Annotated in this window: 57 protein-coding genes (1 of these 57 running past the window's edge); 20 read left to right on the top strand and 37 right to left on the bottom strand. The window is 46.7% G+C overall.

What is annotated here, in order from left to right; translation table 11 throughout:
• Nucleotides 1-244: 244 nt before the first annotated feature.
• From CWE08_RS06775 to CWE08_RS06745, 7 genes are all read right to left on the bottom strand, one after another.
• Nucleotides 245-616: a hypothetical protein gene (locus CWE08_RS06775; RefSeq protein ID WP_126766983.1), complete on the bottom strand. Its 372-nt coding sequence runs from the start codon at nt 614-616 to the stop codon at nt 245-247.
• 25 nt (nt 617-641) lie between these two features.
• Nucleotides 642-911 (bottom strand): type II toxin-antitoxin system BrnA family antitoxin, encoded by a 270-nt coding sequence (gene brnA, locus CWE08_RS06770; RefSeq protein ID WP_126766981.1) that lies wholly within the window; start codon nt 909-911, stop codon nt 642-644.
• Nucleotides 901-1,164 carry a BrnT family toxin gene (locus tag CWE08_RS06765; RefSeq protein ID WP_126766979.1) on the bottom strand — a complete coding sequence of 88 codons (264 nt, stop codon included), beginning with the start codon at nt 1,162-1,164 and terminating at the stop codon, nt 901-903. The genes brnA and CWE08_RS06765 overlap by 11 nt, the downstream gene beginning before the upstream one ends.
• A 158-nt stretch (nt 1,165-1,322) precedes the next feature.
• Complete coding sequence (gene nadS, locus CWE08_RS06760) at nt 1,323-1,610, bottom strand: NadS family protein (RefSeq protein ID WP_126766977.1); 288 nt, start codon at nt 1,608-1,610, stop codon at nt 1,323-1,325.
• Nucleotides 1,603-1,944, bottom strand: coding sequence for a type II toxin-antitoxin system RelE/ParE family toxin (locus tag CWE08_RS06755; protein ID WP_126766976.1), 342 nt, complete (start codon nt 1,942-1,944; stop codon nt 1,603-1,605). Before CWE08_RS06755 ends, nadS begins: the two co-directional genes overlap by 8 nt.
• Before the next feature lie 62 nt (nt 1,945-2,006).
• On the bottom strand, nt 2,007-2,348 hold the full coding sequence (locus tag CWE08_RS06750; RefSeq protein WP_126766974.1) for an addiction module antidote protein: 342 nt from the start codon (nt 2,346-2,348) through the stop codon (nt 2,007-2,009).
• A gap of 3 nt (nt 2,349-2,351) precedes the next feature.
• Nucleotides 2,352-2,648, bottom strand: coding sequence for a type II toxin-antitoxin system RelE/ParE family toxin (locus CWE08_RS06745; protein ID WP_126766972.1), 297 nt, complete (start codon nt 2,646-2,648; stop codon nt 2,352-2,354).
• Nucleotides 2,649-3,391: 743 nt separating this feature from the next.
• Between CWE08_RS06745 and CWE08_RS06740 the strand changes: the two genes are divergently transcribed.
• Genes CWE08_RS06740 through CWE08_RS06730 form a run of 3 tightly spaced genes read left to right on the top strand, consistent with a single transcriptional unit; the run spans nt 3,392 to nt 4,992 of the window.
• The gene (locus CWE08_RS06740) at nt 3,392-4,357 is read left to right on the top strand and encodes an integron integrase (protein WP_126766971.1); all 966 of its coding nucleotides are present in this window, start codon (nt 3,392-3,394) and stop codon (nt 4,355-4,357) included.
• A 60-nt stretch (nt 4,358-4,417) separates the two neighbouring features.
• Nucleotides 4,418-4,696 carry a type II toxin-antitoxin system RelE/ParE family toxin gene (locus CWE08_RS06735; RefSeq protein WP_126766969.1) on the top strand — a complete coding sequence of 93 codons (279 nt, stop codon included), beginning with the start codon at nt 4,418-4,420 and terminating at the stop codon, nt 4,694-4,696.
• Between the two features lie 8 nt (nt 4,697-4,704).
• Nucleotides 4,705-4,992 carry a HigA family addiction module antitoxin gene (locus tag CWE08_RS06730; protein ID WP_126766967.1) on the top strand — a complete coding sequence of 96 codons (288 nt, stop codon included), beginning with the start codon at nt 4,705-4,707 and terminating at the stop codon, nt 4,990-4,992.
• Between the two features lie 334 nt (nt 4,993-5,326).
• Here the strand turns inward: CWE08_RS06730 and arfB are convergent, their stop codons facing one another.
• Nucleotides 5,327-5,752 (bottom strand): alternative ribosome rescue aminoacyl-tRNA hydrolase ArfB, encoded by a 426-nt coding sequence (arfB, locus tag CWE08_RS06725; RefSeq protein ID WP_126766966.1) that lies wholly within the window; start codon nt 5,750-5,752, stop codon nt 5,327-5,329.
• 476 nt (nt 5,753-6,228) lie between these two features.
• Nucleotides 6,229-7,410 (bottom strand): thiolase family protein, encoded by a 1,182-nt coding sequence (locus CWE08_RS06720; protein ID WP_126766964.1) that lies wholly within the window; start codon nt 7,408-7,410, stop codon nt 6,229-6,231.
• Nucleotides 7,411-7,535: 125 nt separating this feature from the next.
• Here CWE08_RS06720 and CWE08_RS06715 point away from each other — a divergent pair, with 125 nt between their 5' ends.
• The 10 genes from CWE08_RS06715 to CWE08_RS06670 all read left to right on the top strand — a co-directional run bounded on the left by CWE08_RS06715 (nt 7,536) and on the right by CWE08_RS06670 (nt 21,357).
• On the top strand, nt 7,536-7,967 hold the full coding sequence (locus tag CWE08_RS06715; protein ID WP_126767004.1) for a MerR family transcriptional regulator: 432 nt from the start codon (nt 7,536-7,538) through the stop codon (nt 7,965-7,967).
• Nucleotides 7,964-9,136 carry an isovaleryl-CoA dehydrogenase gene (locus CWE08_RS06710; protein ID WP_126766962.1) on the top strand — a complete coding sequence of 391 codons (1,173 nt, stop codon included), beginning with the start codon at nt 7,964-7,966 and terminating at the stop codon, nt 9,134-9,136. The genes CWE08_RS06715 and CWE08_RS06710 overlap by 4 nt, the downstream gene beginning before the upstream one ends.
• Before the next feature lie 29 nt (nt 9,137-9,165).
• Nucleotides 9,166-10,773, top strand: a complete 1,608-nt coding sequence (locus CWE08_RS06705) for a carboxyl transferase domain-containing protein (RefSeq protein ID WP_126766960.1) — start codon at nt 9,166-9,168, stop codon at nt 10,771-10,773.
• A gap of 9 nt (nt 10,774-10,782) precedes the next feature.
• Nucleotides 10,783-11,610, top strand: a complete 828-nt coding sequence (locus CWE08_RS06700) for an enoyl-CoA hydratase-related protein (protein ID WP_126766958.1) — start codon at nt 10,783-10,785, stop codon at nt 11,608-11,610.
• Nucleotides 11,610-13,580 (top strand): acetyl/propionyl/methylcrotonyl-CoA carboxylase subunit alpha, encoded by a 1,971-nt coding sequence (locus tag CWE08_RS06695; protein ID WP_126766956.1) that lies wholly within the window; start codon nt 11,610-11,612, stop codon nt 13,578-13,580. The genes CWE08_RS06700 and CWE08_RS06695 overlap by 1 nt, the downstream gene beginning before the upstream one ends.
• A gap of 89 nt (nt 13,581-13,669) precedes the next feature.
• On the top strand, nt 13,670-14,596 hold the full coding sequence (locus CWE08_RS06690; protein WP_275540782.1) for a hydroxymethylglutaryl-CoA lyase: 927 nt from the start codon (nt 13,670-13,672) through the stop codon (nt 14,594-14,596).
• A gap of 35 nt (nt 14,597-14,631) precedes the next feature.
• Nucleotides 14,632-16,596, top strand: a complete 1,965-nt coding sequence (locus tag CWE08_RS06685; protein ID WP_126766954.1) for an acetoacetate--CoA ligase — start codon at nt 14,632-14,634, stop codon at nt 16,594-16,596.
• Nucleotides 16,597-16,788: 192 nt separating this feature from the next.
• Nucleotides 16,789-18,984: a putative bifunctional diguanylate cyclase/phosphodiesterase gene (locus tag CWE08_RS06680; RefSeq protein ID WP_126766952.1), complete on the top strand. Its 2,196-nt coding sequence runs from the start codon at nt 16,789-16,791 to the stop codon at nt 18,982-18,984.
• Nucleotides 18,985-19,185: 201 nt separating this feature from the next.
• The gene (locus tag CWE08_RS06675; protein WP_126766950.1) at nt 19,186-20,850 is read left to right on the top strand and encodes an electron transfer flavoprotein-ubiquinone oxidoreductase; all 1,665 of its coding nucleotides are present in this window, start codon (nt 19,186-19,188) and stop codon (nt 20,848-20,850) included.
• A 90-nt stretch (nt 20,851-20,940) separates the two neighbouring features.
• Nucleotides 20,941-21,357 carry an H-NS family histone-like protein gene (locus CWE08_RS06670; RefSeq protein WP_126766948.1) on the top strand — a complete coding sequence of 139 codons (417 nt, stop codon included), beginning with the start codon at nt 20,941-20,943 and terminating at the stop codon, nt 21,355-21,357.
• Nucleotides 21,358-21,447: 90 nt separating this feature from the next.
• Here the strand turns inward: CWE08_RS06670 and CWE08_RS06665 are convergent, their stop codons facing one another.
• Nucleotides 21,448-22,107, bottom strand: a complete 660-nt coding sequence (locus CWE08_RS06665; protein WP_126766946.1) for a hypothetical protein — start codon at nt 22,105-22,107, stop codon at nt 21,448-21,450.
• 303 nt (nt 22,108-22,410) lie between these two features.
• Here CWE08_RS06665 and tsaA point away from each other — a divergent pair, with 303 nt between their 5' ends.
• Nucleotides 22,411-23,139: a tRNA (N6-threonylcarbamoyladenosine(37)-N6)-methyltransferase TrmO gene (gene tsaA, locus CWE08_RS06660; RefSeq protein WP_420837079.1), complete on the top strand. Its 729-nt coding sequence runs from the start codon at nt 22,411-22,413 to the stop codon at nt 23,137-23,139.
• A 76-nt stretch (nt 23,140-23,215) separates the two neighbouring features.
• Nucleotides 23,216-24,955 carry a proline--tRNA ligase gene (locus tag CWE08_RS06655; protein WP_126766999.1) on the top strand — a complete coding sequence of 580 codons (1,740 nt, stop codon included), beginning with the start codon at nt 23,216-23,218 and terminating at the stop codon, nt 24,953-24,955.
• 192 nt (nt 24,956-25,147) lie between these two features.
• On the opposite strand, the gene gpt is transcribed toward CWE08_RS06655, so the two are convergent.
• Entirely contained in the window at nt 25,148-25,633 is a 486-nt protein-coding gene (gpt, locus tag CWE08_RS06650; RefSeq protein WP_126766944.1) for a xanthine phosphoribosyltransferase, read from the bottom strand.
• Between the two features lie 122 nt (nt 25,634-25,755).
• Here gpt and CWE08_RS06645 point away from each other — a divergent pair, with 122 nt between their 5' ends.
• A complete protein-coding gene (locus CWE08_RS06645; protein ID WP_126766943.1) occupies nt 25,756-26,076 on the top strand; it encodes a 2Fe-2S iron-sulfur cluster-binding protein in 321 nt (106 codons plus the stop codon).
• 39 nt (nt 26,077-26,115) lie between these two features.
• On the opposite strand, the gene CWE08_RS06640 is transcribed toward CWE08_RS06645, so the two are convergent.
• The 6 genes from CWE08_RS06640 to prmB all read right to left on the bottom strand — a co-directional run bounded on the left by CWE08_RS06640 (nt 26,116) and on the right by prmB (nt 34,189).
• Nucleotides 26,116-27,312, bottom strand: coding sequence for an ATP-NAD kinase family protein (locus tag CWE08_RS06640; RefSeq protein WP_126766942.1), 1,197 nt, complete (start codon nt 27,310-27,312; stop codon nt 26,116-26,118).
• Nucleotides 27,305-27,964, bottom strand: a complete 660-nt coding sequence (locus tag CWE08_RS06635) for an elongation factor P hydroxylase (protein WP_126766941.1) — start codon at nt 27,962-27,964, stop codon at nt 27,305-27,307. The genes CWE08_RS06640 and CWE08_RS06635 overlap by 8 nt, the downstream gene beginning before the upstream one ends.
• Before the next feature lie 15 nt (nt 27,965-27,979).
• Nucleotides 27,980-30,781, bottom strand: a complete 2,802-nt coding sequence (locus CWE08_RS06630; RefSeq protein WP_126766940.1) for a S9 family peptidase — start codon at nt 30,779-30,781, stop codon at nt 27,980-27,982.
• Between the two features lie 104 nt (nt 30,782-30,885).
• Entirely contained in the window at nt 30,886-32,073 is a 1,188-nt protein-coding gene (locus tag CWE08_RS06625; RefSeq protein ID WP_157981236.1) for an MFS transporter, read from the bottom strand.
• Nucleotides 32,070-33,155 carry a chorismate synthase gene (gene aroC / locus CWE08_RS06620; RefSeq protein WP_126766938.1) on the bottom strand — a complete coding sequence of 362 codons (1,086 nt, stop codon included), beginning with the start codon at nt 33,153-33,155 and terminating at the stop codon, nt 32,070-32,072. The genes CWE08_RS06625 and aroC overlap by 4 nt, the downstream gene beginning before the upstream one ends.
• An 86-nt stretch (nt 33,156-33,241) precedes the next feature.
• On the bottom strand, nt 33,242-34,189 hold the full coding sequence (gene prmB, locus CWE08_RS06615) for a 50S ribosomal protein L3 N(5)-glutamine methyltransferase (RefSeq protein WP_126766998.1): 948 nt from the start codon (nt 34,187-34,189) through the stop codon (nt 33,242-33,244).
• Between the two features lie 75 nt (nt 34,190-34,264).
• Here prmB and smrB point away from each other — a divergent pair, with 75 nt between their 5' ends.
• Nucleotides 34,265-34,834, top strand: a complete 570-nt coding sequence (gene smrB, locus CWE08_RS06610) for an endonuclease SmrB (RefSeq protein ID WP_126766937.1) — start codon at nt 34,265-34,267, stop codon at nt 34,832-34,834.
• Here the strand turns inward: smrB and sixA are convergent.
• From sixA to CWE08_RS06595, 3 genes are read right to left on the bottom strand one after another with little or no spacing between them, the layout of a single operon-like run.
• A complete protein-coding gene (gene sixA / locus CWE08_RS06605; RefSeq protein ID WP_126766935.1) occupies nt 34,784-35,272 on the bottom strand; it encodes a phosphohistidine phosphatase SixA in 489 nt (162 codons plus the stop codon). The two genes, smrB and sixA, sit on opposite strands and share 51 nt — an antisense overlap.
• Nucleotides 35,269-35,643: an RnfH family protein gene (locus CWE08_RS06600; RefSeq protein ID WP_126766933.1), complete on the bottom strand. Its 375-nt coding sequence runs from the start codon at nt 35,641-35,643 to the stop codon at nt 35,269-35,271. Before CWE08_RS06600 ends, sixA begins: the two co-directional genes overlap by 4 nt.
• Nucleotides 35,636-36,073: a type II toxin-antitoxin system RatA family toxin gene (locus CWE08_RS06595; RefSeq protein WP_126766931.1), complete on the bottom strand. Its 438-nt coding sequence runs from the start codon at nt 36,071-36,073 to the stop codon at nt 35,636-35,638. Before CWE08_RS06595 ends, CWE08_RS06600 begins: the two co-directional genes overlap by 8 nt.
• Before the next feature lie 129 nt (nt 36,074-36,202).
• Here CWE08_RS06595 and smpB point away from each other — a divergent pair, with 129 nt between their 5' ends.
• Nucleotides 36,203-36,676: an SsrA-binding protein SmpB gene (gene smpB / locus CWE08_RS06590; protein WP_420837078.1), complete on the top strand. Its 474-nt coding sequence runs from the start codon at nt 36,203-36,205 to the stop codon at nt 36,674-36,676.
• 102 nt (nt 36,677-36,778) lie between these two features.
• Here smpB and CWE08_RS06585 read toward each other — a convergent pair whose 3' ends face one another.
• The 13 genes from CWE08_RS06585 to queE form a co-directional block, all read right to left on the bottom strand.
• Nucleotides 36,779-38,464: a hypothetical protein gene (locus tag CWE08_RS06585; RefSeq protein WP_126766927.1), complete on the bottom strand. Its 1,686-nt coding sequence runs from the start codon at nt 38,462-38,464 to the stop codon at nt 36,779-36,781.
• The gene (locus tag CWE08_RS06580) at nt 38,451-38,897 is read right to left on the bottom strand and encodes a tetratricopeptide repeat protein (RefSeq protein WP_126766925.1); all 447 of its coding nucleotides are present in this window, start codon (nt 38,895-38,897) and stop codon (nt 38,451-38,453) included. Before CWE08_RS06580 ends, CWE08_RS06585 begins: the two co-directional genes overlap by 14 nt.
• Complete coding sequence (locus CWE08_RS06575; RefSeq protein WP_126766923.1) at nt 38,894-39,277, bottom strand: DUF192 domain-containing protein; 384 nt, start codon at nt 39,275-39,277, stop codon at nt 38,894-38,896. The genes CWE08_RS06580 and CWE08_RS06575 overlap by 4 nt, the downstream gene beginning before the upstream one ends.
• An 81-nt stretch (nt 39,278-39,358) precedes the next feature.
• Nucleotides 39,359-40,066 carry a type II secretion system F family protein gene (locus tag CWE08_RS06570; RefSeq protein WP_126766922.1) on the bottom strand — a complete coding sequence of 236 codons (708 nt, stop codon included), beginning with the start codon at nt 40,064-40,066 and terminating at the stop codon, nt 39,359-39,361.
• The gene (locus CWE08_RS06565; protein WP_126766920.1) at nt 40,063-40,917 is read right to left on the bottom strand and encodes a type II secretion system F family protein; all 855 of its coding nucleotides are present in this window, start codon (nt 40,915-40,917) and stop codon (nt 40,063-40,065) included. The genes CWE08_RS06570 and CWE08_RS06565 overlap by 4 nt, the downstream gene beginning before the upstream one ends.
• 28 nt (nt 40,918-40,945) lie before the next feature.
• Complete coding sequence (locus CWE08_RS06560) at nt 40,946-42,223, bottom strand: TadA family conjugal transfer-associated ATPase (RefSeq protein WP_126766918.1); 1,278 nt, start codon at nt 42,221-42,223, stop codon at nt 40,946-40,948.
• Complete coding sequence (locus CWE08_RS06555; RefSeq protein WP_126766916.1) at nt 42,224-43,561, bottom strand: type II and III secretion system protein family protein; 1,338 nt, start codon at nt 43,559-43,561, stop codon at nt 42,224-42,226.
• Nucleotides 43,562-44,386, bottom strand: a complete 825-nt coding sequence (gene cpaB, locus CWE08_RS06550) for a Flp pilus assembly protein CpaB (RefSeq protein WP_157981235.1) — start codon at nt 44,384-44,386, stop codon at nt 43,562-43,564.
• Nucleotides 44,387-44,415: 29 nt separating this feature from the next.
• Nucleotides 44,416-45,195: a hypothetical protein gene (locus CWE08_RS06545; protein WP_126766912.1), complete on the bottom strand. Its 780-nt coding sequence runs from the start codon at nt 45,193-45,195 to the stop codon at nt 44,416-44,418.
• Nucleotides 45,195-45,881, bottom strand: coding sequence for a hypothetical protein (locus tag CWE08_RS06540; RefSeq protein ID WP_126766910.1), 687 nt, complete (start codon nt 45,879-45,881; stop codon nt 45,195-45,197). Before CWE08_RS06540 ends, CWE08_RS06545 begins: the two co-directional genes overlap by 1 nt.
• Nucleotides 45,878-47,119, bottom strand: a complete 1,242-nt coding sequence (locus CWE08_RS06535; protein ID WP_126766908.1) for a hypothetical protein — start codon at nt 47,117-47,119, stop codon at nt 45,878-45,880. The genes CWE08_RS06540 and CWE08_RS06535 overlap by 4 nt, the downstream gene beginning before the upstream one ends.
• The gene (locus CWE08_RS06530; protein WP_241973852.1) at nt 47,094-47,420 is read right to left on the bottom strand and encodes a pilus assembly protein; all 327 of its coding nucleotides are present in this window, start codon (nt 47,418-47,420) and stop codon (nt 47,094-47,096) included. The genes CWE08_RS06535 and CWE08_RS06530 overlap by 26 nt, the downstream gene beginning before the upstream one ends.
• A gap of 106 nt (nt 47,421-47,526) precedes the next feature.
• Nucleotides 47,527-48,198, bottom strand: coding sequence for a 7-carboxy-7-deazaguanine synthase QueE (gene queE, locus CWE08_RS06525; protein ID WP_126766906.1), 672 nt, complete (start codon nt 48,196-48,198; stop codon nt 47,527-47,529).
• Nucleotides 48,199-48,324: 126 nt separating this feature from the next.
• Between queE and queC the strand changes: the two genes are divergently transcribed.
• The gene (gene queC, locus CWE08_RS06520; protein WP_126766904.1) at nt 48,325-49,023 is read left to right on the top strand and encodes a 7-cyano-7-deazaguanine synthase QueC; all 699 of its coding nucleotides are present in this window, start codon (nt 48,325-48,327) and stop codon (nt 49,021-49,023) included.
• A 12-nt stretch (nt 49,024-49,035) separates the two neighbouring features.
• Here queC and nagZ read toward each other — a convergent pair whose 3' ends face one another.
• Nucleotides 49,036-50,040, bottom strand: coding sequence for a beta-N-acetylhexosaminidase (gene nagZ, locus CWE08_RS06515; RefSeq protein ID WP_126766902.1), 1,005 nt, complete (start codon nt 50,038-50,040; stop codon nt 49,036-49,038).
• 322 nt (nt 50,041-50,362) lie between these two features.
• Here nagZ and CWE08_RS06510 point away from each other — a divergent pair, with 322 nt between their 5' ends.
• On the top strand, nt 50,363-51,739 hold the full coding sequence (locus CWE08_RS06510) for a S41 family peptidase (RefSeq protein WP_126766900.1): 1,377 nt from the start codon (nt 50,363-50,365) through the stop codon (nt 51,737-51,739).
• A 72-nt stretch (nt 51,740-51,811) separates the two neighbouring features.
• On the opposite strand, the gene CWE08_RS06505 is transcribed toward CWE08_RS06510, so the two are convergent.
• The 3 genes from CWE08_RS06505 to kdsA form a co-directional block, all read right to left on the bottom strand.
• Complete coding sequence (locus tag CWE08_RS06505) at nt 51,812-54,124, bottom strand: acyl-CoA dehydrogenase (protein ID WP_126766898.1); 2,313 nt, start codon at nt 54,122-54,124, stop codon at nt 51,812-51,814.
• Between the two features lie 52 nt (nt 54,125-54,176).
• Nucleotides 54,177-54,824: a TetR/AcrR family transcriptional regulator gene (locus CWE08_RS06500; RefSeq protein WP_126766896.1), complete on the bottom strand. Its 648-nt coding sequence runs from the start codon at nt 54,822-54,824 to the stop codon at nt 54,177-54,179.
• Nucleotides 54,825-54,926: 102 nt separating this feature from the next.
• Nucleotides 54,927-55,599: the 3' portion of a 3-deoxy-8-phosphooctulonate synthase gene (gene kdsA, locus CWE08_RS06495; protein WP_126766894.1), read on the bottom strand. It continues 194 nt past the right edge of the window; the window shows 673 of its 867 coding nt (coding positions 195-867); its start codon lies beyond the right edge, outside the window; it ends in the stop codon at nt 54,927-54,929.

Below are 55,599 nucleotides of genomic sequence, written 5' to 3'. Positions count from 1 at the left end.
TCATGGATTTGCTTCACAAACTTTGCAACTCCGGCCCGAAATTCAGATAGAGGTCGAATATCTTCGTCTACATGTACTCTTGTCATTGGCATCACCTATGTACAACTTAATGTACTTATAAATGTACCTTACAGTCTAGGATTTCGCAAGAAAAGGATTGCCGAAACATAACGCCCGCATTTGCGGCTGGTTTGGAGCGTAGCGGAAAACCAGTCCGACAACATGCGCTTGTTAGGCGCGACGCTCACTCTGAAATTACCCATTGCTTCGCAAACCGAGATTTTGCCACTTGATGTATACCTTGCCATTCTTTGCAATCCTCATGGCAGTGAACTGCAATAGTTATTTGGCCCACTTCAGAAGCACCTAATAAAATAAGTTGCAGGCCATCTACCCTTTCAGCTACTGCGATGGTTGTAGCAGTGCCACTTGGGAATTTGTGTGAACCGTCCTCGAACATCAAATTATTATCGATAGCTATCTCGTGCAGCACTTTACGTGCCTCAATAGAATTCTCTTTTGATGCAGGTATAGAGAATGTTGCTTGAGGAGTGTGTGTCTTAGCGGAGCAACCGACTATGATTGCTAGAGACAATATTGTGATTAAGTTTCGCATACTCTATTTGCCGCCTAACGCTCCGCTAATGTGCGCCGCTTGCGGTGTCACTTTTGAGCGGCTTGTTAGCAGCTTCAGCTCGCAAACGCTCCACCAGCCAAACTTTAATGATTGATTGTCGAGTAACACCTATTCGAGCAGCTTCGCGATCAAGTGACTCAACTACCCAAGCAGGAAAGTCTACATTAATACGTTTCGCTTCCTGGTTTACCCGCCGTACGCTCTTGACATCCAGATCATCAATGATGTCATCTGCACCTTCATCAAACTTCGTGTCAAAATCTTTAGCTTTCATACAACTCTACCTCTCTCTTACGCGAACGTCGTACCGAAATAAGACGAATCTTCTCACCTCGATAAGTGATGACAGCAGACCAGTGCTTCATCCCTATAAGACCAATAACCAAGTAACGAGGTTCATCGGATGGTTTCGCCCGAACTTCCAATAGGTCTTGGTCTTCCCATAAAGCTTGGGCGTCATGGAAGTCGATTCCATGCTTATGGCGATTCGCCTGACTTTTCGCGTCATCAAACTCGAAAATATCCATGAGTATAAATTATCCCTTTTTTACTCATTTAGCAAGGTAGGTGTAGTGAACTGCTAACGCCTAGCTTACCGGATTGGTGAAGATAGCGCTTTTTATGCGTCTTTTTGCATAAAAGGTGACAGCTTTAACAAGTCCGGTAGAGCTACTGGTTAGCATTTTTATGAGGCCAAGGCTCTGAGTACGGTTTCAGGCTCTTTAGAAACTACATTTAGAAGAACTAACGCTGGTCCCTGAGGTTTACGATCCCCTCTTTCCCAGTGACGAAGAGTACTGACACTAATACCGAAAGCTGAAGCAAACTCGCTTTGCGACATACCTACTTGAGCTCGGACTTGCTTTACATCTAGTGGACTGAACTCATGTACAATCGCATTTTTCACTTTGCCACCAGAATAATCAATGGCCTCTTTGAGGCCCTGCTTAATACTTGAGAATGCGCTAGCCATTTGAATCACCATAATTTTGCAGAAGTAAACTTGTGAATTTGGCGAGGTCATTGCGTTCGGCTTTACTGAGGTTCGCCTTTTCACCTTTACCAAAAACGGTAAGAAGAAAAAGAGGTACGGCACCACTGTGATAATAATAAATCACCCGAACACCACCACTTTTACCTCTTCCTTGTGCAGACCACCGTAATTTCCTAATACCACCAGTGCCTTGCATAATATCGCCTGATTGCGGGTGCGCAGCCAAGTAATTTATGATACTTGCAATTTCATCTTCATTGAGCAAGCTCGAAGCTCGTTTTTGAAATTCTGGTAGTTCTACAATAGTTTGCATAACGCAAACTATAATCCAATGGATTATATGAGGTCAACTGTTTTTTGGTGCTAACGCCCAATTCATGCGCCGGTTGTACCGGTCGCATGCAATTGATTGTTAGAAGGTGAATTCGCAGATGCTTGAATGGTTAACTGCAAACCAAGCGCTTTAGCAACTTTAGCTACGGTAGCAAAGGTAGGGTTACCTTCTGGTGATAATGCTTTGTACAGTCCTTCTCGCGTCAGTCCTGCATCCCTCGCAAGTTGACTCATGTTTTGAGCGCGAGCGACAACACTTAAAGCATGAACAATAAATGCCGGATCGTCACCGGCCTCTTCAATGCATGCCTCAAGATAAAGTTGGACATCTTCTTGGGTTTTAAGATGTTCTGCTGAGTCCCAACGCTTAGTTTTAACGTTCATAGCCTATACCTCTAATTGCTTCGCAATTTCTTTGGCTTTAGCGATATCTGCTTGTTGAGAGCTTTTATCACCACCTGAAAGTAAAATCACAACAACAGGCCCCTTCTGAACAAAGTAGACTCGGTATCCTGGCCCGTAGAAGATACGGAGCTCGCTTATACCATCCCCTACTGGTGCTACGTCCCCAAAGTGCCCCATCTCAACGCGATCGATACGCGCCTGAATCCTCGCTTTCGCTCTGCGATCCTTGAGAGACTTAAACCATCTCGAGAACGCTGTTGTTGTTCGGATTTCAATCATGGGTAAACTATAGTTAACGAATATAGACCTGTCAACTACGGTTAACAGGCGCGTAATGTATAACTAAGCCTTCTAACGCCGTGAACACGCGCTTGTCGCGTGCTTCACCTGGTTAAGCAAGCGACGCTCATAGCCAGCTACTGGCACGTTGCGAGCGAACGCGAGCCTAACCCTAAATATGGCACCCGATAGAACGATACGGCTGGATGCCCCCAATAACCTGATTCTGGCAAGCCACGCAGAATGCGCAAGACCTGCTGAACCACAACCTTCATTAAAGGCACAAGGAACGAAGCTGCCGAGATAGGAACGGCACGATCCCTGATGCCGGACTGCCAGCAAATGGCAGCTACTTCTGAAGTGGCTCCGCCCTCTCAGAATAGAAAGGGCCGAGCGACTTAACATTTGTATAGCAGGAAGGAGCGGTGTATCGGGCTCAATCCCGCGGTATAATTTGAACGAACGCCCCACTTCACAACGCTTTACTCTTTGAATACAACTTAATTACCAAACAAGCAAATCGAGCGTTCACGTATATTTTAGATAGCGAGAATGCGCAAAAACTCCTTTGCGATTCCGTATATCTGGGTACCGAATTTTCCTATGTCTTTACCATAACTCGCTTTTTCTAAATCAGCAATTCGATAGTATGCGCAAAAGCTTACTAAATCGTGAATGGCTAAATTCACCTGATAACAGATAATTGTTTTAATTAAACTAGAAATAGCTCAAGGAACGATGCTATGGGTAAAAGCCCTTTTATGGAAATGCTCCGTGCCGAAATTCGATTGCGCGGTTATGCGCCGCGAACTGAAAAAACTTACCTTTACTGGATTAAACAATACATTCGATTTCATGATTTGAAGCACCCCGAGCAAATGGGTGGTGAAGAAGTTAAATCATTTCTCACTTGGCTTGCTTCAGTAAAGCATGTCGCGCCAAACACTCAGAAAGTGGCGTTAAACGCTTTGGTGTTTATGTATCAGAAAGTACTTGGCAAAGAACTAGGTGATTTAGGGTTCACTCTAGCAACGTATCAACGCAAGCTACCAGTAGTACTCACAGCTCAAGAGGTTCTGAGTATTATTAATAATATGAACGGGATCTATGGCCTTATTATCGAACTGCTTTATGGCTCGGGGTTGCGAGTTAACGAATGCCTACGCTTGAGAGTTCAAGATATTTGCCTGAAAACATCGGCGCTTACTGTTCGCGATGGAAAAGGCAACAAAGATCGACAAACGCTGTTAAGCCAGAGCCTACACAAGCGTTTATCAAATGCTATCGAGACCTCACTTCAAATTCAGATCAATGACAATAAAAATGGGCTCGGACCATCGCTTCCACCTGCATTAAGTAAAAAATATCCAAATGCGTTTCGGCGTCCGGGTTGGATGTATGTATTCCCGTCAAGCATTCTATCAGCCCACCCAATAACGGGAGAGCTATGTCGGCATCATATGCACGATAGTTCGGTAAGAAAAGCTCTACAACCCGCAGTAAATAAGGCGAACATTCGGAAAAAAGTAAACTGCCACACATTCCGACACTCATTCGCAACTCACTTACTACAAAACGGGTGCGATATTCGTACCGTTCAAGAATTGCTCGGCCACAATGATTTAGCCACAACTCAAATTTACACTCATGTTGTTGGACAACACTACGCTGGAACCGCAAGCCCGCTAGATCTGCTTAGATCCGATTAATTGGTGTTAGTAGCCCTGAAAACCCGATTGATACCTGAGGCGTTATAGGTTACATTAACTATGATTCAAAGTTTTAAACATAAAGGTCTACAAAGGTTCTTTCACACCGGTTGTACTAATGGAATTCAAGCTACACATACGAAGCGTTTGCGGTTAATTCTTGGGCAATTGAATGTGGCAACTGAACCAAGAGACATGAATTTACCGGGGCTACGTTTGCATAAACTGACTGGAAACCGTTCCGGTACGTGGTCCGTTAATGTAAGTGGCAACTGGCGAGTAACTTTTGTTTTTCTCGGTAACGATGTCGGCACTGTCAATTATGAAGATTATCATTGAGGTATATTATGCTTATGCACAACCCACCCCATCCTGGTGAAATAATTAAAGAACTATGTCTTGAACCTCTAGGTATCTCCGTTACCGAAGCAGCGGACGCGCTAGGCGTTAGCAGAAAGACTCTTAGTTCAATTCTTAATGGACGGGCGGGTATCAGCCCAGAAATGGCGGTTCGTCTGTCCATCGCTTTCGATACTTCAGCAGAAAGCTGGCTTGAACAACAATCTCAATATCAGCTTTGGCATGCTGAGCAACATCGAAATGAATTAAAAGTAAGGCGGTTGATTGTCGCTTAGCGCTACCAATAATATGGAAAGGTAAAATCTTTAAATCGCTGCTTCCACTAGCGAGCACTTCTTTCGAGTTTAAAAAATGCCCCATCCCACGGAAGGTACACCAAATCTTCCGTCCCTTTTTTAAGGTCATTCCGGGAAACGATGATAATTCTGCGCAGCTTACACGCGGGACAGGTGGACACAAGCGGGAAATAGCGGGGGAAATATTGCGATGGGTACGCTACCGCACGGTAGCGCAACATTAAACCTGGCTTCCGGCCTCAAATACTTCCTTAACGAAAAATCAACAATACCCAATTTTGCAAATACCGGCAAGAATTAATTCCCACGGAGGTTACCCCTCAGTACCGGGCTTTTTGCGTGCCGCTTTTATGTTGCCACGTTGTTTTTTGGCTACAATACGGCGGGTTTTGCTGGCTTTGGTGGGGCGTGTGGCGATGCGTTTCTTCGGCACAATAGCTACGCTGGCAACCAATTGAATGAAATCAGCTAGAGCTTGTTCGCGGTTGGCAAGTTGGCTGCGGCTCTCTTGACACTTAATAATGATTTTGCCGCTTTGGGTAATGCGGTGATCGCTCTTATTAAGAAGTTTTTCTTTGTAAAACTCAGGCAAGCTCGAGGCATTGATGTCAAAAATAAGCTGTGCGGCAGTGGCTACTTTATTTACGTTTTGCCCACCCGCTCCACTTGAGCGGATAAATTGCCACTCAATTTCGCTATCAGGAATGCTAACCCGTGCTGAGATTTGTACATCTGCCATACTTTTTCTAATCCTCGTTTAGGTTAAAGTACCCCTACTTTAACTTCTGATATCCATAAATCGATTTCATGCGAATATTCCACAATAAATCCTTGTAAAGGATATAATACGTGGCGTCTGGAGATTGAAGCGCACAGACAACACATTTTGCTTCGAGTTAATTATATTATTGGCTGAGGAGTTAATTATGATAGAAGAAATCCGCAAAAACTTATTGTATAACGTTATGGTTCCAGGAGTAATCGCAGTGCTCGGAATCATTACTATTGCGGCTTACTTGTACGCATACGTGTTGTAGTTCGTTTATCAATTTTCGAAACTAATTTAAGTCTACACCAAAACTTATTTTAAATATAAAGGCCCTGCCGCGATTCCCAACCCGCGGCAGGGCCTTTTTTTATGAATTACCACTATATCTTTAGTTGGCTCTACCTGTAACACAGAGTTGGCGCCGTAAAACACCAGCGCCAAAAGCTTTAAATCATTTCTACCGCTAGTGCTACCGCTTCACCACCACCGATGCAGAGTGAAGTGACGCCTTTGCTTTTACCGTGTTGTTTAAGCGCATGTAGCAAGGTTACTAATAAACGTGCACCGGAAGCGCCAATTGGGTGGCCAAGTGCGCAAGCCCCACCATTCACGTTTACTTTTGCATCATCAAGCTGCATATCTTTAATCGCAATCATAGTAACCATAGCGAAGGCTTCATTGATTTCCCAAAGATCTACATCGTCTTTGCTCCACCCTGCTTGCTCCAGCGCCTTGTTCATTGCGCCCACGGGCGCCATAGTGAACTCTGAAGGTTTTTGCGAATGGGTGGCATGAGAAACGATACGCGCCAAGGGGGTTAAACCACGGGCTTTAGCATCGCTTTCACGCATTAATACGAGCGCTGCAGCACCATCGGAAATGGATGATGAGTTGGCGGCAGTTACTGTGCCATCCTTTGCGAACGCTGGGCGCAAACTTGGAATTTTATCAATGCGGGCTTTACCAGGTTGCTCATCAATGGTTACCGTTACGTCGCCTTTGCGATCGCTGTAAGTTAACGGCTCAATTTCATCGGCAAACAAGCCTTCATTAATCGCGTTCTGCGCGCGCGTTAATGAGCGAATTGCGAAATCGTCCATGTCTTCGCGAGTGAAACCGTAACTATCAGCGGTATCTTGCGCGTAACAGCCCATAGCTTTGCCTTCATACGCATCTTGCAGGCCATCGAACATCATGTGGTCGATAACTTGCCCGTGCCCCATGCGATAGCCGCCACGTGCTTTATCCAACAAGTAAGGTGCATTCGACATGCTTTCCATGCCGCCAGCTACCACTACATTGGCCGAGCCTGCTTTGATTAAATCGTGGCCAAACATAACTGTTTTCAAGCCTGAACCACATACTTTATTAATCGTGGTAGCACCGGTACCAAGTGGTAAGCCGGCGCCAATCATGGCTTGCCGGGCAGGTGCTTGCTTTAAACCTGCGGGCAGCACGCAGCCCATAATCACTTCGCTCACATCATCGCCTGCGATTCCGGCGCGGCTCACGGCCGCTTTGATCGCAGCGGCGCCTAATTCGGGTGCGCTCACAGGGCTTAACTCGCCCATGAAACCGCCCATTGGCGTGCGCGCGGCGGAAACAATAACTACTGAATCTGAGCTCATGAAACTTATCTCCTGAAGGTTGTAAAACTTTACGTTAACGTAAACTTCATGTTAGCTTATCGTGTATAAGTGCCGAATGGCAAGTAAGTGGGAATAGTAACATGCAGAATACCACCGCATCAGCAATGGCAGCAGAATTCGAAACTAGCCCTGAACGCGTTCGCCGCACTCAGGATTTTTTTAGTATCGGCGATTTAGCCAAAGAATTTGATATCACCACACGCAGCATTCGTTTCTACGAAGATCAAGGGTTAATGAGCCCTGAGCGCCGCGGCCAAACCCGCATTTACACGCAAAAAGACCGTGTTCGCCTCAAGCTAATTTTACGGGGAAAACGCCTTGGCTTTACGTTAGCGGAAACTAAAACGTTGTTCGATATGTATGATCGCGATGGCAGCAGCGTGAACCAATTACAAACCATGTTGCGTTTAATAGACGACAAAAAATTGGCCCTGCGCCAACAACTCGAAGACATTAAAGTTGTTTTGCATGAGCTCACCGCCGTAGAGAGCGGGTGCCTTGCTGAACTTTCAGAAAAAACCAAGGAGAACCCATGATTAGCGCCTATAAACCTTTCAATTTCGATCTCGGTGAAACCGCCGATATGATTCGCGAACAAGTTAACTCATTCGCTCGCGATGAAATTGCACCCCGTGCTGCTGAAATTGACGAGGCCAACGATTTTCCTGCCGATTTATGGCGCAAATTTGGGGATATGGGCCTACTTGGCATTACCGTTCCAGAAGAATTTGGTGGTTCTGAATTAGGCTACTTAGAACACGTTATTGCTATGGAAGAAATTAGCCGTGCTTCTGCTTCTGTAGGTTTGAGCTATGGCGCCCATTCTAACCTTTGCGTAAACCAATTAAAAATTAACGGTAGCCAAGCGCAAAAAGAAAAATACTTACCAAAATTGGTGAGTGGTGAGCACGTTGGCGCCCTAGCCATGAGTGAACCAAACGCGGGTTCTGATGTGGTGAGCATGAAGCTGCACGCGAAAAAAGACGGCGATCACTATATTTTGAACGGTAATAAAATGTGGATTACCAACGGCCCTAATGCCGATGTGCTTATAGTGTACGCAAAAACTGAGCCGAGCGCTGGTTCAAAAGGTATTACCGCATTCATTATCGAAAAAGAAAACACACCGGGTTTCAGCACTGCGCAGAAGCTCGATAAATTGGGTATGCGTGGCTCAAACACCTGTGAATTAGTATTCGAAGATGCCCGCGTGCCAGCTGAGAATATTCTTGGCGAATTAAACCAAGGTGTAAGAGTTTTAATGAGTGGCCTTGATTATGAGCGCGCGGTACTAGCGGCTGGCCCTTTAGGTATTATGCAAGCGTGTATGGACGTGGTAGTGCCTTACATTCATGAACGCAGCCAGTTCGGCCAAGCCATTGGTGAATTCCAATTGGTACAAGGCAAAATTGCTGATATGTACACGCAAATGAACGCAGCACGTGCCTATGTTTATGCGGTGGCGAAAGCCTGTGATCGCGGCGAAACCACGCGTAAAGATGCGGCTGGTGCTATTCTTTATGCAGCAGAGCTTGCTACTAAAATGGCACTCGATGCCATTCAGCTGCTGGGCGGCAATGGCTATATCAACGAGTACCCTACCGGCCGCTTATTGCGCGATGCCAAACTGTATGAAATTGGTGCCGGAACCTCAGAAATTCGCCGCATGCTGATTGGCCGTGAGTTATTTTCGGAATCGAAATAATTTAGCGCTAACCGATAAGGAATCTCGTTGTGGCTATTATCACCAGTAAAGTGAATTCGCGCGATGAAACATTTTTAGCGAATAAAGAATCAATGCAGGCCGTGATGGCCGATCTGCAAGAAAAAGCAGAGAAAATTAAGCAAGGTGGCGGCAAAAGTTACCAAGAACGGCACGAATCGCGCGGCAAGCTATTAGCTCGCGATCGTATTCAGCGTTTGCTTGATGCCGGATCACCGTTTTTAGAACTAGGCCAATTTGCGGCCTGGGATGTTTACGATGATTACGTGCCCGCTGCTGGCGTTGTTGCTGGTATTGGCCGGGTTGAAGGCGTTGAATGCATGATTGTGGCAAACGATGCCACGGTAAAGGGCGGAACCTATTACCCCCTCACGGTGAAGAAGCATTTACGCGCCCAAGAAATTGCTGAACGCTGCCACCTACCCTGCATTTATTTAGTTGATTCTGGTGGTGCGAATCTGCCTCGGCAAGATGAAGTATTCCCTGATCGGGATCATTTCGGCCGCATATTCTTTAATCAAGCCAATATGTCGGCGAAGGGTATTCCACAAATTGCAGTGGTAATGGGCCTTTGTACAGCCGGCGGTGCGTATGTACCAGCCATGGCAGATGAATCCATTATCGTAAAAGAACAAGGCACTATTTTCTTAGCTGGCCCGCCGCTGGTAAAAGCGGCCACTGGCGAAGAAGTAAGTGCTGAAGAGCTTGGCGGTGCCGATGTGCACACCCGTGTTTCTGGTGTGGCCGATCACTTTGCGGTGAACGATGAACACGCATTAGATATCGCTCGCCGTTCGGTATCGCGCTTGAATCGCCCTGCGAAAGCAAAACTTGATGTGGAGCCGGTAAAACCGCCCCGTTACGCCCAAGAAGAAATTTACGGCATTGTCGGCACAGATTTGCGCAAGCCGTATGATGTGCGCGAAGTAATTGCTCGTGTTGTTGATGATTCTGATTTTGATGAATTCAAGCAAAACTACGGCAACACTTTAGTTACCGGCTTTGCCCGTATTCACGGTTTCTTAGTGGGTATTGTGGCAAATAACGGCATTCTCTTTTCCGAATCAGCGCAAAAAGGCGCACACTTTATTGAGCTCTGTGCCCAGCGCAAAATTCCTTTGGTGTTCTTGCAAAATATCACTGGTTTTATGGTGGGCAAGAAATACGAAGCCGAAGGTATTGCCAAGCACGGTGCGAAAATGGTTACCGCCGTAAGTTGTGCGAAAGTGCCAAAGTTCACCGTGTTAATTGGCGGTAGCTATGGTGCAGGTAACTACGGCATGTGTGGCCGCGCTTATGATCCAACGCTGATGTTTATGTGGCCAAATGCACGTATTTCCGTAATGGGTGGCGAGCAAGCCGCAGGAGTGATGGCGCAAGTTACCCGTGATGGTAAAGAACGCAAAGGCGAAAGCTGGAGCGCGGAAGATGAAGCCAGATTCAAGCAGCCGATTATTGATACCTACGAGCACCAAGGCCACCCTTACTATGCCTCGGCGCGGTTGTGGGACGATGGCATTATCGATCCTGCGCAAACGCGCACGGTGCTCGGTTTAAGTATCTCTGCGGCATTAAATGCACCGATTGAAGATACACGCTTTGGCGTGTTCCGCATGTAAGGGGTGTGTATGTCTGCTGACCATGTAGTTTTAGATATTGATAGCCGCGGCGTTGCTCGGCTCACCATGAATCGCCCAGAGGTTCACAACGCCTTTGATGATGTGATTATTGCTCAGTTGCGCGCTGCCCTTGGTAAAGTGCGTGAAAACGCCGATGCGCGGGTTTTAGTGCTGCAATCGGCGGGTAAAAACTTCTCTGCCGGCGCTGATTTGAATTGGATGCGTTCCATGGCTGATAAAAACTATCAGGAAAACGTGGATGATGCCGGCGAACTAGGCGCTCTGATGTGGGAACTGGATCAATTACCGATTCCTACTATTGCCTTGGTAAATGGTGCGGCGTTTGGTGGCGCGGTGGGCTTGGTGGCTTGCTGCGATATGGCCATTGGCCATAGCCGAGCAAGCTTTTGCCTCTCGGAAGTAAAAATTGGCCTCATTCCAGCGGTTATTAGCCCCTATGTTGTGCGCGCCCTTGGCGAGTCAGCAGCACGCCGCTATATGCTAACGGCAGAACGCTTTTTTGCGGCGGAAGCATACCGATTAGGCTTACTAGATGAAGTAACCGAAGGCGATTTAGAAGAGGCACTCGAGCCGCTCTTAACCGCACTCTTGGCCAATAGCCCCGCCGCAGTAAAAGCCTGTAAAAATCTAATTCAACACGTGAGCAACGTGCCGCTTAATCACGAAGTGGTAGCAGAAACGGCGCGCCGTATTGCTGAAATTCGTGTTTCCGCTGAAGGCCAAGAAGGCCTTAGCTCGTTTCTTGAGAAACGCACTCCTGCTTGGCAACATGCGCCAGCATCAAAGCCTCAAGCGCAAACGGATGGAAAAAAATAATGGCTCAACAATTATCTAAAATTCTAATCGCCAACCGTGGCGAAATCGCTTGCCGGGTAATTCGTACAGCGCGCGAAATGGGTATCAAAACCGTTGCAGTTTACTCTGATGCCGATACCAACGCGCAACATGTGTTGCAAGCCGATGAGGCCGTGCATATTGGTGGTTCGCAAAGCAGTGAATCATATCTGTGTGCTGATAAAGTAATTGCGGCGGCAAAACGTACCGGTGCCCAAGCGATTCACCCGGGCTATGGCTTTTTATCAGAAAATGAATCCTTTGCTGAAGCCTTGCAAGATGCCGGCCTTATTTTCATCGGCCCGCCGGTAAAAGCAATTGCGGCGATGGGTTCAAAAAGTGCTGCCAAAAATATTATGGCCGAAGCTGGCGTGCCTTTGGTGCCCGGTTATCATGGCGAAGATCAAAGTGATGATCTTCTTGCTGCTGAAGCTGAAAAAATTGGCTACCCGGTATTGCTGAAAGCCGCTTACGGTGGCGGCGGTAAGGGTATGCGTATCGTAGAAAAAGCCAGTGAATTTGCCGAAGCCTTAGCCTCAGCTCGGCGCGAAGCGAAGGCTGGGTTTGGCAACGATAAAATGCTGGTAGAAAAATTTATTACCCGCCCTCGCCATGTTGAAATTCAAGTGTTTTGTGATCAGCACGGTAATGCTGTGTATCTTGCCGAGCGTGATTGTTCGGTGCAACGCCGCCACCAAAAAGTAGTTGAAGAAGCTCCGGCACCTGGCCTTAGTGAAGAAACCCGCAAAGCCATGGGCGATGCTGCAGTGCGCGCTGCTCAAGCGATTGATTATGTAGGCGCAGGCACCGTTGAGTTCTTATTCGATGAAGATGAAAGTTTTTACTTCATGGAAATGAATACCCGCTTACAAGTAGAACATCCGGTTACCGAAATGATTACCGGCGTTGATCTAGTAGAATGGCAGCTTCGTGTTGCCGCCGGTGAAGTGTTACCCATGCAGCAAGATGAAATTGTGCTCGATGGCCATGCGTTTGAAGCGCGTATTTATGCTGAAAACGCTGATGATAACTTTATGCCGAGTACCGGCACGCTAGCCTACTTGCGCCACCCGGACGTTTCACCTTATGTGCGTTGGGATTCAGGCATTGTGGAAGGTGATGAAGTAACCACCTTCTATGATCCAATGATCGCCAAGCTCATTGTCTGGGATATCGATCGGGAATCAGCCCTACGCCGTTTAACCAACGCGCTAAGGGAAACGCGCATTGCCGGGGTTACTACCAATACCGATTATCTGCACCGCATTGTAAGCCATGAAGCCTTCCAAAAAGCCGAGCTTACTACGCGCTTTATTGAGCAATATGGCGATGCCTTGCACCAGCGCGAGAAAGGCTTACCGGAAGCAATTAACTTGCTTACCATTGCAGCTTCGATTATTCGCAACCGCCAACACACGGCGAATCAAGATCCATGGTCGCGTGCCAATGGTTGGCGTGTGAATGCGCCAGCAAAGCATCGTATCTGCTTGCAAGCCGCCGGCGCTGAGAATGCTACAGTGCTGAATTTAGAAGAAGCCGATAACGCTATTTACTGGCCAGAACACGAACTCGCCGTGCGTTTTGCCAAAGATGGCGCGGTGTTGGTTGATGGCTTACGCTTTCATTGTGAGATAGCACAAGAAAATGGCCGTTATACGCTGTTTAGCCATTATGGCCGTTTCGATGCTAGCCTATATGATGCGGTGGCAGAATTAATTCATGAAGAAGAAGCCGGTAATTTAACTGCCCCCATGAACGGCACTATTGTGGCCGTAAATGTAGCTACGGGCGATCACGTTAAAGAAGGGCAAGCTTTAGTGGTAATGGAAGCTATGAAAATGGAATACACCATTCGTGCCCCATTTGATGCAACCGTTGAGCAAGTATTCTTCAATGCTGGCGAGCTAGTATCAGATGGTGCTGAGCTGATAAGTTTAGCGGTAGAAGAGTAGTTTTAAGCCTGAATCGCTAATCAGGAGAGCACCTTAGCGGCTTCTAAGCCTCGTAACTTCAGGGGCCGTAAAAAACAAGGAATGCACACATGCCAAACAGATTATCAAATAGTATGGCGAACAACCTGCCAAGCTCGGTAAGAATTGTAGAAGTTGGCCCACGGGATGGGCTACAAAATGAGCAGGCAGTAACCACTGCCGATAAAGTGGCGCTCATTCATAATTTGGCGGCGGCAGGCTTTAAAACGATTGAATCAGCCAGCTTTGTAAGCCCTAAATGGGTGCCACAAATGGCCGATAGCAGCGAAGTTTTACAGCAAATTCAACGGAAAAAGGGCGTTACTTACTCTGCCCTAACGCCAAACCTAAAAGGTTTTGAGCTTGCTATGACCGCCGGTGCCGATGAAGTGGCGGTATTTGGTGCCGCCTCGGAAGCGTTCAGTAAAAAGAATATAAACTGCTCGATTGAAGAATCATTAGATCGCTTTGCGCCTGTTATGGAAGCAGCGAAATCGGCCGGCGTTCGCGTTCGTGGCTATATTTCCTGTGTGCTGGGTTGTCCCTACCAAGGCGAGGTACCCATCAGTGAAGTAGTGCGTGTAGCTCGGCAACTTCATAACATGGGATGCTACGAAATTTCCCTTGGCGATACCATTGGTGTAGGCACACCGATTCATGCACAGCGCATGCTCGGCGCCGTTGCCGATCATGTGCCGATGGAACAACTTGCACTGCATTTCCATAACACCTACGGCCAAGCATTAGCCAACTTAGCCGCTTGTTTGCCAATGGGTGTGAGTGTAATTGATAGCGCAGTTGCTGGCCTTGGAGGCTGCCCCTACGCCAAGGGCGCAAGTGGCAATGTGGCCAGTGAAGATGTGCTGTATATGCTCGATGGCATGGGCATTGAAACCGGCGTAGATTTAGATAAAGCCATTGCAGCTGGCCGTGCTATTTGCAAAGCGCTCGGCACCACCCCTCGTTCGAACGTAAGTATTGCTCGAAGCGCAACCTAATACAAAAACAAAAACGCATAAATAAAGGCGATGTTATGAACTCAGCGAACAATCTTTTGTGGCAACCTACTATTGAACAGCGTGAACGCACACAAATGATGGCATTTTTGCGCACCGTTGAAGCGAAGTATCAGCTCAATTTCTCCAACGACAACCCCGCTGAGCAGTATGACGCATTACATGCTTGGTCTGTAACCGAAAAAGAGGCGTTTTGGAGCCTACTGTGGGATGAATTTGCAGTTATTGGCAACAAAGGCGAACGGGTGCTAGTGGATGGCGATAAAATGCCGGGGGCAAAATGGTTTCCAGATGCGCAAATTAATTTTGCGGAAAATTTGCTGCGCTTTCGCGATAACCGCCCTGCCATTGTATTCACCAACGAACATGGTGAACGCACCGAAATAACATACGCGGAACTTTACCTCGCCACCGCGCAACTTGCAGCCAAGCTCAAACAACAAGGTGTGGTAGCCGGTGATCGTGTGGCCGGTATGTTGCCTAACTGTATTGAAACGATTATTGCAATGCTCGCCACCACAAGCTTAGGGGCGGTGTGGTCGAGCTGTAGCCCTGATTTTGGCGTGCAGGGTGTACTTGATCGCTTCGGCCAAGTGGCACCAAAGGTATTATTCACTGTAGATGGCTATTTTTATAACGGTAAAACACTGAATATTAGCGATAAAGTAAATGAAATTGCCGCTAACTTACCTTCGGTAGAAGCTTTAATTACGATTCCGTTTGCCGGCATTCAGCATAGCATCAACCATGCTATTGAATGGGATGATTATCGTGATGCTAATGCTACTGAACTTGCATTCACACCCCGCAAATTTAGCGACCCGCTATACATTATGTTTAGCTCAGGCACTACAGGCGTGCCCAAGTGCATTGTTCATGGTATTGGCGGTACGCTTTTGCAGCACATAAAAGAACATGCCCTGCATACGGATTTACGCCGTGAAGATACGCTGTTTTATTTCACCACCTGTGGTTGGATGATGTGGAACTGGTTGGTTTCTGGCTTAGCGATCGGCGCCCGTTTAGCATTATTCGATGGCTCTCCTTTTTATCCAAGCCCTGCCGCGATGCCTGATTTAATTGATAAAGAAGGAATTACGGTATTTGGCACCAGCGCAAAATATCTAGCGGCACTGGAAAAAGCGGGAGAAAAGCCAAGAGAAAGCCATAAGCTGAGTTCCTTGCGCGCAATTCTTACCACCGGTTCCGTGTTAGCGCCTGAGAGCTTTGATTATGTTTACCGTGATATTAAAACCGATGTTTGCTTAAGTTCTATTTCTGGCGGTACCGATATTGTTTCTTGTTTTGCCCTTGGCAACCCAATGCTGCCGGTTTATCGCGGCCAGCTGCAATGCCGCGGCTTGGGTTTGGCGGTTAACGTATACAACGATACCGGCAAGCCTGTGTACAGCGAAAAAGGCGAATTGGTATGTGAGCAAAGCTTTCCTTGCATGCCTATTGGCTTTTGGAACGATAAGGATGGTAGCCGCTATCAAAGTGCTTACTTTGAACGCTTTAAAAATATTTGGGCACACGGTGATTACGCTGAGCTTACACCTGAGGGTGGTGTGATCATCTATGGCCGCTCCGATGCGGTATTAAACCCTGGTGGGGTGCGTATTGGCACTGCGGAAATCTATCGACAGGTTGAGAAAGTAGATGCGGTATTAGAAAGCATTGCGGTTGGCCAGAAATGGCAAGATGATGAACGTATTGTGCTGTTTGTTAAGTTACGCGAAGGTATTGAATTAACCGATGATTTGCGGAACGAAATAAAACAAACGATTCGCGCCAATGCTACGCCTCGGCATGTTCCTTCAGTTATTCTGCAAGTGGCCGATATACCCAGAACTATTAGCGGAAAAATCGTTGAACTCGCGGTGCGCCAAGTTATTCATGGCGAAACTGTGAAAAACACTGATGCCTTAGCAAACCCAGAAGCGTTGGCTTTCTTTCGTGATCGTGCAGAACTTAGGCAGTAAATTCCGTTTTCAGCAATTTTTGTAAGAAATTACACGTTTAAATTCTCACACTACTAGACGCGAAAAATTTAAACGTGTAAAAATAACTACTTAGTTTATTTTGTCGGTAATTCACGGAAAGAATTGCGTTGGTTCGAGCGGAGCTTTGAATGTACTTCAAAGTATAAGAAATATAATCATTCCTATGATGAAATGCGCAATTTAAAAAAACATAAACAGGCTATATTCGCCGGTGTTATCGGATTAACGCTCACGCTGATCCTAACATTCGCTTTACGCATTTCGGATAATCACTCCATCCGCAACACACTCGACTCTGAGCTATATGATTTACAATTAGAAATTCGCCGTGAATTGCAATCTCACATGTTCGGTTTCACTTGGGTAAGCCGACAAGGTGAAGTGGGCCCAGCTTGGGTTGCTGAGGGCGATTTGATCACCTCTTATTACCGCCAGTTTCGTAGCTTATTTTGGATCGCTTCTGATGGCACAGTTACGCGCCACTACCCGGATACTTGGGAGCCACCTGCTGCCGTGCCCGAATCGATCGCGTTATGGCTTAGCCGCTTTAATCCGGGTGCACGTTACCTGATAAGCGCAGAGGAATTGGCTGAACATCCAGCGGATTTACTATTAGTAGTGCCCTTCAATGGCGATGAACACAGCGGGTTTTATGCCGGCGTGATCGATATGAATCGTTTATTGCATTTAACTGTAGCAAGCCATTTAAGCGATAACACCGCCTTTCACGTTATTCGCCAATCAGATGCCGAAGTAATGTTTGATCTCGCGCCGAACGATGAATTACAAGCCCAATGGGGCAATCATCGTGTGTTTCAGATTTTCGGTGAAACTTGGATTTTAGAGTTATGGCCAACACCGCAGCGACTACAAGAAATGCGGAGTAAACTGCCTTTATTAGTTCTATTGGCGGGTTCGTTGGTAACCGGCCTACTCACCTTCGTTTTGTACTTATTGGGTGTTAGCCGTGTTCGTGAAAATCTTCTACAAGAGGCGAATCGTGAGCTTTATGATGAAATCGAAGAGCGGGAAAAAATAGAGCAGCGTGTAGCCTATTTAGCCGAGCACGATTCGCTTACCGGCTTAGCAAACCGTAACGCGATTATTGCTCAGCTTGGCAACGAGCTTGATATATTGCGTGAGCAAAGCTTACGCGTTGGCGTAATGATTCTCGACCTTGATCACTTTAAAGAGGTAAACGATACCCTAGGCCACAACATTGGTGATGCATTATTGAAGCAGGTATCTACTCGCCTTTCTGAATTGCACGGTGGTAAATCAATGCTAGCTCGTTTAGGTGGCGATGAGTTTGCGGTAATGCTTACCAATGTGCGCGAACAAGAGGATTTAGAATCTTATGCGGGCGAAATCATTGAAGCGCTGGATAAACATTTTAATGTGGAAGGTTACGAGATCTTTGTTACCGGTAGTATTGGCATAGCGCTTACTCAAACCGGCCAAGAAGATGCCGAAACGTTGATGCGCCATGCTGATACCGCACTTTACCGAGCAAAAGAACGGGGCCGCAACACCTGGCATGTGTATAGCCAAGAACTTCATGATGAGCTGGCTGATCGGCTCGATTTATCGAAAAAACTGCGCTATGCCATTGAACAAAACAAATTGGCGGTGTTTTATCAGCCGCAAGTAGACATGACAACGCGTAAAATTATCGGGTTGGAGGCGTTAGTGCGTTGGATAGAAGATGATGGCACTATTATCGGCCCCGATCGTTTTATACCCATCGCTGAAGATTCAGGGCTTATTCTGCCAATTTCAGATTTTGTGCTGCAAACAGCCTGCCGCCAATTGGCTCGGTGGCGTGATATGGGCTTGAATGATATTCGAGTTTCCGTGAATTTATCTGGCCGCCAGTTCCAAGTACCCGATTTAACAGATCAGATTCTCTATGCGGTTCGCAGCGCTGGGATACCTACCGCTTTTCTCGAATTAGAGCTCACTGAACAAGTACTCATTGAAAATAGCCAAGCTCATACCGATTTCATGCAAGATATGCGTGATAATGGCATTACGCTCGCAATCGATGATTTTGGTGTAGGTTATTCTTCTCTCTCATATTTGAAGCACTTCCCGATCAATGCACTGAAAATTGATCGCTCTTTTGTGAAAGATTTACCCGACGATAAAGACGATGCCACAATTACCCAAACCATTGTAAGTTTGGCGCGAAATTTAGATATCGGCATTGTTGCTGAGGGTGTAGAGAACCAAGCCCAGGCTGATTTCTTAATTGAGCGTGGTTGTACTATTGGCCAAGGCTATTTTTATAGCCGCCCTGTCCCTGCCGATGAAGCAACCGCATTGTTAACCGCGCCAAATAGCGTAATTCCTGTTAAAATATCCTAGATAATTTATTTTTCATAAACCGAATTATTTTGAAGCTAATATTTCGGTTGTTTCTGTGCTTGCAGGCTTTTGTGTTTACGTTGTTATTTACGTAGCTAATAACTTCGATATGAACCTTGGCATTCGCCTTGATGATTAAAGCTAGCTTGAAACGAATAAAAGCACAGAATTTAAAATTTTGAAATGTGAGGAGTACCCACAATGGCTGCACATGATGTAGAACGCGAGAGTATGGAGTTTGATGTACTGATTGTGGGCGCGGGCCCTGCAGGGCTCAGTACTGCATGCAGGCTTGCTCAGTTGAATCAAGAGCAAGGCAAAGATTTGCAAATTTGCGTGATCGAGAAAGGCTCCGAAGTTGGTGCACATATTCTTTCCGGGGCCGTGTTTGAGCCCCGCGCCCTTACCGAACTGTTTCCTGATTGGAAAGATCGAGGTGCGCCCCTTAATACGCCTGTTTCTCGCGATGAAATATATATGTTTGGTAGTGCGGAGAAAGCATCCAAATTACCGAATTTCATGGTGCCGAAAACTTTTCATAACGATGGCAACTACATTGTCAGTATGGCCAATGTAAGCCGCTGGCTTGCTAGCCAAGCTGAAGATCTAGGTGTAGAAATATTTCCTGGTTTCGCGGCGGCAAACGTGATTTACGGCGAAAATAACGAAGTGTGTGGTGTGCTTACCGGTGATATGGGTGTAGGCGCTGATGGCGAGCCAAAAGATGGCTACATGCCGGGCATGGAATTACGTGCCAAATACACCATTTTTGCCGAAGGCTGCCGTGGTCATTTAGGCAAAGAACTAATTGAACATTACCAGCTCGATAAAGATAGTACCGTGCAACACTATGCTATTGGCTTTAAAGAAATCTGGGATATTCCTGCTGAACTGCACGAAGAAGGCTTAGTTGTGCACTCTACCGGATATCCGTTAAAAGATGAGGCAAGCGGCGGCGGGTATTTATATCATGCCGAGAATGGCCAAGTGTTTCTGGGATTAATTATTGATTTAAATTACACCAACCCGCACTTAAATCCTTTTGCGGAGTTCCAGAAATTTAAACAACATCCACAAATTCGCAAGTTATTAGAAAATGGCAAACGAGTTAGCTATGGTGCACGGGCAATAGCTAAGGGTGGCTTTTATTCATTACCGAAAATGACTATGCCAGGTGCGGTATTAGTGGGTTGTGATGCGGGCACTCTAAATTTCGCGAAAATTAAAGGCAACCATACGGCAATGAAAAGCGGCATGTTAGCCGCAGAAACAGTTTTTGCTGCGGTAGTTGGCGAGAATCATGGTGCTGATTTGCAAGAATACACACAAGCATTTAAAGATTCTTGGGTATACGATGAATTATATCGTTCTCGCAACTTTGGTCCGGTTATTCATAAATGGGGCACCTGGTTAGGTGGCGCTTATAATACCTTAGATCAAAACTTCTTTGGCGGGAAACTCCCCTTTACTATTAAAGATACAAGAGCCGATCATGAAGGTATGCAGTTAGCGAAAGATGCAAAAGCTATTGAATATCCAAAACCTGATAACAAGGTTAGTTTTGATCGAAATTCTTCGGTTTATTTATCTAACACTAACCATGAAGAAGATCAGCCTTGCCATTTACAGCTTGCCGATAGCGATATTCCGATTAAGGTGAATTTAGAAAAATTTGATGAGCCAGCTCAACGTTACTGCCCTGCCGGAGTTTATGAGGTAGTAACAACTGATTCGGGTGATAAACGTTTTCAAATAAATGCGCAAAATTGTATTCATTGTAAAACGTGCGATATTAAAGATCCAAGCCAGAATATTCGTTGGGTAACGCCCGAGGGCACAGGTGGTCCAACGTATCCAAATATGTAAGTTTTCGCTTAAGGTTAATAACTTGTGTTTGTATTGCGCTACTTTCATATTAATATTTAGCAACTTTTAAAGCGCAACCTAGGAATATATATGATCGAATTTACAGATATTCTAACCCATGCTCGTAGGTTAAATGCGGCAACAAAAGAACTATCCGTTGCCGAATTAAATGAAGTAGCCGCGAAATTGGCAAATATTATTGAGCAGCGCAAGGAAGAAGAAGCTGAGCAACAACGCAAACTGGCTGCCAAACAGTTAGATATCGAACGGATTCGAAAAGAAATTGCTGATGCGGGTTTAAAGGCTGAAGAAGTACTCGGTATTGATACTCAGGCGAATACTAAAACAAAAGCCAAGGTACATAAACCGCGAGCGGCAAAACCAGCAAAATATAAATATCTGGATGCGAACGCTGTTGAAAAAACTTGGACAGGCCAAGGCCGCACACCAAAGCCAATTCAAGAAGCGCTTGATGCAGGCGGCTCGTTAGATGATTTTTTAATTTAACCCCATGCCTAGCAAAGAACTAGCAAAGCACTAGCAAAGCACTAGCAAAAAAGAGGCTCAGTAAAATGAGCCTCTTTTTTATTTCTGCGTTTAGCGCAAACGAATTCCTGCATCACCTACGCCAATATCAATATTTATGGGATATTCACCATCACCACGCCCACGTGCGGTTTCCGCCACAATTGCGCGCTTTGAGCTAACATCATGAGCACCATCGATACTCACAGCGCCCACTCCTACATCGGCACTTACGGCTCCGGCTTCGCTTAACAGCCCTACCACTTTCACATCACCCACACCTAAATCGATATTCACAGCTGTTGCACCTATATTTACATCAACCAAGCCAACGCCGAGATCAATATCAAGCTTATCAACTCGCGGCAGGGTTACTCGCCAAGTCGCTTCAACATTATCTTCAGAAAACGAAAGGGTAAGTACTCCATTGCGCTCGCGAATATTGATGTCCATATCGCTAACATCTTTTGTGCGCCGCATAATACCGGAACGCTTACCTTCAAATTGGGCTCGAATAGTTAAGTTAGAACCTTCTCCCTGCTCAACATAAACCGACCCTACTCCGTTTTTCAGCACAACATGTTGTATATCCGCAATCGAAATCTCATGATAGCGCTCCACTTCACTACTCGCCGCCGCCGATGTGCTTAAAGTTAGCATACTTAACGAGGCAACAAATGCGAGCACTATCCAGCTCATTTTTTTCATGGTGGTTTCCATTGCTTTACTCATGGTTTTCCCTTATTTATCGTTTTATTTAAATATCATAGATTACATTTTGTGGTTAACGCTTAATTCTTTGCTGCTGGCCTGAAGCTATTTATTATCGAGACCATTTGTTACTTGAATCACTTATTACTTAAATCATGTGTTACTTAAAGAAAGCAATATTCGGGCCAGTTTTTTAAATTCATGTTTTTCTTGATATTTCCGCAAAACGTCAAATCAAACTTAGTGGTATGCGCGAAAATATGGTGAAATATCCACACTGGTTTGGTGGCTTACACCAATACGAATATTTAGGAATGCGCTGAAGTGAACACATTGAAAAATGAAGGCAATAGAAAGAGCTCCAGCCAAGAGTATGTTTTTAAACCCATTGGCTACATTGAATCACCCTATCGGCAAAAATTCGCTATTCCGCGGCAACCTGGATTAGTTCCGAGCGCACGTGGCGTTATTCATTTTTATGATGATTTTATTCATGCTGATTGCATCCGTGGCATTGAGGATTTTAGCCATCTGTGGCTTACCTTTGTTTTTCATGAAACTGCAGCACAAGGTTGGAAGCCTTTAGTGCGGCCGCCGCGCCTTGGTGGTAACGCACGAAAAGGCGTGTTTGCCACGCGTTCAACTTTTCGGCCGAACCCGATTGGCCTTTCTGTTGTGGAATTGCTGGCGGTAGAGAAAAAGCAATTAATTATTCGTGGGCTCGATTTATTACATGGCACACCCATTTTGGATATCAAACCCTATCTACCCTATTCCGATAGCATCGGTAATGCCTTGGGCGGCTATGCCGATGATAAGCCTACGAGCGGTATGAGCGTTTCGTTTTCCCCTGAGGCTGAAAATACCATTCTGCAACAGCAAAAAGCATTTCCAGAGTTACAGCAATTAATAACCGAGGTGTTACAGCAAGACCCACGCCCCGGTTATCAACGCGAGCAAAACTGGGAAAAAGAATACGGTATGCACCTTTATGAATTCAATATCAAATGGCGAGTAATAGGCAACGATAATCATGTAATAAGCATCAGTTAAGCCTTTGTTGCATGGGCCGAGGCTGATAGAATGCTGCTTAATTTAATTTGCTAAATTCAGTACGAGATAAATGACTATGCGCACGAGCCAATACCTGCTTGGAACAATGAAAGAAACCCCTGCTGATGCTGAAGTGATTAGCCATCAGTTAATGTTGCGCGCCGGTATGGTGCGTAAGGTTGCATCTGGGCTTTACACATGGACACCAACAGGCCTGCGTGTGTTGCGGAAAGTTGAACAAGTTGTGCGCGAAGAAATGGAAAAAGCCGGCGCTATCGAAGTGTTGATGCCAATGGTGCAGCCTGCCGATTTATGGGAAGAATCAGGCCGTTGGCATGATTATGGCCCTGAGCTTTTGCGCATTAAAGATCGCCACAACCGCGATTTTGTGCTCGGCCCTACCCATGAAGAAGTGATTAGCGAATTAGTGCGCAAAGAAATAAATAGCTATAAACAGCTGCCGCTTAATCTATTCCAGATCCAAACTAAATTTCGCGATGAAATCCGGCCACGGTTTGGCGTGATGCGCTCACGGGAATTTATCATGAAAGATGCGTATTCGTTCCACACCACGCAAGAGAGTTTGGAAGATACCTACAAAACCATGTTCGATGCCTACTGCAATATCTTCAATCGCTTGGGTTTAGATTTCCGGCCAGTGATTGCTGATACCGGCTCCATCGGTGGCAATATGAGCCATGAGTTCCATGTACTTGCCAGCTCAGGCGAAGATGACATCGCCTTTTCTGATAGCTCCGATTACGCCGCTAACGTGGAACTTGCCGAGGCAGTTGCCATTGCTGATGAGCCATTAGCAGCCACACAAGCGATGGAAAAAATAGCAACACCAGAAGCGAAAACCATTAAGGCTTTGGTAGAGCAATTTGATATCAATATTGAAAGTACGGTTAAAACACTCATTGTGCACGCAGCTGATACCACCGCAAAGGATACAAAAGCACCAGCCAATGCGCCCGCAAAGCTAGTAGCATTGATTATTCGTGGTGATCACGAGCTTAACGAAATTAAGGCGGCGAAACACTCGGCCGTGGCATCGCCACTCGTATTTGCCAGCGACGAAGAAATTAGAGCAGCCGTTGGTGCCGGCCCGGGTTCACTTGGCCCAGTAAATCTAACCATGCCGGTGATTATTGATCGCGCTGTGGCGAGCATGAGTGATTTTGCCGCAGGAGCTAATGAAGAAGGCTTTCACTTCTTTGGTATCAATTGGAATCGTGATGTAGCGCTGCCAGAAGTAGCCGATTTACGCAATGTTCGTGCAGGTGATGCCAGCCCTGATGGCAAAGGCACGTTGAATATTGCCCGTGGTATTGAAGTAGGCCATATTTTTCAACTTGGCACCAAGTACAGCGAAGCCATGAAAGCCGGTGTATTGAACGAAGATGGCAAGAATCAATCCTTGATTATGGGCTGTTACGGTATTGGCGTTTCGCGTATTGTGGCTGCGGCTATTGAACAGAACAACGATGCCAATGGCATTATCTGGCCTACGGCTATGGCGCCTTACCAAGTGTGTATTCTGCCGATGAATATGCATAAATCGGCGCGGGTTCAGGAAGTAGCTGAAAAATTGTATGCTGAGCTTAAGGCCGCTGGCGTTGAAGTGTTATTCGATGATCGCAAAGAACGCCCAGGGGTTATGTTTGCGGATATGGAACTCATTGGTATTCCGCATACTATTGTTATTGGTGAGCGCAACTTAGATGAGCAAGCGGTAGAATATAAAAATCGCCGCAGCGGCGAGAAAGAAACGCTGAAAATCGCTGATGTTTTAGCGCGCGTGCAAAGCGCATAATGCTGAAAGCCTGACGCTTTGGGCTGTGAGGTTTGAACTGTGGGCTTTGGGCTGTGTACTGTGAGCTATGAGCTATGAGCTTTTCAAACTAGCAGGTTAATAAAAAAGGAGCGCTGAATATTCAGCGCTCCTTTTTTGTTGCCATAGTTTTTTGCCATTGATTTAATGCCATGACTGCGCATCTTAAACAACTTACTTATCCTCACCTGCCAGAGGATCTACATAGTGCAAGTGCACATCCCACGGAAAGTGAATCCAAGTACTCTGTTCGATATCCGCCTCATATTCATCCACTAAAGGAAGGCCTTCAGGTTTCGCATAAACGGTTATAAATTTAGCTTTTGGTAAACGCTTACGCAAAAAACGTAAGGTATTGCCAGTATCTACTAAATCATCCACAACTAGAAAGCCCGCGCCATCTTCGGTGCAGCTGATATCTTTCAGCATTTCAGGCTCGGCTACTTGGCTTTGATGGGCATAACTGCGCACGCACACACTTTCAACAACACGAATATTTAATTCACGAGCGAGGATAGCTGCGGGCACCAAGCCTCCTCGGCTAACCGCGATAATACCCTGCCATTGCTCGGCGGGGAGTTGGCGGCGGGCCAATTCGCGCGTAGCGCGATGAAGTTCTTCCCAAGAAACAAAATACTCTTGGTTACTATGCAGTCCCATGGGTGCTCCTTTTTATGCTAGCATTCGTAGTCAGATTGCTCACAAGTATAACACTATGTTGAGCTGAGATATTTACCCCATGCCTTCAAGGTTTTTCATAATTATTTAAATAGGATAGCAAGATGCCAAAAGCGATTTTTATCGATGCCAAAGGCGGCGAGTACGAAGTTGATGTAGAAAACGGACAAACTTTGATGGAAGCGGCGTCGGACAATATGCTCGATGGTATTATCGGCGAATGTGGCGGGGTTATGTCTTGCGCCACTTGCCATGTATATATAGCCCCTGAATGGGTAGAAAAGCTCGAGCCTGCTGGCGATATCGAGGAAAGCATGATTGATGTTGCCCGGGATCCACAGGAAAACAGCCGTTTGAGCTGCCAAATAACCATGAGTGACGAGCTTGATGGTATCGTAGTGCACATGCCTGTTTCACAATTTTAACCGGCTAGAGCGCGCTGCAGCGCTCATAAAACCGAACAGCTAACCTTGCACAGCTACCATTGTTCTATCATGGTAGCCTGTGGTTACCGAAATAAAACCACTTAACTGAGCATCAAGCTCTGCATCACCCGTATCTACTCGAAGTGGTCGGCCATTCAATGCTTGCAGCTTCGCTTTCGTGGCTATTACGCGAATATTCTCTTTACCAACCGCGCGAATAACCGCCGGCGTGAGCTGTTGATTGCCGCGGCCGAATAAATGCCCTTGGCCGCCAATGAGCGTTATCACCAATACCAGGGGTATATCCTGCGCTTGCGCTTGCTTTACCCTTTCTTCCAACGCAGCACCAGTAATATCCGCTTGCTCTATTTTTCCTTGATACACCACATCCACACCTAAGAGGGTATTATTGTGGCCAAGCTCACCCATCAAGAAATCAACCGTAGAGCCGGATCCCATAATATATAGAGCGTTATCGTCCATTTCTTCGATAACATCAGCGGCAATATCAGCTAAAACCAACTCATCACTTTCTTTACCGCCGATTTTTACCGCCTGCATGTACTCCAGTTCACCCGGAACTTTTAGCTCAGCATAGCGCCTTGCTCGCACCGTGCCTTGACGAAAAGCATCCTCATCGATATCCATTACATCGGCTGCTCTTAATGTTGTTAAGGCCCCCGTAATCAGTTGCTCGAGCACCTTTCCGGCACCAACCGGGGTAATCGCATAAACACCAGAATGTATCTTAACGCCGGCAGGAATACCTACAACCGGCAATTCTTCGGGATTCCAGTTGGCTAATTCCGAGCTGGTTGATTTCGCCTTGAGGAAGCGCGCGGATTCCTGCAGTGCCGAAGCAACATCACGCGCGGTGCCATCACCGCCCGCAAACACCAAAATGTCCAGTTTCTGGCGCACAATAGCCATCACTGACTGTTGCGTATCAATGGCCTCGGTTTGGCTAACGTTTGAATGGTAAACAACCTCATACTCGAAGCCAAGCTCAGCCAAAATATCAGCGCCCATACTGTTTGCCGCGGTGAAGAACTTTATCTCGTTGCGGTATGGTAGTAACTGCGATAAGGCCTGCAATGCCCGCTTTTCCGCTTTTTGTTCTGCACCTCGCGCTAGGGCTTCGCGCCGCGTTTCCGCGCCATCACTACCTTTCAAGGCTACCGCGCCGCCAATACCCGCATAGGGATTGATCACCAAGCCAAACTTATATTTATACATGGCCCATTGCCTCAATTTTTTGGCTTAGCTGCTCGTTCGTGAACTTGCTCAGCGCATTTGGGTAACTACTATTGCGTTGCCGTTGTTTTTCCTGCGCTAACATTCTCGCCCCTTGCTCAACGAATACCTCGTAAGTAACGCTAGGTGTTCGCCACTGCCCTTGTAAAACCTCCGCAAAACGTTGCGCCCTCGGCGGCCAGCCTTCTTTTGCTCGAGCCAAGGCTTTATTGATAACCGCCTCAGCGAAGGCTAAACGGTTTGGCGGCTCAGCACCACTTAGGTTATCGAGGCTAATTTCGAAAGGTACATTGGCCGCCATACTCAAATACCATTCAATAGCCTGCGGATGCACTTCAGCTTGCTCGAACCGGGCTTGCTGTTCTGGCGAGCGGCCATCGGGCGCATACCAATAACCGAAATCTGGTAGTTGTCGGCGCACCTTGCCAGCAAGGCACCAATGCGCTATTTCATGCAGTGCCGAACGGGTGTAACCATGCGCGAATATAATTCGGTGAAACTCATGCTTGTTCGAGTTCGGAAGATACACGGGCTCATGATCGCCCGCGAGCAATATAGTTTGCTCACTTTCTTGAAAGGTATTATTAAACAGGCGGATCAATTGATCCGCCTGAGCTTCAAGAACTATTGCCATAGTTTACTCTAAAGCCTATTCATAATGTTGATATTCAAGGCCTTCAACCCACCATGTTGGCGCTTCTTCGCCTTTCAAATAATAATCGAAAAACTCATGCATTTTTATGGTGTAATCGATTTTGTTGGCGTATCGCTGTAAATGATGCGGTTCACCTTCGTATTGCAGCATCACTACCGGCTTATCTAAGCGCCGCAATGCAAGATAATACTCGATTCCCTGCTCCCACGGAACAGCCTCATCTTCATCACCAAACTGAATTAACATGGGCGTATTAATCTTGTCAGCAACGAAAACTGGTGAATTTTCCAAGTATGGCGCAAGATTATCAAACATACTCTCGCCAATGCGGCTTTGCCCTGTTTCGTATTGGAATTGCCGTGCAAGCCCAGAACCCCAGCGAATGCCACTGTAGGCGCTGGTCATGTTTGATACGGGCGCACCGGATACAACCGCAGCGAAAATATCGGTTTCCGCTACTAAGAACGCAGCTTGATAACCAGACCAGCTATGCCCATGCAAACCAATCGCTTCTGGGTCAGCCACGCCCATTTCAATGATTTTTTCCATTCCCGGCACGAGCGATTCTGTGGCACTTGGCCCCGGCGCACCTTGGCGGAAATGCACATCAGGCAAAAACACCACATAATCTTGGCCTAGAAAATAAGGAAAGTTCGGCCGATGGTTTACCTTCATTTGGTTCCACTGATAAAGGCGCTGGGAGAACTTCTCATAAAAATATACCATTACCGGGTAGCGTTTATTCGCATCGTAGTTATCTGGCTTAATCAACACGCCTTGTAGCGGCTCTCCTCGTGTTGATTCCCATTCCACTAGTTCGGCATTACCCCATAAAAACTCATTGCGCTGTGGATTCACATTAGTAAGTTGGCTAGGTGCTGAGAAATCACGTGTAGCTAACATTAAATCTGGGAACTGGCGAAAATCTTGCTCGGTGAATAAAACCCGTTGCTCATCTTCGCTATGCGCTAAGAAAGTATAGGTTTTCTCACCCTCAATGAGCGTTGAGAGCTCTTGATTTGTTGTATCAAACTGATAAAAACCACTGGTTTTTAGGCGTTCATGGTAGGCCCGCAACAATATCGGATGAGTGGTATCAATCACATCATGGTCAGAGTTATAAACGATTCTAAATTGGCGATCATTATCACGCCCAACTTTAGTTAAATTCTCGGCTACGCCATTGCTATCAATTTGCCAAATATCGAAACGGTCGTATACCCAAAATGCGCTGCTATCAGCAGCCCAACCTGCTACACCGTAGCTGCGAGGTTCGCTTGGTACATCATTTTCCTCATCAACCCAAGATACATTGGCATTTTTGCCCACAACAACACTTTCACCCGTATTATTGTCGAAACGCTTTAACTCATTCCCTTGCACAAACACAACGAAACGCCCATTTGGCGATAGGCTACCCCGCTCACTGGAACGAAGTTTTTCAGCAATCAAGGTTCGCTCACCGGTGCTTAAATCAACCCGGTATAAATCATGATGAAAACCATTCCATGTTGTTTCTCTTTGATACGGCGTACTATCCCATGCGAGCACTGCGAATGGATGATCATTTAAGCTTAGGGATTCAAATGGGTTGTTGCTCAAGGCCACCATAGTACCGGCGGCTGGATAGAGTACGGCAGCTGCGGTAGCGCGCTGCATACGGCTATAGCTTTGCCGTTGTTGTGGCTGAATCATGCCATCATCACCGTGCCAAACCTGCAAGCGGCGATCACCTAGCAAACGCTCAATACTGTATAGATCTTCTGCAGATTGTGGGGTTAAATCGGTTTTTTGCTTTTCTTCAGGCATCGGCCGGTGGCCAATAAATAACCGTTGGCTATCTTCGCTAAAACGCATACTGCTGTGTTCTGAAAGAATCATCCCCTTGCGTTCTGTATCGGCGGGCCGCGCACTTGCTTGCCCTTGCTGCCAAAGCCAGAGCGTTTGGGGTGTTTCGGTTAAGTTTGATTCCTTTTCACCGGATAAAAATGCAAAAAACTCAGCATTCGGTGCAAAGGTTAGTTTTTTATAATTCAGGTTGCTTGCGCGATCTAAAATTAAGCGTTGGTTATTACCGGTGTTGAACATCACCACCGCCGCTTCTACATTCGCATCGGTTGTGGCTTCCTCGCTCCCATCAACCGCCTCATTCTCTGCCGCTTCGGGCACATCTTCTTTTGTGTGTTGCACCCAAACAATTCGGCTACCCTCTTCCGCAACGGCATAATCACTAATATTATGAACCTGCTCTTGCGCGCCGGAGCTAAGGTTTACAAGGGTTAATATTTGCCCTTCCTCGCTCCCATTTTCTTTACTAAACTCTTTTTCGTGTAATACCAGTAAGAAATTACCATCACCACTGAATGCAGCTGAATCAGCATGGCCGAAGCTTTGCTGTTCACCATTAACAACGTTTACGAGCACCGCATTATTTATCAGCTTGGCCCGTTCCTCTTTGCTGCTTGCTTGCTCGCGCTCAAGTAATGGCGGCTCTTGCATAAACACAACAAAAGCTCCGTCGGTGCTAATCTTCGGGTTGTGGCCGCGCGCTACGCTAAACGTTTCGCCATCAGCAGTGCGTACCACAATTCCTTCACGATCACCGTAATCCGGGTTTGCCGAGAAAGCGATAGTAGCCAGATCTTTACTCTCTTGCCGTTGTTCAATTTCTCGGAACTGCATAATATCGGTAAGTTCTAACGGCCGTAATTCGCTATTATCTGCGTTCGCTGCAGGCATCTGTAGCAAGCCTGCAAGCATTACGCACACGGCAAAGTAAATCGCGAGTTGTTTCATAGCACCCTCATTTCTGTTTTTATTTATTCCATCATTATCACCAACTCCATGGTGAATAACTACCCCACTAATCGCGCACTGCCGCTAGCTCACCGCTTGTAGGTTTACACAGCAGTTTGTTCAACCCGAGTGGTTTGCTCGCGGATAAAGATCGCAACCACAAAGCCGATAAAAGCGGCAATTGCTGCCAAAGTAAAGGTGAACTCAGCACCATCGCCTTGTTGCCAGAGGAATCCCGCTATCCATGCCCCGAGTGCACCACCGCCAGCGAAGCCAACACTCACATAAAACGCCTGACCGCGGCTATGCTGCTCGGATGGAAAATAGCGATGAACAAAGCGCATCGCTGCGCTGTGGTGCAAAGCAAAACTAAACGCATGCACTAATTGAATTGGAATTAACCACCAGAACGTATCGGCAAAATTTGCCAGCGCTAGCCAACGTAAGCTAGTAAGTGCTAGGCAAAAGAGTAATAAACGGCGAACCGTAAATTGCACAACCAAGCGGCCCGCAATGAAAAACATCGCTACCTCGGCAGCTACCCCTAGGGAAATAAGCGCGCCCACGGCTATCGGGGCATAACCGAGTTGCGTGAGATAGAGCGCAAAAAACGCGTAAAAAGGCGCAAAGCTCATTTGCAGCAACATGGTTGAGGCAATAAACATCACAAAGGGCCGCCGCCTAATACGCTGCCAAAACCCCTCTGGGCTTGGTGCATCAGGATCCTGAAACGCTCGTTTCGGTTCATCGAGCTTATGCACTGCCAGCAATAACGGTAAAAGCAGCACGGCGCCAAGGAGAGGAAAGCTCTCAGTGCCGGCCAAAGCAAGAATTTCTGCGGTTACTAAGGCCACCAAAATAAAGCCAAAACTTCCCGCCATACGAATTCGGCTATACCGGTGATTTTCCGCCCCAAGGCTGGCCAAGGTAACCACTTCGAGCTGCGGAAGAATAGCCGACCAAAACAAGCTTATGAGGCCGAGCAATAGCGCAACCGCCAGATAACCATGCGCTTGGGCTAATATCACGAGCAGAACCAATGAACTCAACACACCGAAGCGAATTAACGGCACTAATTTTCCCACTCGATCTGCGATAGCAGCCCATATGGGTGGGCCAATTACACGACAAATAGTAGAAATAGCGATTAACTCACCGATTTGTCGGGAGCTAAACCCCAGAGCGTCTAGATAGAAGCCCAAATAGGGCACTAACAGCGCCAATACCGCGAAGTAGCCAAAATATGACCAGCTCAAACGTCGACATTGGCGTTGGAATGCAAGCTCATTCATTTCAGGTGTGGCACCGTTGTAGTTACATGGCCATTTTGGGCGCGCTGGCGCAACCAGTGGTCCATAATGGTGAGCGCCATCATAGCTTCCGCGATAGGTACCGCGCGAATTCCAACACATGGATCATGGCGACCATGAGTGCTAATGGGCTGGGCTTGACCAAACTGATCGATAGTTTTGCCTGCAAGTTTAATGCTAGAGGTTGGTTTCAGCGCAATTTCTGCGGTTACCGTTTGGCCGCTGCTAATGCCACCTAATACGCCGCCGGCATGGTTTGAGCAAAAACCTTCCGGCGTCATTTCATCACGATGCTCCGAGCCCCGTTGCTCAACTACGGCAAAGCCATCGCCAATGCTTACTGCCTTTACCGCGTTAATCGACATCAACGCCTTGGCTAAATCAGCATCGAGCCTATCAAATACTGGCTCACCTAAACCGGCTGGAACACCAGTTGCTTCAACTCGTATTTTCGCACCAATCGAATCGCCCGCTTTTTTTAATTCTCGAATAAGTGCATCTAATTCGTCGATTTTGTTGGCGTCAGGAAAGAAAAAAGGATTGTTCGCTACTTCTTGCCAATCGATTTGTTCGGCAGTTACTCCGCCCATTTGGGTCATGGCAGCACGAACATGAATACCCTGTTGCTGCAGAAACTGCTGCGCGATAGCACCTGCGGCCACGCGCATTGCCGTTTCCCGAGCTGATGAGCGCCCGCCCCCGCGATAATCGCGATGGCCGTATTTGTGTGCATAAGTGTAATCGGCATGCCCAGGGCGAAATAGATCTTTAATATCAGAGTAATCTCTACTTCGTTGATCGGTATTTTCAATCACTAAACCAATCGGCGTGCCTGTTGTTTTGCCTTCGAATACACCTGAGAGTATCTTGATCTGATCGGCCTCACGCCGCGGTGTCGTATAGCGATTATTCCCTGGTTTACGGCGATCTAACTGAGCTTGGATATAACTCTCATCTATTTCTATACCCGGCGGACAACCATCGATTATCGCTCCAAGCGCTGGACCATGGCTTTCGCCAAAGGTTGTTACACGAAATAATTCACCAAAGGTATTTGCGCTCATGGTTATCTACCTTGTTCTTAATGTTGTTTATGAATAGCCAGAATGAAGAGCCACGTTGTAATCTTGATTTTCGAGGTAGTGGCTAATTACTTTGCGTTTGCAAAATCGGCAGCATGCGCCAGCAATTGCTCCCTGCTGATGACAAACACACCGGTGCCACCGTTTTCGAAATCTAACCAAATAAAAGGAACTTCTGGCCACTCTTCCATCATGTGCACCAGACTATTTCCCACCTCACACACCAAGATCCCCTCAGTAGTAAGATGTTTTGGAGCATCTCGTAAAATCCGCCGAACCAGATCCAATCCATCATGGCCCGCGGCTAAACCGAGCTCCGGTTCATGATGGTACTCATCCGGTAAATCCGACATATCCTCTGCATCAACATAAGGAGGGTTCGTTACGATTAAATCGTACTCTTTGCCGGTTAAAGCATCTAGGCCATCCGATTCAATCGCACTCACCCGGTCACTCAAACCATGCTCTTCAATATTCATCTTCGCTACCACTAAAGCATCCACGCTAATATCTACAGCGTCTACTTCAGCCTCGGCAAATGCATAAGCGCAGGCAATAGCTATACAGCCTGATCCTGTGCATAGATCAAGAATTCTCGTTGGTTCAGCGCTGAGCCAAGGGGCAAACTGTTGTTGAATAAGCTCAGCTATGGGTGAACGAGGAACGAGAACTCGCTCATCAACGTAGAATGGTAAATCCGCAAACCAAGCTTTGTGTACTAAATACGCTGCTGGAATTTTATCCCGCACTCGGCGCTTTATCAGCGCGCTTAGTTGCAGTTTTTCATCTCTGGTTAAGCGACAGTTTCTGCATTCATTTAATTCTTGAAAGCTCAGTGAAGTAACGGCTGATAACATTAGTAGCCCTTCTTCCCATCCGTCGGCTGCTCCGTGCCCGTAATAAACATCAGCGCTGTTCAATGCGGTAGTAATGTAACGTTGCCAATCGGCAATACTGATCAGATCATCGGTGAGCTCGGTGTATTCATGTGTCACTGTGCTTTCTCCCTTTGCCATGCGATTTGGTTGTAATTCAGGGTCAATGCCGCCTATTATACCCACGAATTCAAGGTAAATGAGTAATTCCCACGAATGGAAACGAAAAAACCGAAAAAAACACTTGTTTCTGAACAGGACCGTGAGCTGTTTCGCGCTGAAGTTGAGGGTATCACACCAATAACTCAAGATAGAGCGGAGTTACCCGTAGTGCCTGTGAGCCGAAAAAAAGTGAAGATGAAAAATCTTGCCTTGGAAACGCAGCGCGATAATGCCAGCGACCCATTTTCTGATCATTATGAGCCGTTACTTCCCGAGGGCACCATGAGTTGGGTAGCTAGCGGCGATGAGCCGTATCTGGCAAAACAATTGCGCCGTGGCGATTTCTCGCCAGAAATGACCCTCGATTTACATGGGTATACTAAAATTCAAGCAAAACGCGATCTCGCCGCAGCTATTAAGCAATGTGTTCGCGATTCGTTAACCTGTTTGTGTGTGATTCATGGTATCGGCCACGGCGTACTGCGTCAGCAAGTGCCATTGTGGTTGGCACAGCACCCCGATGTTCGTGCTTTTCATCAAGCTCCCCTAGAATGGGGCGGACACGGCGCGCTTTTAGTTTTGCTCAGGAGCGCGCACCCCTTGCAAAACGCCCTCCATCGCTAAAGGCTCTACATCAATCACAGCGATGCCCGCAGTTGGAAACAATGGCGGTTGTACACGTTGATCTAAATAGCTGGTGAGATAGCACACGAAGGGCATGTGAGATACTAATAGCACCGTTTCCGCAGGCTCAATTTGCAGACGAGCCAACAAAGCGCTGGCAAACATTTCCGGGTCACTTTCAGGCGTTATCTCAGCGGATACTTCAACTACTTCAGCAGAAACCAACTTTGCCACTTCAGCGTAGGTTTGCTGGGCACGCACGTAAGGGCTAACAATCACCAAGTCAATTTTACTGGCTTGCTGAGCTAACCACTCGGCTGCTTGAATAGCTTCTAGGTGGCCTTGCTCGGTAAGTTCGCGCGCTGAATCAGGTTCAACTCTACCCAACTGCATGGCAGGTGCTTTTGCTTCGCCATGCCGCATAACAAACACCTTCATGAATTTTGCTCCGCTTGCTGGTCTGTGCTTTTACCACGATTTTGCTTTGGTCGACCGCCCGTAACTTTGTCGGCGCGGCCATCTTCTTGCGCTTTTTCCGCTCGCCGCCGACGAATTTCTTTCGGATCTGCAATGAGCGGACGATATATCTCGATACGATCACCCATTCGTGGTGTATCACTGAGCTTACAAGTTTTGCTCCAAATGCCCACCGCATGTTGGCTTAAATCGATTTCGGGGAAAAAACGGTTTATTCCAGATTGCTCAATGGCTTGAGCCACTGTGCAGCCGCGAGCAACCGACAAAGCAATAATCTTTTGCTTTTCCGGAGTAGCAAATGCCACTTCGATACTAATAAGTGTTTCACTCATTGCCATAAACCTGGCGGGCTCGAGTGGCAAAGGCATCAACCATTCTACTGGTTACTTCGTTAAAGATTTTCGCGAAAGCAAAGTGTAAAAGCTTATTGGAAAACTCAAAATCCAGTTTCAGGGTAACCTTGCACGCATCATCACCGAGAGGTTTAAATTGCCAACCACCGTGCAGGTCTCGAAACGGGCCTTTTACCAACTCCATACGAATAAACTCTTCGTTTACCAGCGTATTTCGGGTCGTAAACGCCTGGCTGATACCGGCTTTACTAATCGAAAGCTCGGCAACCATATTGTTTTCGTTCTCTTCAATGATCTTTGCACCCACACAACCGGGCACAAATTCCGGGTATGCAGCAACATCATTTACCAGCTCGTACATTTGGCGGCAGCTGTAATGTACCAAAGCGCTGCGTTCAATTTGTGGCATTGCGAATACCTGCCTTCCATTGTTTGCGGTAAGTAAAATAAAACGTGCGCATTCTACTCCTTCTTTCAAACTGATGCATCTTTTGTGATTTCTCTTTTCAGCGCGGGCACGATGCGTATAATACGCCCCATGAAATCGAAAAATAAATCAGTACCCACAATAGCCCTGAATAAAAAAGCTCGCCACGAATATTTCCTTGAAGATAAGTTCGAGGCGGGTATTGAACTTGAGGGTTGGGAAGTTAAAAGTATCCGTAACGGCAAGGTGAACATTGCCGATAGTTACGTGATCTTGAAAAACGGTGAAGCCTATTTGCTTGGTTCACAAATTCAACCACTCCATCAGGCTTCGAGCCACGTGGTGTGTGATCCTGATCGAACTCGCAAACTACTACTGAAGAAAAAGCAGCTCAGCGTGCTGTTTAGTAAGGTGGAGCGTGAAGGTTACGCCATTGTGGCTACGGCAATGTATTGGAAAGGGCCTTGGATAAAGCTCGAGATCTATCTTGCGAAAGGTAAAAAATCTCACGACAAACGCGACACCATTAAAGATCGTGATTGGGCGCGGCAAAAAGAGCGGATGATGAAACATAGCGTTCGCTAACGCCCGCTTAAACGTGCAAACTTGTGCATAGGTTTGCACGCGCAGCTGCACTTCAGCACATTGTTTTAACTGGCTACTACACGCTCACGGTTAGCAACACGCTCACTGGCAGCTGCAAAAGCCAATCACATTTTCCCACTCGCCATTGGCATTACAATCAGCGGTGCCGTTGCAAAACCATTGAGTTCCCCAATCTGTACAGCCGGTTCCGGATTTACTCACCTGAGCGCGGTTACCCGGCGTTGTCTCTGGATACGTTAGGGTGGTGAATTGCATCGGCGTAAAGCCGTAAATCGGTTCGCTCTCAGAAAAGCTGGGGCAATTACCTAACGTCCGTTGCCAACTAACAAAAGCATAAATATCACTTTGCATACTCGCCCTTTTGTTATTTTGCGCACTTATACGCACTAGTTTTTGCCATGCCTCCCCTGCTCCTAGTTGTTTGTTCACCGTGCAAGTGCTAGAGCCACTTTGCAAAGGCGGAATACTAGCCGGCTCGCATTGTCCTGTGGCGCCGTCTGCCGATAGCTGTAAATCACACCCATGCACACACTCCGATAGATTCACAGAAATGCTAGCGGTGAAATTCTCCTGCCTCTGCTCTTGGCTGCATCCTTGACAACTTTGCATCGAAAGATTCGGTGGCATAGGTGCTTCACACCACCGGTTTTCATGCATACAAGCCCATAAGTTGTGGTAAAGCCCGGTGAGTTCCGCACCTACATTCTCGATGTTATCTGCATTTACACCTGCTATATGAACAGTATCATCTACTGTAACTAATCCCACGGCATTTAAACGCTCTACCTCAGCTTGCAGCACTACCGAGCTTGTTGTGTTTACTGCCGAGCTCAGCATATTCGATGCAGAAACTGAATTTGCAGTTAGCGTATTAACCTGGGCTGAGTTTACGTTCCCTTCGTTGGCTTGTAATGTATTTGTATCCAATTCTGCAGCCGTAAAGTTAGCTGTATCTAAAACATCAACCGTTACTTGCTGAAAAACACTATTACTCGCTTCAGTATCTAACATGCGAATTTGCGATTGTTGCCAATTTCCAACATTCGCTCCGTGAGTAACCTGCATAGCCATTGCCTGAATGCGGTCGATGTCGGCTACTGTTGCGCGCATGCTTTGGCTCTGTAGGTGATCTACCTGCACATTCAAGCTTATGGCATCTTGGTTGGTTGCCGCATTTCCGGTTAGCGTAGTGGTATTGAAAGCACCACTATTTATTTCATTCACGTTCAATTGCTCAGAATCTAATTGCTGCAAACCATTTAAATCGAAACCGGCCATATCCAACGCAGTATTCATAGTCTCAAAGCTAGTATTTTCTATTCCCGTTCCGTTATCAGCTCGATTCACCCAATCGCTCTGATCATCCGGGCGGTTCGCAGCATTCGCCACGGGCTCGGTTAATAAACGCAACCAAAGTTCATCGCCACTCACCCAACTTGCAGCTAAATAGGGTTGCACTCGCTCCACCCTATTTTGGCTAAATAGCTTTATGCGCAACGCTGGTTCAGAACCAGCCACAAGAGTAAGTGATTCAACGTAGCTAACCGCCAAATCGGGTATGGGTTGTGCAGGCCAATGCCCATTCTGTTGATAGTAACGCATAGTCGCCATTCGTGTTTGGTGAAGCGTTTCAACGATTAACTCATCCTGGCGCTGCTTTTGTTTGCTCTGTTGGTAAATTTTTGCAGTAAGTGCCGAACCGGCTGCCGCAATTAAAACAAGCAATAGAACAATTAATCCATACCCTTGTTGTTTATAATGCAGCACGATTCTGGCCCTGCAAACGCAACAAAGCTTGAGCAAGGTTAAGATGCGCTTCGGAATCGTAAGCTTGCCCTTCAATGAGAGTTAATGTTGCTAACCGCAGGTGCGTTAGCGCTAGATTGTGCCTAGCGGCTGCTAAATCAGGTTGGTAGCTTAACGCGCGTTGGTAAGCGTTTAATGCCGCTTCTATTCTCTGTTCCCGCAAATGCACATTACCAAGTAACAACCAGCTCTGAGCATCTTTTTCATTTGTTTTTAGCAGTTGCCGTAAAGCACTCTCAGCACCGAGAAAATCACCACTCCGATAGCTCGCTATAGCTTGATTCTGCCACTGTACTTGCTCATCAAATTTAAGTTTTGGCGTTGCCGAGCAAGCGCTTAGGAAGGTTATGATGAGCAACAAATACAACAACCGAATTTGTGTGAATCTTTTCATTGCAACACCGCCTCCGTTAAACCCTGTTTTGGAATCAATCCGTGCTTAGCTAAAAAACCAGCGGGCAACTCAACAACGCTTTGTGCATCGGCGCGGTAACGCCATGATCCAGGTTTTACGTTGGTTTCCACATGCACCACTCGCTGCTGCTTATTGAGCCAAAGTAAATCAATGGCCTCCTTCATAGAAAATGTATGAATACTTCGACATGGGGTAAGCCAAATCCCAAGCGCAGATCCTCGACACCCCCAACCGAGTAACCGATTCCAACCTGATGCCGCTACCTTTAATTGACCTAGAAATTGATGTTCGCCAAAACGAACACAGGCTAGTGAGGCGATATTGCCGTGCCTCTTAATGCGTACATTCCATTGCTGCATATGTTTGCTCTCCTTCGCAGTTATAATTTGTAACTCAAAGCTAAATATCTTTTCTAACTTACCCTTTCACATATTTACCAATCAGCTAGGCCACATCACTTTCCCTATAATGACACCAATAAATGGCAGCATAGTGGCTGGGAAAATGAAAATAACCAGAGGCATTAATAGCCTCACCGGTGCTTCCTGCGCCTGCGCCTCAATTTCCTCAGCTATTTGTTGCCGGCGAACATCGGCTTGATAATTGAGTAAATCGGCAAGGCGTCCACCATGTTGATTGGCTTGAATCAACAAACTAACAAACATGGCAATTTCCGGCCCCGGTAAAGTATCTCTTAACTTCTGAAGTGCCTCGGATAAGCTCTCTCCGGTGCGCGTTCGCCGCAAAACTTCGCGAAACTCAAGTACTAGCGGATTCATTTGCATATTGTTTTTCAAACTCGGCTTCGAATCATTTTGAGTTTGGTTTTGTGTATTCACAGGCGAACTCGCAATACTATTTGGCACACTCACAATCCGCTGTAACGCAGTTGGCAGAGGAAAGCCTGCAGACAACAGCATAGCTAGTGTTTCCATAAAAGTTGGTAAGGCGTATCGCGCTTGCTGCTGATACTGTTTCTTGCCTCGTAAGCGCCATATCTTGCTCGCAAACACCATGAGTCGATGTTTAGGTTTTTGTACATCTTCTTCTTTTTGTTTAGCCGCCGAAATCCTCATATGCACAATTAAGCCAACACAGCAGCCTGAACTTATTGCGAAGGAACCAATCAAAATAAGTACCCAGTTCATAGCGGCACCTCAATTTTCAGAATGCGATTAATCAACCAATGCCCAGCAAGTAGCATTCCAATCATAGTTACCGCAAGAAACCAACCAATATGGTGAGTGCTTAAAGTTTCCATGATGGTTTGCTCCATAAACCAGAGCACTGCACACAGTAACAGCGGTAAAGCTGTCATCACTCGGCCCTGAATTCTACCTTGCGCACTCAAACTCAAGATCCGTTGCTGTAATTGCAGTTTCTTCCGCATACTCGCAGCTAATCTTTCTAGCAGCGGCGCCTGTTGCCCACCGGCTTCGTATCCTAGCCGGAGCGCCACTACCGCACGATCTAAATCAATCGAAGGCATGCGTTGTTGAAGATCAAAAAGTGCATCAGGAAATGATTTCCCGAGCCGAAGTTGCCGTGTTACCAGTGTCATTTCTTGGGCAAGCGGAATAGGCATTTCTCGGGCAATAAATTGTAACCCCACTTGCATACTGCCGCCGGAACGTAAAATATTCGCAAGCAACAAAAGTGCATCCGGAAGCTGCTTTTGAAATGCTTTTTGCCGTTTCTTCTTCAGGTATTGATAGAGCTGCCAAGGCCCAAAACTAAGTGCAATCATGATAGATATCAACCAACCCCAGGCAACAGAAAGCAACCAAAGCGTGCACAACATCACTAACCAAACAAAGAGCCAGAGGGTAAGTAACTGCCGCACCGGTACAAAAAGAAATAGTTCGGTAAGGCTTTGTTGCATTCTATTTTCGTAAGTTTTCTCATAGCTTTCTGCGATCTGGCGCAATCCGGTTTGTAGCAATAGCGCGAGAGCTGCGCTACTTAAGCCAATAAAAAACGCGATAAGCACGATCAACATACCGATATCACCTTAAATAACCGACAAGCTAAAACGCGAATGCATTTGCTTGATTTAGTTCTGCTAGTATTTTCTCCCGTTCAGATTCTGGGAGTTGATCAATAAACCGTGGCACTTGCCCCGTTACTTCATGAGATTCTGTTTCTGTGTTGTAGCGAACAAGCTCGGCAAGTTGTAGTACATCGCCATCGTTACCTTGTAGCTCCGCTAAGCTAGAAACAACGCGCTTGCCATTCGCCAGCCGAGTAATTTGCACAAGTAATTTAACTGCACCCATAATCTGTTGCCGAATCGCGCTCATAGGGATTTCAATTCCCGCCATTAGCACCATGGTTTCTAATCGGCGAAGTGCATCTCTAGGTGTATTCGCATGCAACGTGGTTAGAGAACCATCATGCCCGGTGTTCATAGCCTGCAACATATCTAAACTCTCGCCCGCTCGACACTCACCCACCACAATCCGATCTGGCCGCATTCGCAATGCGTTTATCACCAATTGGCGAATACTCACCGCGCCCTCACCCTCCTGATTGGCTGGCCGCGCCTCTAATCTAACTAAATTGGCGTGCTGCAATTGCAACTCCGCAGCATCTTCAATCGTGATGATGCGCTCATGTTCTGGAATGAAATCAGCTAATATATTCAATAAGGTGGTTTTACCACTGCCAGTGCCGCCGCAAATCAACATATTTTGTCGACATCGCACCGCACTCATCAATAGCTTCGCAAGTTCGGGGCTCACACTTCCAGAATCTTGCAAATTCGCCATAGTTAGCCGATTTATCGCGAACTTTCGAATGGTGAGGCAAGCACCATCAACAGCCAGTGGCGGAATGACGGCGTTCACTCGAGCACCATTTGGTAATCGCGCATCGACCATAGGCACACTCTCATCAATGCGGCGCCCAAGGGGTGTAACAATTCTCTCAATCACTCGGCGAACGGCCTGCTCATCGCGAAAACTATAAGGGCTCAGCGTTAAACTGCCGCGGCGTTCAATGAAAACTTGATTAAAGCGATTTAGCATTATTTCCGTAACGTCGGGATCACGAAGTAAATTTTCTATCGGCCCGAGCCCCACCAAATCATCAATGGCACTTTGAATCAGCACTTCTTCATTAACACTTTGAATGTCGATCGATTCTCTTTTCAATTCCTTTCTAATAACGGTGGCAACCACCTCTCGCAACTCAGTATCTGAGAGCAAATCAACATCAGTATGATGAATATTTACCGCCTTCAAGGTGTTTTCAAGCAACCTTTGATAACGACTTCTTTCGGCATCCGCAAAATTAGCAAAATCCATTTATGGCTTCTCCTCAACCTCAAGCATTCCAGTGCAGCCCAACGCATTAAAACTCTGCAAGAGCTCCGCTTGCTGCTCAAGCTGCTCGGCATACCGAGCAGTTTGCTCATGGACATCTATTGGCGTAATAAATACAACTAACTCGGTTTCCTGTGCTTGTTGATCACGATTTGATAACCAGCGTCCCGCCCCCGGTATGCCAGAATGCACCTCGCTTTCTTCATGGCTTACTAAACCGGCAATCACTAAGGTTTCCCCCTCGTTTACCGTGACCATGGTTTCCGTTCGCCGTGTGCGCAAACCAGGTACCCCCTGCACTGCTATGCCCAAATCAGGTTGGCTCAACTCACTGATTACTTGCGTGCGGATGCGCCCATCAGCCAGCTTTACCGGTGCCACTTTTAGGTAAATCCCATAGTTTTTAAAATCAACTTGTGTAGCGCCTTGTAAAGTAATTTGTGGAATAGGAATTTCACCGCCCGCCAAAAACTCGGCGCTTTCGCCACTTTCAACGCGCAACTTTGGCGTTGCTAATACGCGCCCTTCACCACGCTCCTGTATCATTTGCAAAGTGCTTGCTAAACTCGTATTCCAGCCTAGATAGCCATATTGGCCTTGCGGTAAACCTGCCAATAACGATTCCGCTCCGGGCACTGTGTTAAGCGCTTGTTCGCCTATTGCTCGAAACCGATTACCGCTGTGCCAATCACTAATAACCCCTAACGCTGGCCCTGCTATGCTTTGCTGCCAATTCAAACCTAATTGCCGTAGTGAGCGTCGATTCACCTCATACACTTTTACCGCTAATTCCAAAGTGGCTTTTGGTAAATTTTTCAATTCAACATTGGCAATGTTTAAGCTTGAAAAATCCGCTTTTAGTTTTTCTAATCTGGCAAATACATATTCATCTACCTCACCACTTAAAATGGGCTGCCCACGCTGCCAGGTTACACTCAGCAATGGCGCAGTATCCGTAATTTGCTCAAGTGTGGCGCGCAAACTAACATCGGTTGGTGCATGCACCTGTACTTGTATCTTTTCATGACCACCACTTTCCAACCACCAAATCACGTCTGTTTGCCCAGCCGCCAATGCCATGATCATTAGCTCTTTATCATTGATAAGCCGAGCCTCGGCGATACTTGGGTTGGCCAACGCTACACGGATTATTTTTTCTTCCGTGTAAATCATTTCTGCGCTCCCAACAGCTAAGCTTTTTGGCTCTTGGTTAACGCTAATTTCATCATTGGCCTTTGCAGAAAACGAATACCCGTTAATCAGGAATAGCGAAGAAATTATGAGCAGCATCATTGAACGTAGGAATGCAGTAGCGGGCATTTAGTAACCTCCATACTGAGAAAAATTCGGAACAGCGGTGTGGCTACCCGGGGTAATGATTTCTACCGAGGAAAAGCCCGCAAGACCCTCAACTCGAACAGGATCTTTAGCATCTCTAAGAATCGGAAGTAGCATTTGGTTTTCAGAAATCTGGTGAATTTTGAAGTAATCAGCTAACGGCACAGCAACGGTTATTTGCTGGTAGGCTTCCGGCCTGAGTGATTGTCCGGTGTTCACTACTCCGGAGCTTTGCTCTTGGGATGCCTGAGTGATGTGCCCTGTAGCCATTACTACTGCACGCTCAAGAATGAGCTCTGCGTTACCCTGCATATTCGCGTATAGATCAATGGTATCACCGGGCTTGAGTAAACCCGCGTGTTGCTGCAGTGAAGAAATAGAAAACGAAAGCGGTACTGAACCGGGTGGTAGAGTGCTAGCAAAACTCGCCGCAGCTAGCGGCTGCAAATGCAACCACTGCAGAGGTTTACCTGAACGAATAGCCTGCGTTAAATCTGCACGAACAGTTCTGCCAACTAATAATTCAGCCTCATGCGGGTGTACGATATCAGAAGGCAAACTGGTTTCATCGAGCTCACGCACGCGCAAATCATCAAGGTTCAATGGCATACCCGGGTGTAACCCTTGTGTTGACACCACCACGGGAATTTTTGGCTTTGCGGGCTCAATCTGTACCCGTGAATCTGCAAGCTGTTTTACTTGCAGGTCTTGAACGTACTGATATAAAAGTACCGCTGATATCAGGGCACAAATCAAACCAATTGCCAGTGGCAAAAATATCCCTTTGAAAAATTTTCCTTTAAACACTGCAGTTCCCTCTGCTGTAAATGTGCAAACTATGGTTTCTTCTGCGTTACCTCGGTAATAAATATGCGGCCGTCATCTTGTTCCCAACCCGATATAAAAACCTGGATTGAGTGATTTTCTTTAGCCAGAACAAAACTGCCCGTATACTGATCGTAAGCGGTAATTCGCCAGCCTTTCCCCTGCGCTAATCTCAGTTCTTGTTGCTGTAAATCATCAATACTGCGGTCTGATATCCATGTAATTACTCGCTCAGCACCGCTGCTGTACTCAGAAACTAGCTGTGTTTGCTTCCTATCGATTATGTTCCTGCCATTTGTGCCGTTTTTCATCACCGTGGTGTTAGAGAAATCCGAATCCCCCTGCGAAAACTGAGCTTTTTGCGATTCTAGCCATGCTTCTGACCAAAAAACGCCATATTTGGTAGCATAAGCCGATAGAATTGCCTTTTCGTTTGCGCAACTTATCTGCCGCCGTTTTACTTCAACTTGGCTATTCGCATGTCGAGAATCGGTTTTATGCTCGGTCGAATCCGATTGAAATATTAAGCAATCTTCAAGCGATTCCAAGTGTGCCACTAATTCGGCAAATGAGGCAGAACTAGGCCACACCGTTAATTCATAGTTCAAAAGCCGAAGCGAACTGGTAGCGTTGAGTGAAACCTTATGAGCATCTAAATACTTCGGCTGCATTCCCGAAACCATATCACTTGCAAGAAATTGAGTTTCAGAACCAAACGCTTTAGCGGAGATCAACGATGATGCGCTCAACATAACCAACAAAAATAGCGATAACTGCTTGAACTGGTTCATCAGCAAGTACCTTGATTCGAATGATTTCGTGGCTCACATAGTGCGTTACTCGGAACAACATCCGCATCAACAAATCCCAAACGTAATTGCTTTGGCGAAAACTCCCGTGCAAATGGCAAAATAGATACTAATAATTGCACATGTTCAAACCCCAAGTTTTTTACATACTGAGAAGTGGTTAGGGCCTGCGGCCGACCAATGAGATCCTGCAAGTGCCTTGGTGCCCAGCCATCGCTTAAACGCAAATAGCTCAACCATGGCGGATGCCCTGAATCATCACCTTTTGGCTGTAAAATCGCGCTGTGCAGGGTATTCAAAGGCAGTGAGAAATCTTCCTGCCAATCCAACAGTTTCCAAAGCGGCCGGATGCCTTTAGCAAAGGCATAATCATCGCTTACCGCCGTAGTTAATTGGTATTCCTTACCAATTTCTAAGTTGAACTCACGCTGGTAATCATCGATTTGCCAATGTTCTAATCCTGCGTGCTCTCTCAGCGGCACTTGCTGAAGATGCAATGAAAGTAATTGTTGCGCCTCATAGCGCTTATCTAGCCTGCCTTTCAGTTCCGGTAGTGCCCATAATAAAATCATGCCTAAAACACTGATTAGCAGGGTGAACTCAACCATAGCTTGACCAAATGATCGTTTCGATAATCCCTGTAAAGCTCTTCCATAAGCTTTATTCATAACTGTGCTCCAATTAATTTCCGGTCTACTTCGCTAATGTTTTTCGGCCGAACTTGCCACAGAGCATTATGCAAGTTGGCCCGCTCGATAGAATCATCGGCTCGGGGCCAGAATCGATTTGGCCTTTGAAAATAAATTTCACTGCGGCCCATACCCCAAAGACGAGGTTCATCATCGCTGCCCCCACGCTCTTGAACAACGAGCGTGATTTGTGGCGGTTTCTTGGTAATACCCTCTGCATCCTGCAGCCGATAGTAGGCCGGTGCTTGCGGTTGTAGAAGAAAGCGATGCCCACGCCGTGCCGTTGCTCTTGATGTTGTCCAATTTAGTTGATAACTATCGCCAAAACCTTCAGTGCTTCGCCTGCGTGGTAGTGCTTCGGTTAAATAACTAGCGCCGCCACCGATTGGTATATAAGCATTGGTAACCCATAGATCTAGGTGCAATTGATGCGTATCAAGTGATTGCCAAACTAACTGCCCCTGATTATTTACCTTAATTTCTGAGCCGCCCGCGCGGTAAACTTTCGAACCTAAAACATTCACCCAACTATAAGTTCTTCGTTCACTGAATGAATCACGAGAATCACTCACCATCTGCGCGTAATCCTCTTGATGTTCAAGATCACGGCTATGTTTTTGCATTCGTAGCCATAAATATTCAGCGTCTACCAAGGTTTGGTGATTGAGCAAGCGGATTTCTAAATCTTTTTCAGTGCCCTCTACAATATCGGTCGCGGTGGCAATGCTGCTCAACCAAGCAGCCTGATGAAACGCCCACTGAAAACCAGAGAGCCCACTAATTACTGCTCTTTGCAAAGCAAGTGCCGCCTGGATACCGGTTCGCATTGGTTGTTGAAGTTGATTTAACAATCGAGCAATTTGAAAGGTGACACTATTCACATAGGGTATCCACGCCGATATCAAAGCCATGTTCGTACTGGTTTCCCTGGTCATTTCATACCAGGTATGGAAGCCAATAATTTGGCCAATCGCCATTTCGTTGGCTACCATAGCGCGGTTACTAATTGCTTTAATGTTTAAATCGCGGGCCGCAATGATTCCTAAGGCTTCAGCGGCATATTGCGCTACTTGCTCGATTTCAGTTTGTTTTTGAACCTGTTGGCTCAATTCAACAACCTGAAGGAGTGCAAACGCCAACCCAGCCATCAGCAAAGCGGCTAGCAGCAAATAAATTCCCCGCGCTGGCGCCTTAATTCCCCGAGTTTGTGGCTTCATCGTAGTTACTCAAACTGTAATCTTTATTCGCTTGAGTGGCCGCACTGTTGGCTGCTGCGGCGGCATTGCGTACTTGTGTGGTACTCGATTTTCCTGAGATTTCTTGGGCAACACCAGCCATTTGATTACGAACAGTTTTTCCAAAGAATGAGTACACACCAATAGCCGCAACAACAACTAGGGCTAGAACAACAATGTACTCTGTCATGCCCTGCCCAGCTTGGATACGTGCAGGAGCACCCGTGCTCTGCCGCAAGTGATTTTGCTTTGATAATGATTTACTGAAGTGTTTTCTTAACATGTTGCCCTCCTTGAGCAGTATGCTTCCCTAGCTATTACGGTAACCCTTGCCGTAATAGTGAAAGCATAGCTCTAAGCACAACATGAGAAAAGTTCGTGAGCGGCTTTTACTCTATTGCCAAATATTTATGTAGTTGTACCGACAACCGCCAGTTGCGCTCTCGGCACACTTTAATCGCCAGTTCCGTTGCTCTTGGCCGCTGGCTTATAGGCTGCAAACAAATAACCGCGCCAGCACGGGCAGGCTTTTCTGCCAGCAAGGCATCGAATGCACTAATGTGTTTTTCCATCGCAATCGGATATTTAATTTCATCTGCACGCTGCATAGCATCGGCTAAAACCGGGTAGCCACCCGGCATATCAACTTTTGGCGATACCGTAACCCAAGTACTGGAGCTTGCCAAAATAGGAAAGGTTCCACTTGTTTCGATTTGTAATTGATAACCAAGGGGTTCGAGTACTTCGGCGAGGGGGCGCAGATCGTACATACAAGGTTCTCCGCCGGTAATCACGATGTGTTTGGCGGTAAAACCCAAGCTCTGAATGCGTTGTAAAATCGCTTCCGCGCTGAGTTCGCTGTAACGCTCATCCGGGCCAGTTTTGGTAATGATTTGGCCGAAATCAACAGCATTTTCTGCCATTTTACTCCAGGTGTGTTGCGTATCACACCAAGGGCAACCCACAGGGCAGCCTTGTAAGCGCAAAAATATTGCCGGCACACCGGTATATAAACCTTCGCCTTGAATAGTTTCGAACAGTTCATTAACCGGATATTGCATGGCCGTTGCCTTCTTGAGTAGCTTCTGTATTAATGCGGATTGAGGTAAGATCGCAAAGTAAGTGGCATTATAGCAAATCCACTATCGTGAACGCATTAACAAATAGAAATTGGAGTTTTCGCCTAAATGCAGCCCACACCAGCATCATCGAATCAGCCAGCGGCCAAGTGCAAACGAGCCGTTGTAATCTATTCCGGCGGTATGGATTCTTTTACCGTATTAAATCGCGCAATCGCCGACGGCTGCCAAGTTGCCGCACTTTCATTTAATTACGGGCAACGCCACAGTAAAGAGCTAGATTATGCGGCTAAAGTATGCGAAAAGCTGAAAATTGAACACAAAATTGTTGATATCCGTGCAATCAACAGCTTACTGGCTGGCTCCTCCCTAACTTCCGATATTGCCGTACCAAACGCCGATTACGCCGAGAGCAATATGCAATCAACCGTGGTTCCTAACCGAAATATGATTTTACTCTCGTTAGCGATTGGTTACGCGGTTTCAATTGATGCTGATGAGGTTTATTACGGTGCACATGCAGGTGACCACGATATCTATCCCGATTGCCGCCCAGAATTCGTTGAGGCCATGAATACTGTAAGCCAACTCGCTAATTATAAGGCGATCCCAGTGCACTCGCCCTATTTACACAACACAAAGGGCGATATCTTAGCTGATGGCATTCGCATGAACTTAGATTATGCCGACACATGGACCTGCTACAACGGCAGAGAACACGCGTGCGGCAAATGCAGCGCATGCCGTGAACGCCTAGCAGCATTTGCCGCCCACGGTATCACCGATCCATTAACCTACGAAGAATAAGTTACAGATGCTTTAAGCGATAAACATTTCCAAAAGTTTCTGAGCGTTCTTCCAGCGCTGGCTGCCTTTTAGAGCATCCAGCGTTGTGAAGCTAGTTTTCCCTTTTAAGATGCCAATAGCATCACGGCTTGGCTCAGGAAAACTCACATCTGCAAGAACCTTGCGCGCGGCGGCTTGGTCGTTGCATACGAGCAACAAATCACAACCGGCTGCTAACGCCTTTTCTGCTCGCTCTTGCACACTACCCGCCACGGTAGCACCTGCCATCAACAAATCATCGCTGATGATCACACCGGCAAATTCAAAACGTTCCCGCAATATCTCTTGCAACCAAAACGAGGAAAAGCCAGCGGGTTCAGGTGCAACTTTTGGATAAATAACATGTGCTGGCATAACCGCTTGAATATTTTGCGCTAATTGCGCGAACACTGCACCATCATGCTCGAGAATCGCGGCAAGATCGCGATCATCAACGGGAATATCTACATGTGAATCAGCCACAACAGTTCCGTGCCCGGGAAAATGTTTACCGGTAGCGCGCATACCTGCTTCATGCATTCCACGAATAAATGCATTCGCCAACCAAACAATATCTTCGGGCTTTTCAGCGAAAGCTCGATCGCCAATCACCTGGCTCGGACCATGCACATCAAGCACAGGTGCAAAACTGTGGTCTACGCCGCAGGCTAATAACTCACTGGCCATCAACCAACCCATTTCCCGCGCAAGTGCCGCTTGTTGCGCTTCATTTTTCGCAATATGCTGAAAATGTCCCATAGCTGGAATCGCTGAAAAGCCACTCCGAAAACGCTGTACACGACCACCTTCATGATCCACCGTGATCAGAATATCTCGCTTCGCCGTATTTCTAATATCGGCAGTAAGCTCAGTTAACTGCTCAGGGCTCTCGTAATTGCGCGTAAAAAGGATTACGCCCGCAACCGATGGATGCAACAAAAGCTCACGATCTTGCTCCGTTAAACGAGTACCTGCGAAATCGAGAATCAATCCTGACATAAAACGTTTATTCCTTGTGTAAAGTTAACTACTGCCTTATTACAATAACCCATTGCATATCGAATTTCTGCTCTGCTGCGGCGTAAATTGCAAGTAAATCGGCCGAAACTCATTAGAAGAGTAAAACTCAGTAAATGCGTGCACGAAAGCATTCCAAATTAACAAAAATATAACTATGCTAGAAACAACGGCAAGGTTACAACCGATCTTCAGTGAATAAAGCACATTATATGATTGTTTCTGAAAGGGGGTTGGTGAATTAGCATGAGCCTTTTCTTTTGCTTTTATGGCAAAACAGGGCTCTTAGAAGTAGAGAGAAATTATGTGTGCCAGCAAAGTAAATTCAAAACGCTTTTCATCGCAACGAAAACTGCTAGTGGCAGCTACCCTGCCACTAGTTCTAGCGGCCTGTGGTAGTGAAGATGTATTCGAAGGCGAGCCACCACTGATCAACAATAACCAATGTTCGATTGCTGGGCAGAACCAGCAACTACTCGATTTTATGGATGATCGCTACCTTTGGAACGATGAGATCAACACCAATGTGAACCCGGATAGTTACGGTTCAGTGTTTGAGCTGCTCGATGATTTAGTTGTACCTCGCGATAGGTTTTCTTTCATCATTACCGAGGAAGAGTACCAGGCACGCTACATTGATGCCGAGTTTTTTGGGTTTGGTTTTGGTATTCGTGACCGAACCGATTTAGGCGTAATCGAAGTTCGTTATGTTTATGATAATTCAGCGGCAGCTCAAGCGGGTATTCGCCGCGGCGATGTGATTACCGAAATTGAAGGTATTCCGATGGAAACTTGGTATCAACGTATAGAAAACGGTGAAGCATCTACCGTTGATCTGTTCGGTGATAACAGCGACGGTGTTGAGCGCGAGATTACTTATCGTAAACCTGACGGCCAACTATTTACTGAGCGTTTAGAAAAAAGCACGGTAGAAACCAACACGGTAATGGCTACTGAACGGTTGCAAATTGACGATAAAGAAGTGGGATATTTTGTATTCGACACCTTTATCAACCGTGCCGAAGTTGATTTAAACAACGCTTATGATGCCCTTATTGGTGTGGATGAATTGATCATTGATTTACGCTACAACGGTGGCGGCCTCGTGCGGGTTGCAAATCAACTAGCTTCACAAGCGGCGTGGAATAACGTTGAAAATGAAGTATTTCTTACCTATCAATATAACGATAATTACGAAGACCAAGTGACATTTTTCGATTTAGGGCCCGGAATCGAACGTTTAAATTTAGATCGTGTGTATGTTCTCACCACCAATGCCAGTTGCTCTTCCTCAGAGTTGGTAATTAATTCACTGAGCCCCTTCGTTGAAGTAGTTACTATTGGTGCGCCCACCTGTGGTAAACCCGTTGGCCAACAACCTCGCGACATTTGCGATAAAGTTGTATTTGCAATTACCTTCCAAACCGTTAATGCCGAAGGCTTTGGTAACTATTTTGATGGCTTACCCGTTACTTGCGCTGCCGAAGATGTGATTGTAGGTGATTGGGGAGACCCCGCCGATCCGTTGCTCGCAGAAGCCTCTTATCACATTGCAAACGGGCAATGCAGTGCAGCGGCGAGTGTAAGCAGTTTACAAGTGGAAGAAACCGACGCTCGGGTGTTATCCGCCCCGGTAAAATCTAATAATCCACTTCTTGAAAAATGGCGCAATGAATTTTAAGGGTGCGCCCTTACAGTAAGAGCAAATAAAAAACCGGCATTGACTGCCGGTTTTTTATATTCCGCCTATCTTCTAGGTAGGTTTCGCATTAAATTCACCTTTCTTCACATCTTCTTTGGCAAAGCTATCTACCGCCACCGCGCGCATGCGTAATATTTCACACTCACGGAAGGCCTTGGCTTCATCCGTACTTAAAATTTCGGCTTCCAGCGCGGCATCTGCTAACTCATCGCCTAAAAGATTTTCGCTTATCTCACCTTTTTTCTGAGCCTTCTTGATACGTTTATAAACGTCCTGCAATTCGAACATCCGCACGAATGCCAATTCCATATGGCCAGTTACATCTTTTCCATCATCTTTCCAGTAGCTCAAGAATGTATGGCGTTCACGGGCAACACCTGGCTGCATCATGGCTTCAGATATAGCTTGAGCATAGCCATCAGCTGGTTTCAAATAACGGATACCGAATGGGAACACGAAGAATTTGAGTATTCGGCCAACGGCCTGATTTGGGAAATTTTGAAAGAAGCCCGCAAAGGCAACACCAATGGCATGTAAATGATTTGCGATGGCGTAATGAACAAAAGGCAAATCAGCCACCTGCCGGCCGTCATCTTCAAACCGCTTCAACACCGCCGATGCCATATATAAATGGCTCAATACATCCCCAAGCCGTGCCGAAATCATCTCTTTGCGTTTTAAATCGCCGCCCATAGTGAGCATGGAAACATCGGCACATAGCGCGAGGCCACGGCTCATACGAGATAATTGCTGGTAATACTTTGTGGTTTCCCCGCTTACCGGTGCATTTGCAAATCGCGCACCTGTTAAACCATGCCACAAGGCGCTGAAGGTGTTCCCCGCGGCAAAACCTATATGCTTGATGAGTAAATGATCAAATGCGCGTAAACCGGCTTCTTCATCTTCATTTGCCGCCGCTTCCATTTCCGCCAACACATAAGGATGACATCGAGTTGCACCTTGACCAAAAATCATTAGATTACGCGTAAGAATATTGGCCCCTTCAACGGTAATCGAAATGGGTGTACCCATATAGCCAGAGGCTAGGTAATTTAACGGCCCCATCTGAATACCTTTACCAGCATGCACATCGAGCGCATCGTTCATCACTTGCCGGCCCATTTCTGTCATGTGGTACTTTGTCATTGCCGTAATCACTGATGGGCTGTAGCCCTCACACAAGGCTGTAACCGTTAATCGACGCATGGATTCTATACTGTAGTTCAACCCGCCGATTCGCCCCATAGCCTCCTGTACGCCCTCGAATTTACCAATAGGTAACCCGAACTGCTGGCGAACGAAAGCGTACGCACCAGTGTAGCGTTGGGCGTTGTGTCCAGTAGCTGTTGCTAAAGCCGGCAACGAAATACCTCGCCCTGCTGACAAGCATTCCATCAGCATTTGCCAGCCTTTACCGGCATATTTTTGGCCACCGATAATCCAATCTAACGGAATGAACACATCTTTTCCGTAGGTGGTGCCGTTCATGAAAGCTTGGGTAAGCGGGTAATGGCGATCACCAATTTCTACCCCCTCGTGATTCGTGGGAATTAACGCGCAGGTTATACCAAGCTCTTCTTTTTCACCTATTAGGTTTTCTGGATCATACAATTTAAAAGCTAGCCCAAGCACTGTTGCTACTGGCGCTAAGGTGATATACCGCTTACTCCAATTCAGCCGAATACCAACCACTTCCTCACCGTTATATTCACCTTTACAGATTACCCCAGTATCCGGAATGCTTCCGGCATCGGAACCTGCTTCTGGCCCTGTTAGCGCGAAACATGGGATTTCATCACCCTTCGCCAGACCCGGCAACCAACGTTGCTTTTGCTCCATAGTGCCATAATGCGTAAGTAACTCACCTGGACCTAGAGAATTAGGCACCATGATAGTTACCGCGGTAGCCAAGGAGCGCGTGGCAATACGGGAAACAATGTGCGAGTTTGCAGCGGGAGAGAAATCTAACCCGCCATACTCTTTACCAATGATCATGGCAAAGAAACGATGCTTTTTAATAATCGCCCAAACTGCTTCCGGTAAATCGCGTTGGTGCACGTTGATATCAAAATCATCCAACGCCGCTAGAAGTTCCTCTAGTGGCCCATCAATAAAAGCTTGTTCTTCGCTCGTGAACGTGGGTGCTTTGGTTTTCAGCAGCGAAAACCAATCCGGTTGCCCGGAAAATAATTCACCATCCCACCATACATCCCCAGCTTCCATCGCCTCCCGCTCAGTATTCGACATAGGCGGTAGCACGCGTTTGAAAAACTTGAATGCCGGGCGCGAAATTACCCGCCGGCGGATATCCGGCACACCAAATAGCACCGCGATAATAACAAGTAGAATTAAAATAATGGACATGACAGCTCCTTAACAGCCCGTATTATGAATACTCGATCGTATATAACATAGCTTAACTTTCCACATCTGGCTCGGCAGCAGAAATCCCCGCAGCCACGAAGGGTAATAATTTTAATAATGTTTCTTCTGCTTGCGTTTCCTCACCAAAATCTGCGGCCGCTATTTCTCGAAGAGCTTGGCTCGATGTTTGCGCAAACAACATGGCTCCCAAGCTAAAGTGTAAGCGCCAAAATAGGGTTTTAGGGCATACGCTAGGATTCGCTTGTTGTATCAATTGAAAAAATTCATGCACGATTTCACCATAGTTGCTCATAGTGAATTTACGCAAATGCCCTTGAATTTCACTGTAAGCATAGCCAAGCAAACGCAAATAGATAACAGGACCATCTAAGCGCACATGCCGCAGCGCAATCATAGGTTGCATCGTACAGGCCAGTACATCCTTGGTGGTAATTTGCTCTGGGTGTTTCTGCAGCTGGTGTAATTGTTCTGCTAAAGCGGGCATAAATACGCTTTGATAGCGTGCCATTACTGCTTGAATCAAGGCTTTCTTGGAACCAAAGTGGTAATTTACAGAAGCTAAATTAACTTCGGCCTCACTGGTAATTTGCCGCAAAGAGGTTTGCTCAAAGCCGTGCTCCGAGAATAGTTTTTCTGCCGCAATAATAATTTTGTCTTTCGTGCGTAGGGCTTTCGCCATAACTGCCCCTTATTTAAAACGATCGTTTAACTAAGGTTAAATCTACAGCAGAATGGCCCTATCAGCAAGCCCTCAAGTTCTCACATCAAGAGGGCGTAATTTTCATAAGTTGTTTGCAGAAGTATCGAGTGGAGCGAAGCTTTTCACCAAATCATCAACCGCTTTCATTTGTTGCAAATAAGCCTCTAGTTTTGCAAGAGGCAAGGCGCACGGGCCATCACACAGGGCTTGATTTGGATCTGGGTGCGCTTCAATAAACAAACCAGCAATGCCGAGTGCCATTCCAGAGCGAGCCAGTTGGGCCGCTTGCGCACGGCGCCCGTCGGCTGAATCAGCACGCCCACCAGGACGTTGTAAAGCGTGGGTAGCATCAAAAATAACCGGCGCCATTGGCTTCATATCATCCATGCCTAACATATCAACAACTAGATTATTGTAGCCAAACGAGCTGCCACGTTCGCAAAGCATTATTTTATCATTACCCGCTTCCGCAAACTTGGTCATGATGTGGCGCATTTCCGCTGGCGCTAAAAACTGTGGTTTTTTCACATTAACAACCGCGCCTGTGGCTGCCATAGCCACTACCAAATCGGTTTGCCGCGCAAGAAAAGCCGGTAACTGCAGCACATCGGCCACCTCAGCAACGGGCGCTGCTTGATATGGTTCATGAACATCAGTTATTACAGGCACATTAAACTGCGCCTTTACCTCAGCTAATATCGCTAGCCCTTTATCTAATCCGGGGCCTCGAAAGGAATGAATGGAGGAGCGATTG

The organism is Aliidiomarina iranensis (assembly GCF_003987135.1).
Classification (GTDB): Bacteria; Pseudomonadota; Gammaproteobacteria; order Enterobacterales; family Alteromonadaceae; genus Aliidiomarina; species Aliidiomarina iranensis.
This window is presented reverse-complemented; position numbering and strand designations above follow the sequence as displayed.

What these genes read in the sequence shown, in the direction of transcription:
- CWE08_RS06775 (WP_126766983.1), bottom strand. Translation starts at nt 616, where the DNA reads ATGCGAAACTTAATCACAATATTGTCTCTAGCAATCATAGTCGGTTGC.
- brnA (WP_126766981.1), bottom strand. Translation starts at nt 911, where the DNA reads ATGAAAGCTAAAGATTTTGACACGAAGTTTGATGAAGGTGCAGATGAC.
- CWE08_RS06765 (WP_126766979.1), bottom strand. Translation starts at nt 1,164, where the DNA reads ATGGATATTTTCGAGTTTGATGACGCGAAAAGTCAGGCGAATCGCCAT.
- nadS (WP_126766977.1), bottom strand. Translation starts at nt 1,610, where the DNA reads ATGGCTAGCGCATTCTCAAGTATTAAGCAGGGCCTCAAAGAGGCCATT.
- CWE08_RS06755 (WP_126766976.1), bottom strand. Translation starts at nt 1,944, where the DNA reads ATGCAAACTATTGTAGAACTACCAGAATTTCAAAAACGAGCTTCGAGC.
- CWE08_RS06750 (WP_126766974.1), bottom strand. Translation starts at nt 2,348, where the DNA reads ATGAACGTTAAAACTAAGCGTTGGGACTCAGCAGAACATCTTAAAACC.
- CWE08_RS06745 (WP_126766972.1), bottom strand. Translation starts at nt 2,648, where the DNA reads ATGATTGAAATCCGAACAACAACAGCGTTCTCGAGATGGTTTAAGTCT.
- CWE08_RS06740 (WP_126766971.1), top strand. Translation starts at nt 3,392, where the DNA reads ATGGGTAAAAGCCCTTTTATGGAAATGCTCCGTGCCGAAATTCGATTG.
- CWE08_RS06735 (WP_126766969.1), top strand. Translation starts at nt 4,418, where the DNA reads ATGATTCAAAGTTTTAAACATAAAGGTCTACAAAGGTTCTTTCACACC.
- CWE08_RS06730 (WP_126766967.1), top strand. Translation starts at nt 4,705, where the DNA reads ATGCTTATGCACAACCCACCCCATCCTGGTGAAATAATTAAAGAACTA.
- arfB (WP_126766966.1), bottom strand. Translation starts at nt 5,752, where the DNA reads ATGGCAGATGTACAAATCTCAGCACGGGTTAGCATTCCTGATAGCGAA.
- CWE08_RS06720 (WP_126766964.1), bottom strand. Translation starts at nt 7,410, where the DNA reads ATGAGCTCAGATTCAGTAGTTATTGTTTCCGCCGCGCGCACGCCAATG.
- CWE08_RS06715 (WP_126767004.1), top strand. Translation starts at nt 7,536, where the DNA reads ATGGCAGCAGAATTCGAAACTAGCCCTGAACGCGTTCGCCGCACTCAG.
- CWE08_RS06710 (WP_126766962.1), top strand. Translation starts at nt 7,964, where the DNA reads ATGATTAGCGCCTATAAACCTTTCAATTTCGATCTCGGTGAAACCGCC.
- CWE08_RS06700 (WP_126766958.1), top strand. Translation starts at nt 10,783, where the DNA reads ATGTCTGCTGACCATGTAGTTTTAGATATTGATAGCCGCGGCGTTGCT.
- CWE08_RS06695 (WP_126766956.1), top strand. Translation starts at nt 11,610, where the DNA reads ATGGCTCAACAATTATCTAAAATTCTAATCGCCAACCGTGGCGAAATC.
- CWE08_RS06690 (WP_275540782.1), top strand. Translation starts at nt 13,670, where the DNA reads ATGCCAAACAGATTATCAAATAGTATGGCGAACAACCTGCCAAGCTCG.
- CWE08_RS06685 (WP_126766954.1), top strand. Translation starts at nt 14,632, where the DNA reads ATGAACTCAGCGAACAATCTTTTGTGGCAACCTACTATTGAACAGCGT.
- CWE08_RS06680 (WP_126766952.1), top strand. Translation starts at nt 16,789, where the DNA reads ATGCGCAATTTAAAAAAACATAAACAGGCTATATTCGCCGGTGTTATC.
- CWE08_RS06675 (WP_126766950.1), top strand. Translation starts at nt 19,186, where the DNA reads ATGGCTGCACATGATGTAGAACGCGAGAGTATGGAGTTTGATGTACTG.
- CWE08_RS06670 (WP_126766948.1), top strand. Translation starts at nt 20,941, where the DNA reads ATGATCGAATTTACAGATATTCTAACCCATGCTCGTAGGTTAAATGCG.
- CWE08_RS06665 (WP_126766946.1), bottom strand. Translation starts at nt 22,107, where the DNA reads ATGAGTAAAGCAATGGAAACCACCATGAAAAAAATGAGCTGGATAGTG.
- CWE08_RS06655 (WP_126766999.1), top strand. Translation starts at nt 23,216, where the DNA reads ATGCGCACGAGCCAATACCTGCTTGGAACAATGAAAGAAACCCCTGCT.
- gpt (WP_126766944.1), bottom strand. Translation starts at nt 25,633, where the DNA reads ATGGGACTGCATAGTAACCAAGAGTATTTTGTTTCTTGGGAAGAACTT.
- CWE08_RS06645 (WP_126766943.1), top strand. Translation starts at nt 25,756, where the DNA reads ATGCCAAAAGCGATTTTTATCGATGCCAAAGGCGGCGAGTACGAAGTT.
- CWE08_RS06640 (WP_126766942.1), bottom strand. Translation starts at nt 27,312, where the DNA reads ATGTATAAATATAAGTTTGGCTTGGTGATCAATCCCTATGCGGGTATT.
- CWE08_RS06635 (WP_126766941.1), bottom strand. Translation starts at nt 27,964, where the DNA reads ATGGCAATAGTTCTTGAAGCTCAGGCGGATCAATTGATCCGCCTGTTT.
- CWE08_RS06630 (WP_126766940.1), bottom strand. Translation starts at nt 30,781, where the DNA reads ATGAAACAACTCGCGATTTACTTTGCCGTGTGCGTAATGCTTGCAGGC.
- CWE08_RS06625 (WP_157981236.1), bottom strand. Translation starts at nt 32,073, where the DNA reads ATGAATGAGCTTGCATTCCAACGCCAATGTCGACGTTTGAGCTGGTCA.
- aroC (WP_126766938.1), bottom strand. Translation starts at nt 33,155, where the DNA reads ATGAGCGCAAATACCTTTGGTGAATTATTTCGTGTAACAACCTTTGGC.
- prmB (WP_126766998.1), bottom strand. Translation starts at nt 34,189, where the DNA reads ATGGCAAAGGGAGAAAGCACAGTGACACATGAATACACCGAGCTCACC.
- smrB (WP_126766937.1), top strand. Translation starts at nt 34,265, where the DNA reads ATGGAAACGAAAAAACCGAAAAAAACACTTGTTTCTGAACAGGACCGT.
- sixA (WP_126766935.1), bottom strand. Translation starts at nt 35,272, where the DNA reads ATGAAGGTGTTTGTTATGCGGCATGGCGAAGCAAAAGCACCTGCCATG.
- CWE08_RS06600 (WP_126766933.1), bottom strand. Translation starts at nt 35,643, where the DNA reads ATGAGTGAAACACTTATTAGTATCGAAGTGGCATTTGCTACTCCGGAA.
- CWE08_RS06595 (WP_126766931.1), bottom strand. Translation starts at nt 36,073, where the DNA reads ATGCCACAAATTGAACGCAGCGCTTTGGTACATTACAGCTGCCGCCAA.
- smpB (WP_420837078.1), top strand. Translation starts at nt 36,203, where the DNA reads ATGAAATCGAAAAATAAATCAGTACCCACAATAGCCCTGAATAAAAAA.
- CWE08_RS06580 (WP_126766925.1), bottom strand. Translation starts at nt 38,897, where the DNA reads ATGAAAAGATTCACACAAATTCGGTTGTTGTATTTGTTGCTCATCATA.
- CWE08_RS06575 (WP_126766923.1), bottom strand. Translation starts at nt 39,277, where the DNA reads ATGCAGCAATGGAATGTACGCATTAAGAGGCACGGCAATATCGCCTCA.
- CWE08_RS06570 (WP_126766922.1), bottom strand. Translation starts at nt 40,066, where the DNA reads ATGAACTGGGTACTTATTTTGATTGGTTCCTTCGCAATAAGTTCAGGC.
- CWE08_RS06565 (WP_126766920.1), bottom strand. Translation starts at nt 40,917, where the DNA reads ATGTTGATCGTGCTTATCGCGTTTTTTATTGGCTTAAGTAGCGCAGCT.
- CWE08_RS06560 (WP_126766918.1), bottom strand. Translation starts at nt 42,223, where the DNA reads ATGGATTTTGCTAATTTTGCGGATGCCGAAAGAAGTCGTTATCAAAGG.
- CWE08_RS06555 (WP_126766916.1), bottom strand. Translation starts at nt 43,561, where the DNA reads ATGCCCGCTACTGCATTCCTACGTTCAATGATGCTGCTCATAATTTCT.
- CWE08_RS06545 (WP_126766912.1), bottom strand. Translation starts at nt 45,195, where the DNA reads ATGAACCAGTTCAAGCAGTTATCGCTATTTTTGTTGGTTATGTTGAGC.
- CWE08_RS06540 (WP_126766910.1), bottom strand. Translation starts at nt 45,881, where the DNA reads ATGAATAAAGCTTATGGAAGAGCTTTACAGGGATTATCGAAACGATCA.
- CWE08_RS06535 (WP_126766908.1), bottom strand. Translation starts at nt 47,119, where the DNA reads ATGAAGCCACAAACTCGGGGAATTAAGGCGCCAGCGCGGGGAATTTAT.
- CWE08_RS06530 (WP_241973852.1), bottom strand. Translation starts at nt 47,420, where the DNA reads ATGTTAAGAAAACACTTCAGTAAATCATTATCAAAGCAAAATCACTTG.
- queE (WP_126766906.1), bottom strand. Translation starts at nt 48,198, where the DNA reads ATGCAATATCCGGTTAATGAACTGTTCGAAACTATTCAAGGCGAAGGT.
- queC (WP_126766904.1), top strand. Translation starts at nt 48,325, where the DNA reads ATGCAGCCCACACCAGCATCATCGAATCAGCCAGCGGCCAAGTGCAAA.
- nagZ (WP_126766902.1), bottom strand. Translation starts at nt 50,040, where the DNA reads ATGTCAGGATTGATTCTCGATTTCGCAGGTACTCGTTTAACGGAGCAA.
- CWE08_RS06510 (WP_126766900.1), top strand. Translation starts at nt 50,363, where the DNA reads ATGTGTGCCAGCAAAGTAAATTCAAAACGCTTTTCATCGCAACGAAAA.
- CWE08_RS06505 (WP_126766898.1), bottom strand. Translation starts at nt 54,124, where the DNA reads ATGTCCATTATTTTAATTCTACTTGTTATTATCGCGGTGCTATTTGGT.
- CWE08_RS06500 (WP_126766896.1), bottom strand. Translation starts at nt 54,824, where the DNA reads ATGGCGAAAGCCCTACGCACGAAAGACAAAATTATTATTGCGGCAGAA.